The organism is Streptomyces sp. NPDC089799 (assembly GCF_040684755.1).
Lineage (GTDB): Bacteria > Actinomycetota > Actinomycetes > Streptomycetales > Streptomycetaceae > Streptomyces.
Genome location: NZ_JBFBGR010000023.1, coordinates 56,546 through 113,895, shown reverse-complemented (window position 1 = coordinate 113,895; position 57,350 = coordinate 56,546). Strand labels below are relative to the sequence as shown.

50 protein-coding genes and 2 pseudogenes (1 of these 52 cut by a window edge) are annotated in these 57,350 nt (G+C 72.1%); 15 read left to right on the top strand and 37 right to left on the bottom strand.

Annotated elements, in window-relative coordinates; genetic code table 11:
• Positions 1-105 precede the first annotated feature (105 nt).
• The 4 genes and pseudogenes from AB0O36_RS24485 to sigE all read right to left on the bottom strand — a co-directional run bounded on the left by AB0O36_RS24485 (position 106) and on the right by sigE (position 3,916).
• Positions 106-525: a sec-independent translocase gene (locus AB0O36_RS24485; protein ID WP_365114017.1), complete on the bottom strand. Its 420-nt coding sequence runs from the start codon at positions 523-525 to the stop codon at positions 106-108.
• A 94-nt stretch (positions 526-619) separates the two neighbouring features.
• Positions 620-1,663 (bottom strand): annotated as a pseudogene (locus tag AB0O36_RS24480) (trypsin-like peptidase domain-containing protein); the annotation flags it as partial.
• A 787-nt stretch (positions 1,664-2,450) separates the two neighbouring features.
• Positions 2,451-3,137, bottom strand: a complete 687-nt coding sequence (locus tag AB0O36_RS24475) for a zf-HC2 domain-containing protein (protein WP_365114015.1) — start codon at positions 3,135-3,137, stop codon at positions 2,451-2,453.
• Positions 3,134-3,916, bottom strand: a complete 783-nt coding sequence (gene sigE / locus AB0O36_RS24470; protein WP_365114013.1) for an RNA polymerase sigma factor SigE — start codon at positions 3,914-3,916, stop codon at positions 3,134-3,136. Before sigE ends, AB0O36_RS24475 begins: the two co-directional genes overlap by 4 nt.
• Positions 3,917-4,050: 134 nt before the next feature.
• Here sigE and AB0O36_RS24465 point away from each other — a divergent pair, with 134 nt between their 5' ends.
• A complete protein-coding gene (locus tag AB0O36_RS24465) occupies positions 4,051-4,713 on the top strand; it encodes a class I SAM-dependent methyltransferase (RefSeq protein ID WP_365114012.1) in 663 nt (220 codons plus the stop codon).
• 210 nt (positions 4,714-4,923) lie between these two features.
• Here the strand turns inward: AB0O36_RS24465 and AB0O36_RS24460 are convergent, their stop codons facing one another.
• Complete coding sequence (locus AB0O36_RS24460) at positions 4,924-5,091, bottom strand: DUF3117 domain-containing protein (RefSeq protein WP_003966491.1); 168 nt, start codon at positions 5,089-5,091, stop codon at positions 4,924-4,926.
• Between the two features lie 320 nt (positions 5,092-5,411).
• Here AB0O36_RS24460 and AB0O36_RS24455 point away from each other — a divergent pair, with 320 nt between their 5' ends.
• A complete protein-coding gene (locus AB0O36_RS24455; RefSeq protein WP_365114010.1) occupies positions 5,412-6,215 on the top strand; it encodes an enoyl-CoA hydratase-related protein in 804 nt (267 codons plus the stop codon).
• Positions 6,216-6,280: 65 nt separating this feature from the next.
• Here AB0O36_RS24455 and AB0O36_RS24450 read toward each other — a convergent pair whose 3' ends face one another.
• Together AB0O36_RS24450 and AB0O36_RS24445 are read right to left on the bottom strand one after the other, a co-directional pair.
• Positions 6,281-6,871: a DNA-3-methyladenine glycosylase I gene (locus AB0O36_RS24450; RefSeq protein ID WP_365114008.1), complete on the bottom strand. Its 591-nt coding sequence runs from the start codon at positions 6,869-6,871 to the stop codon at positions 6,281-6,283.
• A complete protein-coding gene (locus tag AB0O36_RS24445; RefSeq protein ID WP_365114006.1) occupies positions 6,868-7,206 on the bottom strand; it encodes a DivIVA domain-containing protein in 339 nt (112 codons plus the stop codon). Before AB0O36_RS24445 ends, AB0O36_RS24450 begins: the two co-directional genes overlap by 4 nt.
• A gap of 112 nt (positions 7,207-7,318) precedes the next feature.
• Here AB0O36_RS24445 and folP point away from each other — a divergent pair, with 112 nt between their 5' ends.
• A complete protein-coding gene (gene folP, locus AB0O36_RS24440; RefSeq protein ID WP_365114004.1) occupies positions 7,319-8,179 on the top strand; it encodes a dihydropteroate synthase in 861 nt (286 codons plus the stop codon).
• A gap of 10 nt (positions 8,180-8,189) precedes the next feature.
• On the opposite strand, the gene AB0O36_RS24435 is transcribed toward folP, so the two are convergent.
• Together AB0O36_RS24435 and dapE are read right to left on the bottom strand one after the other, a co-directional pair.
• Positions 8,190-8,945 (bottom strand): TIGR00730 family Rossman fold protein, encoded by a 756-nt coding sequence (locus AB0O36_RS24435; RefSeq protein ID WP_365114002.1) that lies wholly within the window; start codon positions 8,943-8,945, stop codon positions 8,190-8,192.
• A 64-nt stretch (positions 8,946-9,009) separates the two neighbouring features.
• Positions 9,010-10,089: a succinyl-diaminopimelate desuccinylase gene (gene dapE / locus AB0O36_RS24430; RefSeq protein ID WP_365114000.1), complete on the bottom strand. Its 1,080-nt coding sequence runs from the start codon at positions 10,087-10,089 to the stop codon at positions 9,010-9,012.
• 138 nt (positions 10,090-10,227) lie between these two features.
• On the opposite strand from dapE, the gene AB0O36_RS24425 reads away from it, so the two are divergent.
• Both AB0O36_RS24425 and AB0O36_RS24420 read left to right on the top strand, forming a co-directional pair.
• Positions 10,228-11,136, top strand: coding sequence for a hypothetical protein (locus tag AB0O36_RS24425; protein ID WP_365114072.1), 909 nt, complete (start codon positions 10,228-10,230; stop codon positions 11,134-11,136).
• A 247-nt stretch (positions 11,137-11,383) separates the two neighbouring features.
• Positions 11,384-11,554, top strand: a pseudogene (locus AB0O36_RS24420) (ATP-binding protein); the annotation flags it as partial.
• Between the two features lie 325 nt (positions 11,555-11,879).
• On the opposite strand, the gene dapC reads toward AB0O36_RS24420, so the two are convergent.
• A complete protein-coding gene (dapC, locus tag AB0O36_RS24415) occupies positions 11,880-12,977 on the bottom strand; it encodes a succinyldiaminopimelate transaminase (protein ID WP_365113999.1) in 1,098 nt (365 codons plus the stop codon).
• 96 nt (positions 12,978-13,073) lie between these two features.
• Positions 13,074-13,403 carry a ferredoxin gene (gene fdxA, locus AB0O36_RS24410; protein WP_365113997.1) on the bottom strand — a complete coding sequence of 110 codons (330 nt, stop codon included), beginning with the start codon at positions 13,401-13,403 and terminating at the stop codon, positions 13,074-13,076.
• A gap of 115 nt (positions 13,404-13,518) precedes the next feature.
• Between fdxA and AB0O36_RS24405 the strand changes: the two genes are divergently transcribed.
• Positions 13,519-14,577 (top strand): GNAT family N-acetyltransferase, encoded by a 1,059-nt coding sequence (locus tag AB0O36_RS24405; protein ID WP_365113995.1) that lies wholly within the window; start codon positions 13,519-13,521, stop codon positions 14,575-14,577.
• Positions 14,574-15,362: a transglutaminase-like domain-containing protein gene (locus AB0O36_RS24400; protein ID WP_365113993.1), complete on the top strand. Its 789-nt coding sequence runs from the start codon at positions 14,574-14,576 to the stop codon at positions 15,360-15,362. The genes AB0O36_RS24405 and AB0O36_RS24400 overlap by 4 nt, the downstream gene beginning before the upstream one ends.
• 120 nt (positions 15,363-15,482) lie before the next feature.
• On the opposite strand, the gene AB0O36_RS24395 is transcribed toward AB0O36_RS24400, so the two are convergent.
• The 17 genes from AB0O36_RS24395 to AB0O36_RS24315 all read right to left on the bottom strand — a co-directional run bounded on the left by AB0O36_RS24395 (position 15,483) and on the right by AB0O36_RS24315 (position 38,386).
• Positions 15,483-17,717 carry a hypothetical protein gene (locus AB0O36_RS24395; RefSeq protein ID WP_365113991.1) on the bottom strand — a complete coding sequence of 745 codons (2,235 nt, stop codon included), beginning with the start codon at positions 17,715-17,717 and terminating at the stop codon, positions 15,483-15,485.
• Positions 17,718-17,924: 207 nt separating this feature from the next.
• The gene (locus tag AB0O36_RS24390) at positions 17,925-18,308 is read right to left on the bottom strand and encodes a DUF6113 family protein (protein WP_365113989.1); all 384 of its coding nucleotides are present in this window, start codon (positions 18,306-18,308) and stop codon (positions 17,925-17,927) included.
• Complete coding sequence (gene mshB / locus AB0O36_RS24385) at positions 18,305-19,225, bottom strand: N-acetyl-1-D-myo-inositol-2-amino-2-deoxy-alpha-D-glucopyranoside deacetylase (protein WP_365113987.1); 921 nt, start codon at positions 19,223-19,225, stop codon at positions 18,305-18,307. Before mshB ends, AB0O36_RS24390 begins: the two co-directional genes overlap by 4 nt.
• Positions 19,226-19,284: 59 nt before the next feature.
• The gene (locus AB0O36_RS24380; protein WP_365113985.1) at positions 19,285-19,479 is read right to left on the bottom strand and encodes a hypothetical protein; all 195 of its coding nucleotides are present in this window, start codon (positions 19,477-19,479) and stop codon (positions 19,285-19,287) included.
• Positions 19,480-19,843: 364 nt separating this feature from the next.
• Positions 19,844-20,902 (bottom strand): dipeptide ABC transporter ATP-binding protein, encoded by a 1,059-nt coding sequence (locus tag AB0O36_RS24375; protein ID WP_365113983.1) that lies wholly within the window; start codon positions 20,900-20,902, stop codon positions 19,844-19,846.
• Positions 20,886-21,878, bottom strand: coding sequence for an ABC transporter ATP-binding protein (locus AB0O36_RS24370; protein ID WP_365113981.1), 993 nt, complete (start codon positions 21,876-21,878; stop codon positions 20,886-20,888). The genes AB0O36_RS24375 and AB0O36_RS24370 overlap by 17 nt, the downstream gene beginning before the upstream one ends.
• A 14-nt stretch (positions 21,879-21,892) precedes the next feature.
• Positions 21,893-22,840, bottom strand: a complete 948-nt coding sequence (locus AB0O36_RS24365) for an ABC transporter permease (RefSeq protein ID WP_365114070.1) — start codon at positions 22,838-22,840, stop codon at positions 21,893-21,895.
• A gap of 133 nt (positions 22,841-22,973) precedes the next feature.
• The gene (locus AB0O36_RS24360) at positions 22,974-23,897 is read right to left on the bottom strand and encodes an ABC transporter permease (RefSeq protein WP_365113979.1); all 924 of its coding nucleotides are present in this window, start codon (positions 23,895-23,897) and stop codon (positions 22,974-22,976) included.
• A gap of 34 nt (positions 23,898-23,931) precedes the next feature.
• A complete protein-coding gene (locus tag AB0O36_RS24355; RefSeq protein WP_365113977.1) occupies positions 23,932-25,551 on the bottom strand; it encodes an ABC transporter substrate-binding protein in 1,620 nt (539 codons plus the stop codon).
• A gap of 103 nt (positions 25,552-25,654) precedes the next feature.
• Positions 25,655-26,602: a GNAT family N-acetyltransferase gene (locus AB0O36_RS24350; RefSeq protein WP_365113975.1), complete on the bottom strand. Its 948-nt coding sequence runs from the start codon at positions 26,600-26,602 to the stop codon at positions 25,655-25,657.
• A 95-nt stretch (positions 26,603-26,697) separates the two neighbouring features.
• Entirely contained in the window at positions 26,698-27,780 is a 1,083-nt protein-coding gene (locus AB0O36_RS24345; RefSeq protein ID WP_365113973.1) for a dipeptide ABC transporter ATP-binding protein, read from the bottom strand.
• Between the two features lie 31 nt (positions 27,781-27,811).
• A complete protein-coding gene (locus AB0O36_RS24340; protein WP_365113971.1) occupies positions 27,812-28,873 on the bottom strand; it encodes an ABC transporter ATP-binding protein in 1,062 nt (353 codons plus the stop codon).
• Positions 28,874-28,883: 10 nt separating this feature from the next.
• On the bottom strand, positions 28,884-29,861 hold the full coding sequence (locus tag AB0O36_RS24335) for an ABC transporter permease (protein WP_365113969.1): 978 nt from the start codon (positions 29,859-29,861) through the stop codon (positions 28,884-28,886).
• Between the two features lie 111 nt (positions 29,862-29,972).
• A complete protein-coding gene (locus tag AB0O36_RS24330) occupies positions 29,973-31,778 on the bottom strand; it encodes an ABC transporter substrate-binding protein (RefSeq protein WP_365113968.1) in 1,806 nt (601 codons plus the stop codon).
• Between the two features lie 122 nt (positions 31,779-31,900).
• Positions 31,901-32,881, bottom strand: a complete 981-nt coding sequence (locus tag AB0O36_RS24325) for an ABC transporter permease (RefSeq protein WP_365114068.1) — start codon at positions 32,879-32,881, stop codon at positions 31,901-31,903.
• A 580-nt stretch (positions 32,882-33,461) separates the two neighbouring features.
• A complete protein-coding gene (gene typA / locus AB0O36_RS24320; protein WP_365113966.1) occupies positions 33,462-35,366 on the bottom strand; it encodes a translational GTPase TypA in 1,905 nt (634 codons plus the stop codon).
• 359 nt (positions 35,367-35,725) lie between these two features.
• Positions 35,726-38,386, bottom strand: a complete 2,661-nt coding sequence (locus AB0O36_RS24315) for an ABC transporter substrate-binding protein (protein WP_365114066.1) — start codon at positions 38,384-38,386, stop codon at positions 35,726-35,728.
• Positions 38,387-38,791: 405 nt separating this feature from the next.
• Between AB0O36_RS24315 and AB0O36_RS24310 the strand changes: the two genes are divergently transcribed.
• The 6 genes from AB0O36_RS24310 (at position 38,792) to AB0O36_RS24285 (ending at position 45,933) form a co-directional block, all read left to right on the top strand.
• Entirely contained in the window at positions 38,792-39,022 is a 231-nt protein-coding gene (locus AB0O36_RS24310; protein ID WP_365113965.1) for a hypothetical protein, read from the top strand.
• 107 nt (positions 39,023-39,129) lie between these two features.
• Entirely contained in the window at positions 39,130-39,951 is an 822-nt protein-coding gene (locus AB0O36_RS24305) for a hypothetical protein (RefSeq protein ID WP_365113963.1), read from the top strand.
• Between the two features lies 1 nt (position 39,952).
• Positions 39,953-41,851: a fumarate reductase/succinate dehydrogenase flavoprotein subunit gene (locus AB0O36_RS24300; protein ID WP_365113961.1), complete on the top strand. Its 1,899-nt coding sequence runs from the start codon at positions 39,953-39,955 to the stop codon at positions 41,849-41,851.
• Positions 41,848-42,660, top strand: a complete 813-nt coding sequence (locus tag AB0O36_RS24295) for a succinate dehydrogenase/fumarate reductase iron-sulfur subunit (RefSeq protein ID WP_365113959.1) — start codon at positions 41,848-41,850, stop codon at positions 42,658-42,660. The genes AB0O36_RS24300 and AB0O36_RS24295 overlap by 4 nt, the downstream gene beginning before the upstream one ends.
• 332 nt (positions 42,661-42,992) lie before the next feature.
• Complete coding sequence (locus tag AB0O36_RS24290; protein WP_365114064.1) at positions 42,993-45,125, top strand: TPM domain-containing protein; 2,133 nt, start codon at positions 42,993-42,995, stop codon at positions 45,123-45,125.
• A gap of 94 nt (positions 45,126-45,219) precedes the next feature.
• Positions 45,220-45,933 (top strand): PspA/IM30 family protein, encoded by a 714-nt coding sequence (locus AB0O36_RS24285; protein WP_365113957.1) that lies wholly within the window; start codon positions 45,220-45,222, stop codon positions 45,931-45,933.
• An 81-nt stretch (positions 45,934-46,014) separates the two neighbouring features.
• Here AB0O36_RS24285 and AB0O36_RS24280 read toward each other — a convergent pair whose 3' ends face one another.
• The 7 genes from AB0O36_RS24280 to AB0O36_RS24250 all read right to left on the bottom strand — a co-directional run bounded on the left by AB0O36_RS24280 (position 46,015) and on the right by AB0O36_RS24250 (position 54,008).
• Positions 46,015-48,612: a SpoIIE family protein phosphatase gene (locus tag AB0O36_RS24280; RefSeq protein WP_365114062.1), complete on the bottom strand. Its 2,598-nt coding sequence runs from the start codon at positions 48,610-48,612 to the stop codon at positions 46,015-46,017.
• A gap of 235 nt (positions 48,613-48,847) precedes the next feature.
• The gene (locus tag AB0O36_RS24275) at positions 48,848-49,276 is read right to left on the bottom strand and encodes an ATP-binding protein (protein WP_365113955.1); all 429 of its coding nucleotides are present in this window, start codon (positions 49,274-49,276) and stop codon (positions 48,848-48,850) included.
• Between the two features lie 143 nt (positions 49,277-49,419).
• Positions 49,420-49,908 carry a (deoxy)nucleoside triphosphate pyrophosphohydrolase gene (locus AB0O36_RS24270; RefSeq protein ID WP_365113954.1) on the bottom strand — a complete coding sequence of 163 codons (489 nt, stop codon included), beginning with the start codon at positions 49,906-49,908 and terminating at the stop codon, positions 49,420-49,422.
• A 28-nt stretch (positions 49,909-49,936) separates the two neighbouring features.
• Positions 49,937-50,122 (bottom strand): SPOR domain-containing protein, encoded by a 186-nt coding sequence (locus tag AB0O36_RS24265; RefSeq protein ID WP_365113952.1) that lies wholly within the window; start codon positions 50,120-50,122, stop codon positions 49,937-49,939.
• Between the two features lie 259 nt (positions 50,123-50,381).
• The gene (locus AB0O36_RS24260; RefSeq protein WP_365113950.1) at positions 50,382-51,134 is read right to left on the bottom strand and encodes a GntR family transcriptional regulator; all 753 of its coding nucleotides are present in this window, start codon (positions 51,132-51,134) and stop codon (positions 50,382-50,384) included.
• A gap of 123 nt (positions 51,135-51,257) precedes the next feature.
• Positions 51,258-52,364 carry a septum formation family protein gene (locus tag AB0O36_RS24255; RefSeq protein ID WP_365113948.1) on the bottom strand — a complete coding sequence of 369 codons (1,107 nt, stop codon included), beginning with the start codon at positions 52,362-52,364 and terminating at the stop codon, positions 51,258-51,260.
• Between the two features lie 69 nt (positions 52,365-52,433).
• Positions 52,434-54,008, bottom strand: coding sequence for a S8 family peptidase (locus AB0O36_RS24250; RefSeq protein WP_365113946.1), 1,575 nt, complete (start codon positions 54,006-54,008; stop codon positions 52,434-52,436).
• Between the two features lie 561 nt (positions 54,009-54,569).
• Here AB0O36_RS24250 and AB0O36_RS24245 point away from each other — a divergent pair.
• Positions 54,570-55,421 (top strand): isocitrate lyase/phosphoenolpyruvate mutase family protein, encoded by an 852-nt coding sequence (locus AB0O36_RS24245; protein ID WP_365113944.1) that lies wholly within the window; start codon positions 54,570-54,572, stop codon positions 55,419-55,421.
• 254 nt (positions 55,422-55,675) lie between these two features.
• On the top strand, positions 55,676-56,527 hold the full coding sequence (locus AB0O36_RS24240) for an EamA family transporter (RefSeq protein WP_365114060.1): 852 nt from the start codon (positions 55,676-55,678) through the stop codon (positions 56,525-56,527).
• Positions 56,528-56,564: 37 nt separating this feature from the next.
• Here the strand turns inward: AB0O36_RS24240 and AB0O36_RS24235 are convergent, their stop codons facing one another.
• The gene (locus AB0O36_RS24235) at positions 56,565-57,341 is read right to left on the bottom strand and encodes a trypsin-like peptidase domain-containing protein (RefSeq protein WP_365113942.1); all 777 of its coding nucleotides are present in this window, start codon (positions 57,339-57,341) and stop codon (positions 56,565-56,567) included.
• A gap of 5 nt (positions 57,342-57,346) precedes the next feature.
• Positions 57,347-57,350 carry the end of an alpha/beta hydrolase-fold protein gene (locus AB0O36_RS24230; protein WP_365113940.1) on the bottom strand. 1,073 nt of this gene lie beyond the right edge of the window, so the window shows 4 of its 1,077 coding nt (coding positions 1,074-1,077); the start codon falls outside the window, past its right edge; it ends in the stop codon at positions 57,347-57,349.

The window sequence follows — 57,350 nt, the reverse complement described above, 5'->3', positions numbered from 1 at the left end:
GCGGCGACAGAACCCCCCGGGTGGCCCTCATGCGTGCCGTCGCGGACGGGCTCCTTCACGCCCGCCCGACCGCGCCCCGGGCCTGCCCGGCCGACCGCGCGTCCCTCAGGTCGCGTCCAGGTCGTACGCCGCCGTCCGCGGCGCGGCGGCGGGGCCCTCGGGCTTCTTCTCCAGGCTGGTGGTCCCGCCCGCGGGAGACTCCGTCTCCTGGCCGTTGACCGCGTCGGTGACCTCGTTGAGCTCCTTGCGCAGGTCGAAGCTGCTGCGGATCTCCTTCAGGTCCTCGTTCTCCGTCAGCTGCTTGCGGATGAACGTCTTCGGATTCAGGTCCTCGAACTCGAAGTCCTTGAAGTCGGGGCCGAGTTCCGAGCGGATGTCCTGCTTCGCGCTGTCCGAGAACGCGCGGATCTTCCGGATGAAGCCGGTGACGTCGGAAATGACCTTCGGCAGCTTGTCCGGGCCGAAGACGAGGATCGCGAGCACCACGATGGTGACCAGCTCAAGGCCGCCTATGTCGTTGAACACGTTGCCGCTCCTCGGCTCTCATCCTTCGGGCCCCGACAACGGTACCCGGCGTTCTCCGTACGTCGACACCTCGATCCACCCTGATCCGTGGATGTCACGAGCCGTTCGCCGAACCGAGGGTGACTTCCACGGTCCGTTCCCGTCCGTCCCGGATGACCGTCAGGGTGAGCGGGTCGCCCGGGCGGTGCGCGCGGATCTTGATGATCAGCTCGTCCTCGCCGTGCACGCGCTGCCCGTCGACCCGGGTGATCACGTCACCGGCCTCGATGCCGGCCCGGTCGGCCGGGCCGCCGGCCGACCGCGCGCCCACCCGGGCGCCGTCGCCCTCGTACCGCATGTCCAGGGTGACACCGATGACCGGATGCGTGGCGTGCCCGGTGCGGATGATCTCCTCGGCCACGCGCTTGCCCTGGTTGACCGGGATGGCGAAGCCGAGGCCGATGCTGCCGCTCTGCTGCTGCGCGCCGGTGCCGCCCTTCTCGGCGCCCCGGATGGCGCTGTTGATGCCGATCACCCGGGCCCGGGCGTCGAGCAGCGGACCGCCGGAGTTGCCGGGGTTGATCGGCGCGTCGGTCTGCAGGGCGTCCACGTAGCTGACGTCGCTGCCGTCGCCCTCGTCCCCGCCCGCGGTGATGGGGCGGCCGGTGGCGCTGATGATTCCCGAGGTGACGGTGTTGGAGAGGTCGAACGGCGCACCGATGGCCACCACCGGGTCGCCGACCCTGACGTTCTCGGAGTTTCCGAGGGCGAGCGGGCGCAGGCCGCGGACCCCGTTGACCTTGACGACCGCGAGGTCGTAGCCGGTGTCGCGGCCGACGAGCTCCGCGGGAACGCTCTCGCCCGTGCTGAAGGTCACGAACATCCGCTTGGCGCCGGCGACCACGTGGTTGTTGGTGAGGATGTGGCCGTTGCCGTCGAGCACGAACCCGGTCCCGGTGCCGCTTCCGGCACCGCCGCCGCCCCCGCTGACGTGGAGGGTCACCACCCCGGGCAGGGCCGTGGCCGCGATCCCGGCCACGCTGTCGGGGGCCCGGTCCTTGCCCTCGGGTCCGGCCTGCGGGAGTTCCAGACGGGTGGATGCCTGCCGCTCGGCGAGCACCCCGGCGTAGCCGCCGATGCCTCCGGCGAGCAGGGCGATGCCGGCACCGGCGACGACGAGGGTCCGCAGGCGGGGTCCGGAGGGGGCGGGGCGGCCGCCGTCGAAGACCTGCAGCGGCGCCTGCGGTGCCTCGCCCCACGGGTCGTACCGGGGCGCCGGCACGACGGCCTGCGGCTCGCCCGCCGCGGTGGCTGCGTCGGCGGTGTCGGCTGCGGCCGGCCTTGCGGCTCCGGCTCCGGCGGGGCTCGCGGGGTCTTCTGGGGCACCGGAGTCGCCGGGGAGTTCCTCCGCCGGGCCGTCGGGCCGGCTCCACCACACCGGGGCCGGTTTGGGCGCGTCGGTCGCCTGGCTGTCGGACATGGGCACTCCCCCGCGTACGTACGCACCGTCGGACGGCGCATCTGCCGAGGATTCAACCAGCTCGGTGCCGGGCGGTGCGCCCACTCGACCCGGCCGGGGTCGGGTTGCCGACCCGGGCCGGCCGGGCGGGGTCGGGCCGTACCGGCCCTCTGCTGGGCGGGGCTGCCCTGGCGGCAGGGTCGGGGGCGGGGAAGCTGCGCGCACCCGCGCCGGACCGGGGTGCCGTGTGCCCACCCTCCCCCAACGCCCTGCGGCACGCCTGCCCACACGGCCGCTCGCACTTCCGCTGCGGGGCGGCTCCGCTCAGGCACAGCCCCGCCCCTGCGGCACGCCTGCCCACACGGCGGCGGCATCGCTGCTGCCTGGCCCACACGGCGGCGCAGTGCAGCCGCCTGCCCACGCGGCAGCACAGGGCGGCCGCCAAGCCCGCCCCGCCCGGCCCCGGCACGGTGAGGCGGGCGGCGGGTCAGCGGCCCAGGCGGGCCGGGTGGGCCGTCGGGGACGGCGGGAGCGGGCCGGGACGGGCCGCGGGGCTCCAGGCCGTGGCCTGGGCGGGACCGGCGGTGGCCGGGCTGGGGGCACGCCCGTGCAGGGCCATGTCCGCCGTCACCACGGCTCCGCCGGACATCGGGAACACCCCGCCGGTCATCGCCGGCCGGCCGGCCGGGGTGACGTTCGCCCCGCCCTCTCCCCGTGCGTTCGGCTCGACCCTGGTCTCGATCGGCAGGGACCCGCCGAGCGCGATGGCCGCCAGCGAGACCGCTCCGGCCGCGACGAACGCGAACCGGCGGCGGGGCCTGGCGCCCACCTCATGGATCGGGAAGCCCTGCCGCGGCCGCGACGCGGGCGGCGCGGTGGGCAGCGCGAACACGAAAGGGTCGGGCGGGCCGGAGCCGCCCGGCCCCTCGGGCATGCCGGGCAGCCCCTGCAGGCGGGCCAGCAGGGCGGCCGGCGGGGGCGGTGGCGCGGCCTCCACGAACAGGGCCTTCAGGCGGCGCTGCGCGTCCGCCTCGGCCTTGCAGCGGGCACAGGTCGCCAGGTGCGCGAGCACCCGCTCGCGCACGTCATGGCTCAGCTCACCGTCCACCAGCGCGGCGAGCCGGTCGCCGAGGTGCGCTTCCGCCGGGGACGGCGAAGGACTGGCTCCGGTCACTCGGTCCCGCCTCCTCCCCCGAACCGGCCGAGGACCCCCGTACCGGAGACCCCGGCCAGCGCACGCTGCTCCGCCCGGGCCTCGGGAGAGCGGTGCTTGAGCGCCTTGCGCAGGTGGGAGCGGCCGCGGTGGATCCGGCTGCGGACCGTACCGAGCTTCACGCCGAGGGTGGCGGCGATCTCCTCGTAGGACAGGCCCTCGATGTCGCAGAGCACCACGGCGGCGCGGAACTCGGGCGCGAGGGTGTCCAGCGCCTGCTGGACGTCCGCGTCGAAGTGCGTGTCGTGCAGCACCTGCTGCGGGGACGGCTCGCGGCTGGGCAGCCGCTCGGCGGCGTCGTCGGCGAGCGCGTCGAAGCGGATCCGCTGCTTGCGGCGGACCATGTCGAGGAAGAGGTTCGTGGTGATCCGGTGCAGCCAGCCCTCGAAGGTGCCCGGCGTGTAGGTGGAGAGGGAACGGAAGACCCTGACGAAGACCTCCTGCGTGAGGTCCTCGGCGTCGTGCTGGTTTCCCGTCAGCCGGTAGGCGAGGCGGTAGACGCGGGCGCTGTGCGTGCTGACGATCTCCTCCCACGAGGGAGGGGTCCACGCCTGGGAGCCCGCATCGGCAAAGCTCGCGGTGGTCGCGGTGGCGGCGGAGTGGAAGCGGTCAGCATTGTCGGTCACGGATTTCGGCTCACCCGCCGACCAGAAGAGACGTCTGAAGACGCCTCCACGATCCACAGGCGCAGCCGCACCTCCCCTATCGGCTCTGGTGGTGTCCAGTGGAGCCCCTACCATAGCCACCCCCTACGTCAGCTCGGGATAAGTGTTTTTGCCCTAACTTTGCACGGGCCGGGGGACGAATGCCCCCTCTCCTCCCCCAACGCCCGGTCCCATCTGCGGGTTCCCATCACCAGCGGATACAGTCACCGTTGCGCCAACTAAGGGGACAGGAGAGGGTCATTACCGGCAACCGGCAGACGAGCTGGGCGTTCGCCGACGCGTTTGTCGCCGAGGACGACGCTCTGCGATGGGCCCGCGACCGGGCGAGGGAGGCGGGCCTGCGTTCCGTCTCCCCCGGCACCGGGGCCGCGCTGCGCCTGCTCGCCGCCGCCGCCGACGCCAAGGCCGTCGCGGAGATCGGCACCGGTACCGGGGTCTCCGGCATCCACCTGCTGCACGGCATGCGCCCGGACGGCGTACTGACCACCGTGGACCCCGAGCCCGACCGGCAGGCCTTCGCCCGTCAGGCGTTCCGGGCGGCAGGCTTCGCCGGCAACCGGGCCCGGTTCATCCCCGGCCGGGCGCTGGACGTCCTGCCCCGCCTCGCCGACGGCGGCTACGACCTCGTGTTCTGCGACGGCGACCCGTACGAATCGCTGGACTATCTAGGTGAATCGTTGCGCCTGCTGCGCCCCGGCGGGCTGGTCTGCTTCGAGGGCGTCTTCTCGGACGGCCGCACGGTCGACTCGGCCGCCCAGCCGGTGGAAGTGCTGCGGGTGCGCGAGCTGCTGCGCGCGGTGCGGGAGAGTCCGGCGCTGGAGGCGGCGTTGTTGCCCGTGGGCGACGGGCTGCTGTGTGCGGTGCGGCGCTGAGCGTTGCCCTGCGGTGCGCGGCCCGGCCCGGTCCGGGGTGAACGTGCCGGTAACGGCACGCCGGGGTGCGGGCAACGGCACGCCTGCCCACACGGCGGGGTGCCTGCCCACACGGCGGCGGGGCGGGGCCTCGGAAAGGGCCCGATACAGCGCTGCCCCGGTCGCTTGGGGCGACCGGGGCAGCGTGTGAAATTCAAGGGTGTCGGCGCTTCAGCCGACGACCTTCTTCAGGGCGTCGCCGAGGGCGTCGGCCTCGTCCGGGGTCAGCTCGACCACGAGCCGACCGCCGCCTTCGAGCGGTACGCGCATGACGATGCCCCGCCCCTCCTTGGTCACCTCGAGCGGGCCGTCACCCGTCCGCGGCTTCATGGCCGCCATGCTCGTTCCCCTTCCTGAAACCAGCTCATCGTCAGCCGACGGCCCCGTTCAGGCGCCTAATACCCGGCATCGAACACATTGCTTCCCGGCCATTATCCCGCATGTCAGGACCCGATGACCAACATCAGCCGGGAACGCTTGGGCAACGCGCTCGTCCAAAACCACTCATTTCGGGGATCCGCCTGCGATACTTCGCCCCCGCCACGGGGATCGGGCGTCCCTGATCTTTGATGCACATCACACGAAGGGACATCCCGGGGCACCGGAGGTTCCGCCATGCTGACCCGAGACGACACCCGCGACGAAGGGGGAACCCGCACATGGCCGACAGCGTGCTCTACGAAGTGACCGACGGACTCGCCACGATCACGATCAACCGCCCCGACGCGATGAACGCGATGAACACCGAGGCGAAGGTCGCGCTGCGGGACGCGGTCGAGCGGGCGGGCGGGGACACCGCGGTCCGGGCCGTGCTGCTGACGGCCGCCGGCGGCCGCGCCTTCTGCGTGGGCCAGGACCTCAAGGAGCACGTCGGGAACCTGATGTCGGACCGCGAGTCCGGCACCTCGCTGACCATGAACACGGTCGCCGAGCACTACAACCCGATCGTCAGGGCCCTCACCTCGATGCCCAAGCCGGTGGTGGCGGGCGTGAACGGCGTCGCGGCGGGCGCCGGCTTCGGGTTCGCGCTGGCCGCGGACTTCCGCGTGGTCGCCGACACCGCCTCCTTCAACACCTCCTTCGCCGGGGTCGCGCTCACCGCCGACTCCGGCATCTCCTGGACCCTGCCCCGGCTGATCGGCGCCTCCCGGGCCTCCGACCTGCTGCTCTTCCCCCGTTCGGTGAAGGCGCAGGAGGCGTACGAGCTGGGCATCGCGAACCGGGTGGTCCCGGCGGACTCGCTGGCCGCGGAGGCGGCGGCGGTGGCCCGGACGCTGGCCGACGGCCCGACGGTCGCCTACGCCGGGATCAAGGCCTCGCTGGCGTACGGCGCCTCGCACTCCCTGCCCGACGCGCTGGAGAAGGAGGACGCCCTGCAGACCCTGGCCGGCGCCTCCGAGGACCACTCCATCGCGGTGGCCGCCTTCCTGGCCAAGGAAGCCCCGAAGTACCTCGGCCGTTAGGTCCCCGCCGGTTCCGCGCCGGGTCCCCCACCGGGTCCCGGCCTGACGTCCTCCCCGGCCCGCGGTCAGCCGCGGGCGCGGGAGGCGCAGGCCGAGAGGTGGTCGTTGACCAGGCCGCACGCCTGCATCAGCGCATAGGCCGTGGTCGGGCCCACGAAGCGCAGGCCGGCCTTCTTCAGGGCCTTGGCCAGCGCCGTGGACTCCGGGGTCACCGCCGGGACGTCGGAGGTGCTGTGCGGCACCGGGGCCGGCTCGGCCGGAGCGTGCGACCAGATCAGCGCGTCCAGCTGCCCCGGCTCCCAGCCGGCCAGCACCTTCGCGTTGGCCAGGGTCGCCTCGATCTTCATCCGGTTGCGGATGATCGCCTGGTCCGCCAGCAGCCGCTCCGCGTCGCGCTCACCGAACTCCGCGACCGCCGCGATCTCGAAGCCCGCGAAGGCGGCCCGGAAGCCCTCCCGCCGCCGCAGGATCGTCAGCCAGGACAGCCCCGACTGGAACGCCTCCAGGCAGAGCCGCTCGTACAGCGCGTCGTCACCGTGGACCGGCCGCCCCCACTCCTCGTCGTGGTAGGCGATGTAGTCCTCGGTGGCCAGGGCCCAGGGGCAGCGCAGCGCCCCGTCCGGCCCCGGGACGGCGGTGACGACCGGCGCGGTCACTGGTCTTCCTTGGAGAGCGGGACCGGGAGCGGGCGCGGGAGCGGGCCCGCCGCCGCGGCCGCCTCCAGTTCGGCGATCCGGGCGTCCCGCGCCTCCAGCTCGGCACCGAGCCGGCCCAGCGCCTCGTCCACGTCGGCCATCCGGTAGCCGCGCGGCGCGACCGGCAGCCGCAGGGCGTCCACGTCGGCGCGTACGACGGCCCGGTGTTCGGGCAGGCCGTCCACGACCTGCTCGGGCGCGGCTTCCGGCAGTACGGCCTCCTCGCCGCCCCCGATCACCGCGAGGGTGACCGCGGCGACGACCACCACGAGCGCGATCAGCAGGAACCAGAACACGATCACTCCCTTTGCCGGCCATGGCCGGCGAAGACACCTCCGGGGTCTCGATCGTCGCACGGACGCCCGGCGGTTAAGGTCGCAGGCGGACCTTCAAAGGAGGAAACAGCGGATGCTGCGACTGGGCAGGCGTGAGTTCGACACCCACGAGCCGGTGATCATGGCCATCGTGAACCGGACCCCGGACTCCTTCTACGACCAGGGCGCCACCTTCCGCGACGAGCCGGCCCTGGACCGGGTCGAGCAGGCGGTGGCCGAGGGAGCCGCGATCATCGACATCGGCGGGGTCAAGGCGGGACCGGGCGAGCACGTGGACGCGGCCGAGGAGGCCCGCCGCACCGTCGGCTTCGTGGCCGAGGTGCGCCGCCGCCACCCCGACGTGGTGATCAGCGTGGACACCTGGCGGCACGAGGTCGGCGCGGCGGTCTGCGAGGCCGGTGCCGACCTGCTCAACGACGCCTGGGGCGGGGTGGACCCGAAGCTGGCCGAGGTGGCCGCCCGCTACGACGTGGGGCTGGTCTGCACGCACGCCGGCGGTGTGGAGCCCCGTACCCGGCCGCACCGGACCGAGTACGCGGACGTGATGGCGGACATCCTCGGGGTCACCGTCGGACTGGCCGAGCGGGCGGCCGCACTCGGCGTCCGCCGCGATGCGATCATGATCGACCCCGGGCACGACTTCGGGAAGAACACCCGGCACTCGCTGGAGGCCACCCGCCGGCTGGACGAGATGACGGCCACCGGGTGGCCCGTCCTGGTCTCCCTGTCCAACAAGGACTTCGTCGGCGAGACCCTCGACCGGCCGGTCAAGGAGCGCCTGCTCGGCACCCTGGCGACGACCGCCGTCTCGGCCTGGCTGGGCGCGCAGGTCTACCGCGTCCACGAGGTCGCCGAGACCCGGCAGGTCCTGGACATGGTCCGCTCCATCCAGGGCCTGCGCCCCCCGGCGGTCGCCCGCCGGGGGCTCGCCTGACGGAACGGGGTTACTTCCCGACTTCCTTGGTGACCAGGGCGATGGCCTCGTCCACGTCGTCGGTGACGTGGAAGAGGAACAGGTCGTGCGGCGACGCCTTGCCCTGGGCCACCACCGTGTTCTTCAGCCAGTCGACCAGGCCCTGCCAGTACTCGGTGCCGAAGAGCACGATCGGGAACCGGGTGATCTTCTGGGTCTGGACCAGGGTCAGCGCCTCGAAGAGCTCGTCCAGCGTGCCGAGGCCGCCCGGCAGCACCACGAAGCCCTGCGAGTACTTCACGAACATGGTCTTCCGGACGAAGAAGTACCGGAAGTTCAGCCCCAGGTCGACGTGCGCGTTCAGGCCCTGCTCGAAGGGCAGCTCGATGCCGAGGCCGACGGAGATCCCGTTGGCCTCCCGGGCGCCCTTGTTGGCCGCCTCCATCGCGCCCGGCCCGCCGCCGGTGATCACCGCGAAGCCGGCGTCGACCAGCGCGCGGCCGATCCGCACGCCGGCCTCGTACTCCGGCGAGTCCACCGGAGTACGGGCCGAGCCGAACACGCTGATCGCCGGCGGCAGCTCCGCCAGCGTCCCGAAGCCCTCGATGAACTCGGACTGGATGCGCAGCACCCGCCAGGGATCGGTGTGGACCCACTCCGTCGGCCCCGCCGAGTCCAGCAGCCGCTGGTCGGTCGTACTGCCCGCCTGCACCTGCCCCCGCCTCCGCAGCACCGGTCCGAGCTGCTGCTCCTCCGGCTTCCGGCGGCCGCTTTCAGGGTTGGCCATAGCGTGCTCCCTCCTGACGATCGTCCGGCCAGGGTAGGCGCACGAAGGTGTCGGGGAGCGGAATTCAGGAGGTCAGCCAGGCGCGGAGTCGTTCTTCGCAGTGGAGGATGGCCTTGGTTTCGACGCGCTCGTCGACCTTGTGGGCCAGGAGGGCGTCGCCGGGGCCGTAGTTCACCGCGGGCACGCCCAGGGCGCTGAAGCGGGAGACGTCCGTCCAGCCGAACTTCGGCATGGCGCGGCCGCCGACCGCCTCCATGAAGGCCGCCGCGGCCGGGTGGGAGAGGCCGGGCAGGGCGCCGCCGGAGGAGTCGTCGACGACGAACTCGTCGACCGCGCAGTGCGCGAAGACCTCCTTCACGTGCGCCAGCGCCTCCTCCGCGCTCCGGTCCGGGGCGTAGCGGAAGTTGACGGTCACGGTGCAGGAGTCGGGGATGACGTTGTTGGCGACGCCGCCCTCGATGCGGACGGCGTTCAGGCCCTCGTGGTACTCCAGGCCGTCGATGACGGGCTTGCGCGGCTCGTAGGCGGCCAGCGTGGCGAGGATCGGCGCGGCCGTGTGGATGGCGTTGGAGCCCATCCAGCTGCGGGCGGAGTGGGCGCGCTCGCCGGAGGTGCGGAGCAGCACCCGGAGGGTGCCCTGGCAGCCGCCCTCGACCTCCGCGTTGGAGGGTTCGAGGAGTACCGCGAAGTCCCCGGCCAGCCAGTCGGGGTGGGCTTCGGCGACCTTGCCGAGGCCGTTGAGGTCGGCGGCGACTTCTTCCTGGTCGTAGAAGACGAACGTCAGGTCGCGGTTCGGCTCCGGCACGGTGGCCGCGATGCGGAGCTGTACGGCGACCCCGGACTTCATGTCGGTGGTGCCGCAGCCCCACAGGACGTCGTTCTCGTCCAGGCGGGACGGCACGTTGTCGGCGATCGGGACGGTGTCCAGGTGTCCGGCGAGTACGACGCGCTCGGTGCGGCCGAGGTCCGTACGGGCCACGACGTTGTTGCCGTAGCGGTCCACGATGAGGTGCGGCAGCTTGCGCAGTGCTTCCTCGACGGCGTCGGCGAGGACCTTCTCGTCGCCGCTCACGGACGGGATGTCGACGAGCCGGGCGGTCAGCTCGGCGGCGTCCAGGGTGAGGTCGAGCTCGGATTCGGTCATGAGGCACCCTAACTCCCGAGGGTTTGGCCAAGGGGTCTCGTCCGGACACTGGACGTGTCGTCCGGCTCAAGTACGGTGGGCCGCGTGTCCCCGAACGATCAGCAAAGACCACGCTCCCGCCGCCGTCCGGCCCGTTTCGTGGCCGGCTCGCTGGTGCTGCTCGGTCTGGCCGGATATTTCCTGGCGCAGTACGACTCGACGGGTGGTGCCGGGGCTCCGCACTGCACCGTACGGGCGGCGGACGGTTCCTCCTCGGGTGAGGGTTCCTCCTATGAACTGAGCCCGGAACAGGCGGCGCACGCGTCGACCATCGCGGTCGTGGGCACCTCCAAGGGGCTGCCCGAGCGGGCCGTGACGATCGCCATGGCCACCGCCATGCAGGAGTCCGCGCTGCGCAACCTCGACCACGGCGACCGGGATTCGCTGGGGCTGTTCCAGCAGCGCCCCTCGCAGGGCTGGGGGACGGCGGACCAGATCAGGGACCCGGTGTACTCGGCGGGGATCTTCTACGACCGGCTGGCCAAGGTTCCGGGCTACTCGCGGCTGCCGCTGACCGTGGCCGCGCAGAAGGTCCAGCGCAGCGGCTTCCCGCAGGCGTACGCCAAGCACGAGCCGGACGCGATCCTGCTCGCCGCGGCCCTGACCGGGCGCGCCCCGGCCGCGCTGAGCTGCAGCGGGCCGGTCCCGCAGAACCGGGGCGACCGGGCGGAGCTGGCGGCGCGGATGGAGCGGGTGTTCGGCAAGGGTGTCGGCGGGGGCTCCGGCGCGGAGGACGACGGGGCGGTGTCGGTGCCGCTGACGGGTGCGTCCGGCGGGGGCGCTCCGGGCGCGGCGGACGGGGACGGCCGGCGGGGCTGGGAGATCGCCCACTGGGCGGTGGCGCACGCACCGGAGCTGGGCATCGAGCGGGTGTCGTACGCGGGCCGGTCGTGGGTCGCGGGGAAGAACAAGGGCGCCTGGAAGACGACGGGCGGGACCGGGAAGTCGGGGGACGGCGATCCGCGGAACGCGGACGACCGGGCGGTCCGGATCTTCCTGGCCAAGTAGCGGGCGGGGGCGGGTACCCGGGCCGGAGACCCGGGCGGAGACCCGGGCGGAGACCCGGGCGAGCGGGTGGCGGTCCCGCCGGTCGCACCTGCGTTCAGCCGGTCACCTATCCGGGGTGCGGAATCCCGGCGCGGGGCCGATAAAACGACCCATTGCCACTTCTTTACCCGGGAATTCCGCAACCTCCGGCGCCCCTGGAGGAGTTGTTCACGGCGTAATCGGCAAGCCAACGCTAGGAGCACGCACCATGTCCCTCCCCCTGACCCGCCGGATCGCCCGTGTCGCGCTGCTCGTCGCGGCCGGAGCAGCCCCCGTGGTCGCGGCGGCCGGAACGGCGAGCGCCGCGGGCGCCGAGGCCGCCGCCGTGCCCGCCCTGGGTTCGATCGGCGCCCTGGACTCCGCCGGAGCGCTGGACTCCGCGACCGGCCTCGTCGGCGGTGCCACCCAGGACGGCGGTCTGCCGACCAAGCAGCTGCTCGGCGGTGTGCCGGCCGGTGACGCGCTGTCCGCCGTCCCCGCCACGGACGCCCTGTCGACGGCACAGACCCTGCCGGCGCTGGGCGCCTGAGCCGAGCTGCACGGCCCGTACGGGCGCCGAAGCCGTACGGAACGCTGAGAACGCAGCGCGAACGCAGCGGACACTGAGAACGCAGCGAACGCAGAGGGGGCCCGGAGCATGCGCTCCGGGCCCCCTCGGGCTGTGTGGCCGGCCCCTCGGGCGCGGGCCGGCCGCCGTCGGCCGCTCAGCCCAGGCGCTTGACCGCCGCCTCGACGCGCTCGTCGGTCGCGGTGAAGGCGACCCGGACGTGGCTGCCGCCCGCCTCGCCGTAGAAGTCGCCGGGCGCGACCAGGATGCCCAGGTCCGCGAGGTGGGCGACGGTGTCCCAGCAGGGCTCGTCCCGGGTCGCCCACAGGTAGAGGCTGGCCTCGCTGTGCTCGATCCGGAAGCCGTGCGCCTCCAGCGCGGCCCGCAGGGCGGCCCGCCGGGCCGCGTACCGCTCCCGCTGCTCCAGGACGTGCACGTCGTCGCCCAGGGCCGCGACCGTGGCCGCCTGCACCGGGGCGGCGGTCATCATGCCGCCGTGCTTGCGGATCTGCAGGAGCTCGCCGAGCACGGCCGCGTCGCCCGCCAGGAACGCGGCGCGGTAGCCGGCCAGGTTGGAGCGCTTGGACAGCGAGTGCACGGCGACCAGGCCGTCGAAGGAGCCGCCGCAGACGTCCTCGTGCAGCACGGAGACCGGCTCGGCCTCCCAGCCCAGCTCCAGGTAGCACTCGTCGCTGAAGACCAGGATGCCGTGCTCCCGGGCCCAGGCGACGATCCGTACGAGGTCCTCCTTGGGGAGCACCCTGCCGGTCGGGTTGGACGGGGAGTTGAGCCACAGCAGCTTGACCCGGGCCGGGTCCAGGTCGGCCACCGGGTCCTCGTAGACCACGGGTTCGGCACCGCACAGCCGGGCGCCGACCTCGTACGTGGGGTAGGCGAGCCTGGGGTAGGCGACCTGGTCGCCCGCACCGAGGCCGAGCTGGGTCGGCAGCCAGGCCACCAGCTCCTTGGAGCCGACCACCGGCAGCACGTTCGCGTGGGCGGCCTCGCGGGCGCCCAGGCGCCGCTCCACCCAGCCGGAGATCGCGTCGCGCAGGGCGGGCGTGCCCCACACCGTGGGATAGCCGGGGGAGTCGGCGGCCGCGACCAGGGCCCGCTGGATCAGCTCCGGCACCGGGTCGACGGGGGTGCCGACGGACAGGTCGACGATGCCGTCCGGGTGGGCGGCGGCGGTCGCCTTGTACGGCTCCAGCTTGTCCCAGGGGAAGACGGGCAGACGGGACGATACTGCGGCCACTGTGCTGTGCTCGCTTTCTGCGGAGGGCTCCGGAGGGCTCCGGAAAACAAGCCCGGTCCTGGCGGCAGGACTGCCGCACAGGACCGGGAGGGTGGGTCAGTGCCCGGCGTTGATGTCGGCCGGCTGCCCCGCGACGAAGGGGTGGTCGCGCTCGATCAGGCCGAGCTTGGAGGCACCACCGGGCGAACCGAGCTCGTCGAAGAACTCGACGTTCGCCTTGTAGTAGTCCTTCCACTCCTCCGGAGTGTCGTCCTCGTAGAAGATCGCCTCGACGGGGCAGACCGGCTCACAGGCGCCGCAGTCGACGCACTCGTCCGGGTGGATGTACAAGGACCGCTGGCCCTCGTAGATGCAGTCGACGGGGCACTCTTCGATGCATGCCTTGTCCTTGACGTCGACACAAGGCTCCGCGATGACGTAGGTCACGCTCTGTTCCTCCTCGGTAGGGCTGTCCATATCGCGCGGGAGCGCGGCGTCGTCGATGCCCGCACCTAGTATCGCCGTTCCCGGCCACGAACCGAACAAGAGGGGCTAGAGAGCTGTGGAGATCATTGGTGGAGCCTTGCTGGAGATTCGCATCACCCCGGCTGACGTGGGTAAACGAGTCTCCGTGCGAAGCCTTCTCCCTGCTCGTGACGGGGGTGCGGCGTTCACGGACGCGGTTGGTGTTCTCACATCATGGACCAACGGTGTGCTGGTGATCACACGAAAGAGCGGGGATACCGTCCGGATCGCGGAATCCGCCCTGGTCGCGGGCAAGGTCGTGCCGGCGGCCCCGGCCCGCCGCCGGGGACCGGCCGCCGGCTTCGAGGAACTCGCGCGCGCGGGCGCGCGTGCCTGGCAGCCCCTGGAGAGCGAGCCGCTGGGCGGCTGGACCCTGCGCGCGGCGGCCGGTTTCACCCGGCGGGCGAACTCCGTGCTCCCCCTCGGCGACCTGGGGATACCGCTGGACGAAGCACTCGCGCGGGTGACGGCCTGGTATGCGGAACGAGGGCTTCCGGCCTATGTGCAGACCTCCACGGGGGCCGCCGGCACCCAGGAGGCGCTGTGCGCTGCCCTGGAGGAGCGCGGCTGGGTCCGGGAGGTGTCCACGGAAGTCCGGATCGCGTCGCTGGCCCCGATCGCCGACCTCACGGAGCCGGGCGATGTGTCAGGTGCCCCGTCAGGTGCCGGGACGCCGGGGACGGGGGCTCCGGGGGCGGGGGCGCCGGGGGCGGGGGCGCCGGTCCTGCTGTCCCGGGAGTGCGACGAGGAGTGGCTGGCCCGCTACGGGAAGGTCTCCGACCCGGACGTGGCCCGCAGGGTGCTGTCGGCCGGTCCCTCCGTCTGGTTCGCGAAGGTGCCCGGCAAGGCGATCGGGCGGCTGGTGGTGGACGGCCGGTGGGCCGGGTTCGGCGCGGTGGAGGTCGCCCCGGAGCACCGCCGGCAGGGCCTGGCCACCGAGGTGATGGCCGCGCTGGCCCGGCAGGCGCTGGCGGAGGGCGCCTCGGCCGCCTGGCTCCAGGTGGAGACCGGCAACGGCGGCGCACGGGGCCTCTACGACGGCATGGGCTTCGTGACGCACCACCTGTACCACCACGTCCGGGCGGCGGGCTCGTGAGCGCATTCCGGGACGCCTTCGCGGAGGAGGCCCGGTCCGAGCGCCCCGACCTGTCGCTGCTCTGCCTCTACCTGGCGGCGGAGGCCGACCCGGGTCTGGACCAGCGGGCCGTCGACGGGGCGCAGATCGAGCTGGACCGGCTGGCGGGCCTGCTGCCGTACGGGCGGCGCACCCCGCGGGCCTGGGCGGCGGCGCTGACGGATTTGCTGGGCGGGCAGCTGGGCTTCCACGGCACCCCGGCGGACTACGGGCGGCTGTCGTCCTCCCTGCTGCACCGGGTGCTCCAGCGGCGGCGCGGACTGCCGATCCTGCTGTCGGTGGTGTGGCTGGAGGTGGCCCGCCGGGCCGGGGCGCCGGTGTACGGGCTGGGCCTGCCGGGACACTTCGTGGTGGGCTTCGGCGATCCGGAGGAGCGGGTCACGGTGGACCCGTTCGCGGGCGGCGCCTCGCTGGGCGCGGGACCCGCGGAGTCGGCCGCGGAGGAGCTCGAACCGGCCCGCACCCTGGACATCGTGCTGCGGATCCTGAACAACATCCGGGCCTGGGCGGCGGCCCGGCCGGAGCAGTCCGCGGTCGCCCTCTGGGCGCTGGACCTGTCGCTGCTGCTGCCCTCGCGCCCGGCGGAGCTCCGCTACGAGCGGGCCCGGCTGCTGGTGGACCGCGGGGAGTTCCGGGCCGGCGCGGCCGAGCTGGAGGCGTACGCGGACATGGTCGAGGCCGTGGACGGGGGTGCAGCGGGCCGCATCCGCGGCGAGGCCCGGGCCGCCCTCGCCCTGCTGAACTGACACGCGCCCTGCTGAACCGACGCGCCGGAGCCCCCCGCCCGGGTCGGGCGGGGGGCTCCGGAGACCGCCCTTGGCGGAGGGCGGCGATCGGCCCGGGCCGGTGATCGGCCCAGCCGGGGCTCAGCTCGGGTCGGTCTCGATGACGGCGATCCGCTCGGCCGGGGTCTTGCCGCGCAGCGCCTTGCCCAGCGCGCCCGCGACGTCCTGCGGGGTCACGGCGGTCTTCTCGCCGTTGCCCCGGGTGATCAGGACCCCGTCGAAGGTGTTCCCGTAGAGCTCCTTGAGCGCTTCGAGGTCGTACTTCTCGACCAGCTTCCCGTCCACCGCGGTCATGCTGAGGATCTTGGGGAGGGACTTGCCCGGCCCGAACGGGATCGACTTGCCGCCCGCCTTGACGGTGACGTTCCCGGACATCGCGGGCTTGGCGAACTCGTTCATGGCACGGTCGAGTTCGGCCTGGGTGACGGCCGGGGCCTTGTCGGTGACCGGGAGTTGGACGGGCAGCGCCTTGCCGGTCTCGACCTGGGCCCGGTACGCCTCGGTCACCTTCGCGACGGAGGCGTCCACGTCCAGGCTCTTGCCGGCCTGGCCGGGGACGGCGCTGACCTTGTTCGGCTCGAACTTGATGGTGCCCTCGGTGGCGCTGCCGGAGCTGCCGGCCACTTCCTGGAGGGCGACCAGCAGCTTCTCCTCGTCGACCGGGATGACCGGGGTGGCCGGGCGCTCCCGGCCGATGAGGGAGCCGATCACGGTGACCGGGTTGTAGTCGTTGCCCGCCGCGTTGCGCACGGTGGTCTGGCTGTCCAGGGACAGTCCGGCCTTGTCCGGCCTGAGCTCGGCCTCCTTGCCGCCGACGGACAGCCGGAGCGGCGAGGAGGCGCGGTTGCCGAAGGCCGTCTGCATCTTGGCGACGGCCTCCTCGCGGGTGCCGCTGATGTCCACGCCCAGCACCGTGGTGCCCTTGGGTACGTCGGAGTGGTTGAGCAGCAGTCCGGCGCCGTAGGCGACACCGAGCAGCAGGAAGACCGCGCCGCCCGCGAGGACCAGCTTGGAGCGGCCCTTCTTCTTGGCCGGCTTGTCGGCGGGCGCCGCGGTGACCCTGGTGGGACGCCGGGACGGCACCGGGTCGTCGAAGACCGGGATCGAGCCCGAGCCCGCGGGCCGGGGCATGGCGGCCGCGGCGACGGCGGCCGGGCTGTCGACGCGCGGCAGGGCGCCGTTGCCGACCTCGGGGCCGGGCCAGCGGGGGGCGGTGGGGTCGTCGCCGGCCGGGGGGCCCGAGACGGGCATCCCGCCGAAGGCGGGGCCGCCGGTGGGGCCGCCGGGGCCGGAACCGGGCGCGGCGGGGCCGGGGCCGGGCGCACCGGGGCCTCCGGGGCCGGGCGCGAAGCCGCCGGGCCCAGGGGCGCCGGGGGGCGCCGGGGCGCCATGGGCCGCGGGCGCACCGGGGACGCCGGGGACGCCGGGGCCGGGCGGGAAGCCGCCGGGCGCCGGGGCACCCGGGCCGGGCGCGGGAACACCAGGACTGCCGCCCGGAATCCGGTTGGGAAGCGGCGGGTTGGCCTGGCCGGCGCCGGGGCCGGGACCCTGACCGGGGCCCTGTCCGGGGCCCTGTCCGGGGCCCTGTCCGGGGGCCTGGCCGGGACCGCGGCCGGGCGCGCCGCCGGGGCCGGCGAAGCCCGCCGGGCCCGGAGCGCCGGTGCGGCCCCCCGGGGCACCCGAGCCCGGGCCGGCGGGGCCCATGGGCGCGCCGGAGCCGGGGCCGGTGCCGCGCGGGGCCGTGCCCACGCCGGGGCCGCCCGTACGGGTCGGCAGGCCGGGCCGGGCTGCGGGCGGTGCCGCCGGGGCGGCCGCACCCGGGGCACCGGGGGCGCCGGGGGCACCGGGGCCGCCCGCGGACTTGCGCGGCGCGAACCAGTTGTTGCCCTCCGGAGCGCCCTGCGCCTTCTCCGCGGCGGGCGCGGAACCGCCCCCGGGCGGAAGGGCCCGGGGGGACCCGGGTGCGGAGTCGGGCGCCGGGGCGGGGGCGGCGTTGGCGGCCGGGGCGCCGGCCCCGCCGTCACCCTCCCCGTCGGCGACCGGCTTGCGGACGACCACGGGCGGGATCGGCCGGGAACCCGGAATGTTGATCCGGATCCGGGTCGTCAGCGTGGTCTCTGTCTTCGGCACGTCGGAGTCCGCCGCGTCATGGGCGGCGTGGCCGGCGGCAGGAACGGACGGCTTGGAACTCACGGTGTTTCCCTCCGGGGCGTTCGCCGGGTACTGGCGTGATCCGTACGGCGGCGTACCCGACGGGTAAGCGGCTCCACCGCGCCCCTGGGGCCCGGAGGACGAACTGTCAGTTTCACGACTCAAAGCAGGTTCTCCCGGTTGGCTCCGCCGCCCGTCATACCGTGCGCGGGCAGCTCGGCGGCCCGTACACCATACTGGCCGCCGCCCCGGCGCGACCGGTGGGCGGACGAAGCCGGGTTCCGGCCGGGCCCGGACCGGGGCACCGGCGGCTGCAGCGCAACACCGGTCGCCGTGCCGGGGACTGACACCGGGACCACCCCGAACGGGACGTCACCTGCCGGGCCGCGCGGCCGAAACCGATCGGTCGACGGGTCCGCGCATCGTGGCACACATCACAGCGGCCGCGGCCCCACCCAAAAGGTATGCATACATGCCGATTCCGGTCGATCCCAGCAGGAAGTCCCCTTCCGGGCGCGGCACGCTGAGCACCACGTAGGTGAGGAACCATCCGGCGGCGGCCACGCCGACCCCGAGGCCGTTGCCGGTGGTGAGCCGGCCCGCCAGGAACACCCCGAGCGCCGCCGCCAGGGCCAGCAGGAGCCCGGCCGGGAGCCACAGGTCCACCACGAGCCAGCCCGCCGTGCCGGTGACCGCGCCGGCCGCCAGGAGGGCGAGCAGGGCCGCGATCCGCCCGGCGGTGAAGGTGCCGGTCATGCCGGGGCCCCCGCGATCCCGGCGAACAGGTCGTGTTCGCGGGTGCCGGCCGGGGCGCCGGAGCGGCCGGCGGCCAACTCGTAGTACTCGCGCCCGAAGAGCGGCTGGGCCAGGTTGTTGGAGAGCGCGAAGAACGGGCCGTCGACGGCGATCTGGGTGGCGTGGGCGCGCATCGCGGCCGCCTTGGCGTTCCGGTGGGCGGTGGCGCCCGCGGCCTCGTCGTCACCGATCTCGGCGGTGATCCGCTCGTCGTCCACGACGCCCGGCACGTCCCCGGGGGCGGCGACACCGGGGAAGGGGGCCTCGGTCCCGGCGGCCCGGAGCTTGGCGAAGCCCTCCTCCACCACGGAACGCGGGACCCGGTTCCAGTAGATCTTGGCGATCGCGTGGGGCTCGCCGAGGTCGCGCCGGTACGCCGTCTCCGCGGCCAGCTCGGCCGCCCGCATGGCGACCCGGTGGGCCTGGATGTGGTCGGGGTGACCGTAGCCGCCGTCCGGGTCGTAGGTGACCAGCACCTGCGGGCGCAGGGACCGGATCACCTCCACGAGGTACGCGGCGGCCTCGTCGACCTCCGCCGCCCAGAAGGCACCGGGCCGGTGGTTCTGCTCCACGCCCATCATCCCGGAGTCGCGGAACCGGCCCGGACCGCCGAGGAACCGGTGGTCGGTGACCCCCAGCTCGGCCATCGCCGCAGCCAGCTCGCCCACCCGGTGCTCCCCCAGGACGTCGTCGCGGTCGGCCGCCAGGTGCGCGAGCCCCGGCGGGATGACCTCGCCCTCTTCGCCCAGCGTGCAGGTGACCAGGGCGACATGGGCGCCCTCGGCCGCGTACTTGGCCATGGTGACGCCGTTGTTGATGGACTCGTCGTCCGGATGCGCGTGCACGAGGAGCAGACGCCGGGCTGGAAGAGCGTTCATGGGGTCAGCCTAGGTGCAGTGACCCGTTCGGCCGCCGACGCGCCCGGGGCGGCGCGGGGTCACAGCTTCAGGCCGCTGATCATCCCCGCCACGCTGTTGGTGAGCTGGTTCATGGTGGGGGCGATGGAGGAGCTGGCGAGGTAGAAGCCCAGCAGCACGCAGACGACGGCGTGCCCGGCCTTCAGCCCCGACTTCTTCACCAGCAGGAAGACGATGACAGCCAGCAGCACCGCCGCCGAGATCGAGAGTGCCACGGCGTTTCACCTCCACGTCGGACGGACATCGGTCGGACTTCGGGTACGCGCACACGACGGAGTCATACCCACCATGCGCTATGGATCATAACTATCCGTACGTGAGATCCGGTCGAACTCCGGCAGCATGAGGGGCGCACGCCGCGCATGCAGTGGTGCACGCGGGACCCGCCGTGGCGGTTTCACGCCGCCCCGCCGGGCCCACGGCACCGCGCGGACCGTACGATTCCCGGCCCGGCCGGGCCGGATACCGCAGGCGAATGGGTCATGTTGCGTACGGACGGGGCGAGTTGGAGTCCGGACCGCCAGGCTCCGGGGGCGGGTTTCGGCCAATCTCCCGAGCGGCGGCGGTGCGGCGGACGCATCAGCCGGCGGCGGGCGGCTCCCCGGCCGGCGGGACCACCCGGCGCTCGGCGGCGAAGTGGCAGGCCGAGGGGTGGGCGGCGGGGCCGCCGCGGCGGGCGAACTCCTCGGGGACGGCGAGCCGGGGGACCTCGGTGGCGCACCGGACCTGCGCCTTCCAGCAGCGCGTCCGGAAGGGGCAGCCGGACGGCGGGTCGGCCGGAGAGGGCACGTCCCCGCTGAGGATGATCCGGTCGCGGCGGTCCCGGGCCCCCGGGTCGGGGACCGGGACGGCGGAGAGCAGGGCCTGGGTGTAGGGGTGGGTGGGGTGCTCGTAGATCTCGGTGTCGGTGCCGGTCTCCACGATCCGGCCCAGGTACATCACCCCCACCCGGTCGGAGATGTGCCGGACGATCGAGAGGTCGTGCGCGATGAACACGTAGGCCAGCCCGAATTCGGACTGGAGCCGCTCCAGCAGGTTGACCACCTGCGCCTGGACGGAGACGTCCAGTGCGGAGACCGGTTCGTCGGCGACGATGACCCGGGGCCGGAGGGCCAGTCCCCGGGCGATCCCGATGCGCTGGCGCTGGCCGCCGGAGAACTGGTGCGGATAGCGGTTGATGTACTCCGGGTTGAGGCCGACCACGTCGAGGAGTTCCCGGACCCTGCGGCGCCGGTCGCCCTTGGGGGCCGCCTCGGGGTGGATCTCGTAGGGCTCGCCGATGATGTCGCCGACCGTCATCCGCGGGTTGAGGGAGGTGTACGGGTCCTGGAACACCATCTGGATGTCGCGGCGGACGGCCTTGAGGGCGCGCCCGGAGAGCCGGGAGATGTCCTCGCCCCGGTAGCGGATCGCGCCGGCGGTGGGGCGCTCCAGATGGACCAGCAGCCGGGCCACGGTGGACTTGCCGCAGCCGGACTCCCCGACGATGCCGAGGGTCTCGCCGGCGGCCAGGCTGAAGTCCACCCCGTCGACCGCCTTGACGGCGCCGACCTGCTTGCGGAAGACGATGCCGCGGGTCAGCGGGTAGTGCTTGACCAGGCCACTGACCTCGAGGATGGCCTCAGCTGTGCCGGGCATGGAGGCACTCCTTCCAGAAGTGGCAGGCGCTGGACCGGGGAACGGACGGTCCGGGGACCGGGTGGAGCGGCGGGAGGTCCGTACGGCACACGTCCCGGGCCATCGGGCAGCGCGGGTGGAAGGCGCAGCCCGGCGGGATGGCCAGCAGGTTGGGCGGCAGGCCCTTGATCGCGTAGAGCTCCTGTCCCTTGCGGTCCAGGCGGGGGATCGAGTCGAGCAGGCCGCGCGTGTAGGGGTGGGCCGGGGCCCGGTAGATCTCGTGGACGCCGGCCGCCTCCACGATCCGGCCGGCGTACATGACGGCGATCCGGTCGGCCACGTCGGCGACCACCCCGAGGTCGTGGGTGATCAGGATCAGGCCCATGTCGAGCTCGCGCCGGAGTTCCGCGAGCAGGTCCATGACCTGGGCCTGGACGGTGACGTCCAGGGCGGTGGTGGGTTCGTCGGCGATGATCAGCGCGGGCTCCAGGGCCAGCGCCATGGCGATCATGATGCGCTGGCGCATGCCTCCGGAGAACTGGTGCGGATAGTCCCCGACCCGCTGCCGGGCGGCCGGGATGCGCACCCGGTCCATCAGTTCCACGGCCCTGGCGCGGGCGTCCTTGCGGGACATGCCGCGGTGCACCTCGAACATCTCGCCGAGCTGGCTGCCCACGGACAGCACCGGGTTGAGGGAGGACAGGGCGTCCTGGAAGATCATCGCCATCCCGGCGCCGCGGATCCGCCGGCGCTCCTCCTCCTTCATCCGGAGCAGGTCCTCGCCCTTGAAGAGGATCTCGCCGCCGGTGATCCTGCCCGGCGGGGAGTCCAGGATGCCCATCACCGCCTGGGCGGTCACCGACTTGCCCGAGCCGGACTCGCCGAGCACGGCCAGGGTCTCCCCCGCGTCCACCGCGTAGCCGACCCCGTTGACCGCCTTGGCGATCCCGTCCCGGGTGCGGAACTCCACGTGCAGGTCGCGTACTTCGAGCAGCATGGACGTCGGGCTCCTCAGCGCAGCTTGGGGTCGAGGGCGTCGCGCACCGCGTCGCCGAGCATGATGAACGCCAGCACGGTGATGCTGAGCGCGCCCGCGGGCCACAGCAGCATGTGCGGGGCGTTGCGGATCTGCGGGGCCGCGTTGGAGATGTCGATGCCCCAGGAGACGGTGGGCGGGCGCAGGCCGACGCCGAGGAAGGACAGGGTGGCCTCCAGGGAGATGTACGTGCCCAGGGCGATGGTCGCGACGACGATGACCGGGGCGACCGCGTTGGGGGCGACGTGCCGCACCAGCATCCGGCCGCTGCCGGCGCCCAGGGCCCGCGCGGCCTGGACGTAGTCGTTCTGTTTCGCGGTGATCACCGAGCCGCGGGCGATGCGGGCGATCTGCGGCCAGCCGAGCAGCACGATGAAGCCGACCACCGGCCAGACGGTGGTGCTGGTGACCACGGACAGGAAGACCAGGCCGCCCAGAACCACCGGGATGCCGAAGAAGATATCGGCGACGCGGGACAGCGCGGCGTCGCTCCAGCCTCCGAAGAACCCGGCCAGGCCCCCCAGGAGGGACCCCAGCAGGGCCGCTCCGAGGGTGGCGCAGATGCCGACGGTGATGGACGCCTTGGCGCCGTACACGGTGCGGGTGTACACGTCGCAGCCCTGGGTGTCGTAGCCGAAGGGGTGTCCGGGCTCGGAGCCCTGCTGCGATTTGGACAGGTCGCACTGGAGCGGGTCGCCGGAGGCGATGGCCTGCGGCCAGAGGGCGATGAAGACGAGGAAGAGGATCAGCAGCGCGGAGATGACGAACACCGGGTTGCGGCGCAGCTGGTGCCAGGCGTCGGACCACAGCGAGCGGGACCGGCCGGCGGAGGCGGCCGGTGTCGGGGACGGCCCGGCGGATCCGTCCGGAGCGTCGGGCAGCATCTTCTCCAGGCTCTCGGCCTCCTCCAGTGCGAGGTCCATGGGGCCGCCCTGCCCGGTGGGGGCGACGGCCTCCCGGTCTCCGGGCCGGAGCGGGTCGTACGCCTCGGGGCGGTCGGGTGCTCCGGGCCGTTCGGGGACCTTGTGGGCCGGGGGGACGGCCTGCCGCTCGGGCTCAGGCATACCGGATCCTCGGGTCCAGGACCGCGTAGAGCAGGTCGACGAGCAGGTTCGCCAGCAGGAAGACGATGACCAGGATGGTCACGAAGCCCACCACGGTGGGGGTGTTGCTGCGCAGGATGCCCTGGTAGAGCTGGTAGCCGACGCCGTGGATGTTGAAGATCCGCTCGGTGATGATGGCGCCGCCCATCAGGGCGCCGATGTCGGTGCCGATGAAGGTGACCACGGGGATCAGCGAGTTGCGGAGCAGGTGCCGGGTGATGACCCGGCGGCGCGGCAGGCCCTTGGCCACGGCGGTGCGGACGTAGTCGGCCCGGTTGTTCTCGGCGATGGAGGTCCGGGTGAGCCGGGTGACGTAGGCGAGGGACACCAGGGCGAGGACGAGGCCGGGGAGCAGCAGTTCGCCGAACCCGGCCTCGGAGGAGACGGTGGGCCGCACCCAGCCCCATTTCACGCCGAGGAGGAACTGCACGACGTAGCCGGTGACGAAGGTGGGCACCGAGATGACGACCAGGGTGAGCACCAGTACGCCCGTGTCCACGGCCCGGCCCCGGCGCAGCCCGCTGATCACGCCGAGGGTGATGCCGACGATGATCTCGATGACGATCGCGACGCAGGTCAGCCGGAGGGTGACGGGGAAGGCGCTGGCCATCAGCTCGGTGACGGGCTGGCCGTTGAAGGCGGTGCCGAAGTTGCCCTGGAAGATCTGCCCCATGTAGTGGAGGTACTGCTTCCACAGGGGCTGGTCGAGGTAGAGGTCCTTGCGGATGCGGGCCACGGTGGCGGGGTCCGGGGCCTTGTCCCCGAACAGCGCGGCCACCGGGTCGCCGAGCGCGTAGACCATGAAGAAGATCAGGAACGTGCTGCCGATGAACACCGGGATCATCTGGAGCAGCCGCCGGATCACATAACGTCCCATGCAGGGCTCCGGGGTGTGCGTCGGGAGCGGGAGCTCAGCTGACCTTGATCCGGTCGTAGACGGGGACGCTGAACTGGTTCAGCTCTACGGCGCTGAGCCGTTCGGAGTAGCCCGCGCTGCCGTTCTGGTACCAGAGCGGGATCGAGGGCATCTGCGCGGCGAGGATCTTCTCGGAGTCCTGGAAGAGCCCGATGGCCTTGGCGGTGTCGGACTCGCGGTTGGCCTCGTCGACGAGCCGGTCGAACTCCGGGTCGGAGAACTTGCCGTAGTTGGAGGACGCGCCCGTGTAGTACAGCGGCTGCAGGAAGTTCTGGATCAGCGGGTAGTCGCCCTGCCAGCCGGACCGGAAGGGGCCGGTGAGCTTGAAGGCGGTCTGCTGGTTGCGGAAGTCCGCGAAGGTGCCGACCGGGTTGACGGTGCAGACGGGGCCCTTGCCGAGGGCGTTGTTGATGCTGTTGCAGACGGCGTCCATCCAGGTCCGGTGCGAGCCGGTGTCCACGTTGGAGGTGATGGTCATCTTGCCGCCGGGCAGGCCGCCGCCCTCCTCGATGAGCTGCTTGGCCGCCACCGGGTCGTAGGTGCACAGCTCCCCGCACATGTCCTTGAAGCCGCCCGCGGCACCGAGCGCGGAGGAGGTCCAGTCCTGGGCGGGGCTGCGGGTGTTCTGGAAGATCTGCTTGGTGATCTCCGGGCGGTTGATGGCCCGGGAGATGCCCTGGCGGACCTTCTCCGTGCCGGGCTTGCCCCACTGCGGGTCGTAGAGCGGGAAGGTGAGGGTCTGGATGATCAGGGCGGGCTGGTTGATGTAGCGGTTGCCGAGGTCGTTCCTGACGTTCTTGAGCTGGGAGGCGGGGACGTCGTCGACCAGGTCGAGGTTGCCGGCGATCAGGTCCGTGTAGGCGGTGTTGTTGTCGGTGTAGACCTTCAGGTCCACCCCGTCGTTCTGCGCCTTGTCCGGGCCGGTGTAGCCGTCCCAGGCGCGCAGCTGCATGGCGGTGCCCTTGGTGTACGACTCCACCGTGTACGGGCCGTTGCCCACGGGCTTGGCCAGCCAGCCGTCGTGGTCGGTGAAGAAGGACTTCGGCAGCGGGGAGAACGCCTGGTAGCCCAGGGTCTGCGGCCAGGTCGAGAACTTGTCCTTCAGGGCGACGGTGAAGGTCTTCGGGTCCTTGACCACCAGGCCGGACATGGTCTTCGCCTTGGGCTCGCCGGAGGTGGGGTGCACGTCGTCGTAGCCGGCGATGTCGGAGAAGAACGGCGCGTTGTTCTGCTTGTTGCGGACGTCCGCGGCGTAGTTCCAGGCGTCCACGAAGGACTGGGCGGTGACCGGCTCGCCGTTGCTGAACGTCCAGCCGTCCTTCAGGGTGACGGTGAAGTGCTGGCTGTCGGTGGTGTCGATCTTCGAGGCCACCATGTCCTGGGCCGCGCCGGTCTTGGGGTCGTACCGCTTGAGGCCGCGGAAGAGCATGTCGAGGACCTTGCCGCCCTGCACCTCGTTGGTGTTGGCGGGCTCCAGGGGGTTCTGCGGGTCCCCCCAGGAGGAGCTGACGATGCCGGCCCCCGCCCCGCCCGACTGGGATCCGCCGCAGGACGTCACCGCGAGGGCGACGGCCACCGCACAGACGACCCGGGTGGCGTGGGTGGCTCCGCGCATCGTGCCTCCTTGGCGCTGACTGCTCGACTGGGAGCAATGTCACCGCATGGAGGCACGATGTCACTCCAGGCGGGTCCGATTGGACCCGCGCGCCCCGCCCCTGTCACCCCTGGGGGTGCACGGTGAGCTCACCCCCGTGGTGCAACGGGAGCTCCCAGGTGTTCACCGAGAAGTGCGGGCGCATGCCGTGGGCCTCGTAGAGGGCGAGGGCTCCGGTGGCGTTGAGGGTGTCCACGCCGAGGCCCAGGGTGTCCCGGCCGCGGGCCGCGTAGAAGGCGAAGGCGTGCCGGAGCAGGTGTCCGCCGATGCCCCGGCCGCGCGCGTCCTTGCGTACGCCGAGGTGGTTGACCCAGGCCATGGTGGTGCGGTCGTCGCGGGTGAGGACGACGCCCACGTCGCCCTCGCCGGGGAGGGAGGCGATCCAGACCAGGGACCAGTCCAGGTCGCGGAAGGAGTAGTGGTCGAGCCATGCCCCGTACTCCCGGTGCACGTGTCCGAAGTGCTCGGCGAAGGAGTCCTCGACCAGGGCGTGGGCGCGGCGGCGGTCCTCCTCGCCGGTGCCGCAGTGCCGCAGGGTGAGGCCGGCGGGGGTTTCGCCGGGGCCGGCCGCCGGGTCCAGGGAGCGGACCATCACCTGGTAGCGGCGTACGGTCTGCCAGCCGCGGGCGGTCAGCAGGACGGTGTCGAGGGTGGGCTCGGTGTTGAGCTGCATGCGCAGGCTGCCGGGGACCCCGCCGGCCATCTCCGCCGCGCGCGCCTCCATCAGCCGCAGCATCCGCGCGGCGGCGTCCTGGTGCTCGGGCAGTACGTACTGGTCGGCGCCGACCAGGCCGGGCTCGCCCTCCGGCCAGACCATGCCGTAGGCGACCAGCCGGCCGCCCTCGTGGGCGAGCCAGGAGTCGGTGGCCAGGTCCACGTCGGGGTGGTTGAGGTCGGCCTCCACCTCGTGGAGGTCGGTCTCGGGGCGGCCGATCTCGATGGTGTCGACGGCGTTGAGCAGGGCGCAGATGTCGCCCGCGTCGCCGGGGCCCGCGGGCCGGACGGTCAGCATCCGTCCACTGTCCCGGGCCGCCCGCCTCCCGGACAACCCAATAAAACGCAACCGGGCCCCGCACGTACGTGCGGGGCCCGGATGGGAGGCTGCGCTTACGCACCGCCCTCCAGCGCCTGGAGCGCCGGGTCGAGGACGATGTCCTCGGCGTGCTTCTCGGTGGTGGGGTCCTCCGGGAAGTGGCAGGCCGTCAGGTGACCGGCCTTGCTGGTGGAGAGCTGCACCAGCGGCGGCTCCTGCGAGGCGCAGATGTCCTGCGCCTTCCAGCACCGGGTGCGGAAGCGGCAGCCGGACGGCGGCATGATCGGCGAGGGGACGTCGCCGGAGAGGCGGATCCGCTCGCGCTTGGTGCCGTCGAGGTCGTCCGTCTCCGGCACGGCCGACAGCAGCGCGTGCGTGTACGGGTGCCGCGGCCGGTTGTAGAGCGAGTCCCGGTCGGCGATCTCCACGATCTTGCCGAGGTACATGACCGCGACGCGCTCGGAGAAGTGCCGGACGATCGACAGGTCGTGCGCGATGAACACGAAGGCGATGCCGCGGTCCCGCTGGAGCTCCTGGAGCAGGTTGACGACCTGCGCCTGGATCGACACGTCGAGGGCCGAGACGGGCTCGTCCGCGATGATCAGCTTCGGCTCCAGCGCGAGGGCGCGGGCGACGCCGATGCGCTGGCGCTGGCCGCCGGAGAACTCGTGCGGGAAGCGGTTGAAGTGCTCCGGGTTCAGACCCACGGTCTCCAGGAGCTCGCGGACCTTCTTCTCCCGGCCGCCGGGCGGGTTGATCCCGTTGATCTCCATCGGGCTGGAGATGATCGTGCCGACCGTCTGCCGCGGGTTCAGCGAGGCGTACGGGTCCTGGAAGATCATCTGGATCTCGGACCGGATGGGCGCCAGCTTCTTGCGGCCGGCGTAGGTGATGTCCTGGCCGCGGTAGGTGATCTTGCCGGCGGTCGGCTCCATCAGGCGGGTGATCAGCCGGCCCGTGGTCGACTTGCCGCAGCCGGACTCGCCGACGAGGCCGAGGCTCTCGCCCGGCTTGATGTCGAACGTCAGGCCGTCGACGGCCTGGACCGCGCCGACCTTCCGCTTGATCGGGAATCCGCCCATGATCGGGAAGTGCTTCTGCAGCCCTTCCACGACCATCAGCGGCTCGACGGCCTTGGTGGTGGTGTTCTCGGTCATGGTCTTAGCCCCAGTCGCTGGTGATCAGCTATCAGCCCAGCCGGGGCTGAATCGTCTCGAAGAAAGCCTGCTGCTTCTGCTCCGCCGTCAGGTGGCACGCGGCCGCCCGCCCGCTCGCGAGCTGCGGGCGCTCGGAGGTGCACAGGCCGCCGGCCACCAGGTCGGTGTGCGAGCAGCGGGCGCTGAAGGCACAGCCGGGCGGCGGGTTGAGCAGGCTCGGCGGCGATCCGGGGATCGGCGTGAGCGGCTCGTTGACGTCGGAGGTCAGGCTCGGCATCGACCGGAGCAGACCAACGGTGTACGGGTGCGAGGGCTTCTGCAGCACCTCGCGGACGCTGCCGCGCTCCACGGCCCGGCCCGCGTACATGACCAGGAGGTCGTCGGCCATGTTGGCGACGACGCCGAGGTCGTGCGTGATCATGATGATCGCGGAGCCGAACTCCTGCTGGAGGTCCTTGAGCAGGTCGAGGATCTGCGCCTGGACGGTCACGTCGAGGGCCGTGGTCGGCTCGTCGGCGATCAGCAGCTCGGGGTTGCACACCAGGGACATGGCGATCATCGCGCGCTGGCGCATACCGCCGGAGAACTGGTGCGGGTAGTCGTCCACGCGGCGCTTGGGGTCGGGGATGCCGACCTTGCCGAGCATCTCGATGGCCCGGTCCCGGGCCTCCTTCTTGCTCGCTCCGGTGTGCTTGCGGAACGGCTCGGAGATCTGGCGGCCGATGGTGTAGTACGGCGACAGGGCGGTGAGCGCGTCCTGGAAGATCATCGCCATCTTGTCGCCGCGGAGCGTCTCCAGCTCCTTGTCCTTCAGGTCGGTCACTTCCTGACCGTCCAGCCGGATGGAGCCGGTGATGTTGGTGGTCCGCGGGTTGTGCAGGCCCAGCACCGTCAGGTTGGTCACCGACTTGCCGGAGCCGGACTCGCCCACGATGCCCAGCGTCTGGCCGCGCTTCAGGTCGAAGGACAGGCCGTCGACCGCCTTGACGATGCCGTCCTCGGTCGAGAACTGGACCCGCAGGTCGCGCACCGACAGGAAGGCGTCGGACTCGGTCGGAGCCGGGACGTCCTCGGTCTTGGTGAGTGTGGTCACGGTCGTACTCCTAGGCCAGACGCACGCGCGGGTCGATGACGGCGTACAGGGCGTCCACAACGATGTTGAAGAAGAGGATGAGCGCGGCGCTGAACACCATGACGCCCATCGTCAGCGGCAGGTCCTTGTCCTTGACCGACTCCACCGCGAGGCGGCCGATGCCCGCGAGACCGAAGGTGTACTCGGTGACGACGGCACCGCCGAGCAGCGCGCCGAGGTCGATGCCGAGGATGGTCACGATCGGGATCAGCGAACCGCGCCAGGCGTACCGGAAGAAGACGTACCTGTTGCTCATGCCCTTGGCACGGGCGGCGCGGACGTACTCCTCCTGCAGCTGCTCGATCATCGTCGAGCGGGCCATGCGCGTGTAGTTGGCCGTGAAGATGACGGACATGACCAGCCACGGGATCAGCAGACCCATGAACCAGCCGCCGAAACTCTCCGAGAACGGCACGTACTTGGGCTTCTCCAGCCAGCCGGTGCTGTAGACGAAGATGCCGAGGACGACCGGGCCGAGGAAGTAGATCTGGAGCGAGGACAGGACCAGCGAGGCGCTGGAGAAGGTCTTGTCGATCCAGGTGCCCTTGCGGGCCGCGGCGATCATGCCGGCGCCGAGGCCGACGATCAGGAAGACGATGAGGCCGCCCACGGACAGCGAGATGGTCAGCGGGAGGCGGTCGACCAGGGTGGGCCAGATCATCTGCCCGTTGTCGAAGGAGACACCGAAGCAGGGAGCGGCACAGTGGCCGACGGAGAAGTCGCGGCCGGCGAAGATGCCGACCATGTAGTCCCAGAACTGGACGGGGACCGGCTGGTCCAGGCCCATGTTCTTGTGGATGATTTCAAGGGCGTCCGGCGTGCAGTTCTTGCCGCAGGCCAGCAGGGCGGGATCCTGCGGGATGGCGAAGAACATGAAGAAGGTGAATGCGCTGATCAGGAACAGGATCAGCACTGCGCCGAACGTCCGGCGAAGAAGGAATTGAAGCATGGGGTCGCTGCTCTCAGGACGGCGGCGTGAGGGGTCGATGGGATCGGACCGGTGCCCCGGGGGTGTGCGGACCGCCGTCCGCACACCCGCCGGGGCTTCGGCCTGAGAGTGTTAGCTCTTCAGGAAGACGCGCGTGACGTCGATCGCGCTCAGGTCGTTCGAGTAGCGGGCGCCACCGACGTTCGAGCCCTGGATCTGCAGCGACTTGGTGAAGTACAGCGGGGCGGCCGGGTTGATGCGCTCCACGATGTCGTGGTGCAGCGCCGTCCACGCCTTCTGGGCCTCGGCCGGGTCGACGATCTTCTTCGCAGCGGCGATCGCCTCGTTGACCTTCGGGTCGTTGATGTGCGAGTAGACGGAGGAACCGTCCTGCAGCTGCTTGCCGTCGTACAGCGGCGGGATGACGGTGGAGGCGGACGGCCAGTCCTGGCCCCAGCCGGTCATGTAGAGGTCCAGACCGTTGTCGACCTTGCCGACCTGCTCGTACCAGGTGGCGCCGTCGATCTCCTTCTTCTGGACGTCGATGCCGATCGCCTTCAGGCGGTCGGCGATGACGACGGCCTGCTGCTGGCGCTTCGGGGTGTTGGCGTACGCGTAGGTCAGCTTCAGACCCTCGGCGCCGGCCTCCTTGATGAGCTTCTTGGCACCCTCGATGTCACCGTTCGGGGTCTTCGCCTTGCCGAAGGGGTCGTAGTCCTTCTCGAAGCCCGGGGTGGTCGGGGAGATGAGGCCGGTCGCGACCTCACCGCCGTACGCACCGCCGTCCGGCTGGTAGACGTTCTTGTTCGGCATGGCCATGGCGATGGCGTCGCGGACGCGCTTGTCCTTGACCCGGTCCAGGTTGAAGTTCAGCTGCCAGACGTAGGGCTGGTAGCCGGAGATCGTCCGGGCCTTGGCGGCGGCGTCGTTGACGACGTTCTGCACCTGGGTGGTGGCCACGGTGCCGGTCAGCTGGATGCCGTTCTTGGCCTCGTCGCGGTCGGCCAGGATCGCCTTGGTCTGGGCCTCGTCGTCCTGGTTGAACGCGATGTTGAAGCCGTCGACGTACTGGTGGCGGACCGAGTCGGTCTTCGCGTCCCAGTTCTCGTTCTTGACGAGCTTCATCTCCTTGCCCGGCTTGAAGTCCGCGATCTTGTAGGGACCGAGGGCGACCGGGGCGGTGTCGTACTTCTCCTTGGTGTCCGTCTTGGCGGGCACGATGGAGTAGCCGGTCATCGCCAGGGCCTGCGGCAGGTCGGCCTGCGGCTCCTTGAACTTGAAGACGATGGTCTTCGCGTCCGGGGTCTCCAGGACGTCGTTCGGCAGGTGCTGGCCGTTGTACGGGCCCTCCGGGAGCGCCTTGCGGTACGTGGTGCCCTCGCCGGACAGCCAGTTCTGCAGGTAGAGCGGGCCGTCGGTGACGAACGGGGCGTAGAGGCGCTCGACCGTGTGGCGGACGTCCGCCGAGGTGATCGCGTTGCCGTTCTGGTCCTTGACCCCGTCCTTGAGGGTGAAGGTCCAGGTCTTGCCACCGTCGGTGGTCTTGCCGGAGTCGGTGGCGAGGTCACCGACGACGGTCATCTTGCCGGTCTCGTCCTCCTGGTACTGGGTCAGGCCACGGTGGATGAGGCGGCCCAGGATGCGGGCGTCGGAGACGTAGCTCTGCGCCGGGTCCAGGTGGGAGAAGTCGTCCGTCTGGTAAACGGCCACGGTGCCGCCGGGGCGGGCGCCGGGAACGTCGGCGGCCGGGCCGGTGGACGCCTTGGCGTCACCGAAGGCGACGGCCGCGGACTGCTTGGCGGCGTCCTCCTTCGTCTTGCCCTGGGTCTTGGAGGTGTCGCTCTTGTTGTCGTTGCCACCGCAGGCGGTCAGGACAAGCGATCCCGCCGCAACCGCGATGACGATCGCGGTCGCCTTGCGCGTGCCGAAGATGCTCATGGTGATGAGTACCTATCTGTAGGTAGTGATCCAACTGTGCTGCCTGACACCCCGCATGACGGATCGTCAAGAGGTTCGTCAATCGGGTGTGCCGGGGCGGCAGCTGTCCCGCTGCAGTGACGTCAGCGACCGGACTTCGGGTCGAACGCGTCCCGTACCGAGTCGCCGAGCAGGTTGAAGGCGACGACGAAGACGACCATCGCGATACCCGGGTAGAACATGTACGCCGGGTCCTGCTCGTAGATGCCGGCGCCGATGGCGAACATCCGGCCCCAGTCCGGGGTGGGCTCGACATAGCCGACGCCCACGTAGGAGAGGAAGGCCACCGAAAGGATCGTGGAAGGCAGCATGAGCGTTGCCTGCACGAGGATCGGCGTCACCAGGTTGGGCAGCAGCTCCTTGCGGATGATCCGCCACGGAGAAGCGCCCGCGATCTTGGCCGCCTCGACGAACTCCCGCTCGCGCAGGGAGAGCGTCGCGGCACGGATCAGACGGGACAGGCCCATCCACCCGAGGAAGGAGAGCACGACCACGATCGCTGAGGCGCGCAGCGCGGTCGGAGTCTCCTCGTCCGGCTTGACGAAGGCGGCCACCACCACCGGCATCGAGGCGATGAAGAACAGCTGGCTGGGGATACCGAGCATGAAGTCGGTCAACCGGCCGAGCCAGTAGTCCACCTTCCCGCCGTAGTACCCGCCGACCAGGCCGATCAGTACACCGATGACGACCATGACGATCGTCGCGATCAGGGCCGTGAAGATCGACGTCCGCATGCCGTACAGCAGCTGCGTGAAGACGTCTCGGCCCAGAACCGGCTCGATGCCGAACCAGAACTCGCCGGAGGCACCTCCGAACGAGCCCACCGGCATGCTGAACTCATCGAGGAGTCCTTCGGCGTTCTGCCCGTACAGCTCGTACGGGTTCTTCCCGTACAGGTTGGCAATCACCGGTGCGAGCAGCGATACGGCGAAGAAGAACAGGACGGTGAACGCGGAGATGACTCCGGCCTTGTCCCGCTTGAATCGCCGCCACATGAGCTGCCCGGGGGACAGCCCAGCGGGGTCCTTGGCCTTCGAGGCGTCCTTGGACGGCTCCTCGACCAGGACGTTGGGTGCTGCCGCACCCTCAGTCTGCGCAGGGCTGGTCACGATCGCGTCGCCCCCAGAGCGATCTCAGTCGCGCGCGTGACCCAGTTGGCGCTTGTGGCACCACGCATGGGGTCCTCCTCATGAGTTCACTTGTCACTACGTGAGGGGCACTCAGAGGGATCGCCGACACCCCTGACGGCTGGTTCCCAAGTACCCCAAGTGTGCTCGTGAGTCGGCACTCCCCACAGTGCGTGACCCATTGACCCGAGCTCATTGGAGCCATCCTCAGGGACGGTCTCAGCCGAAACCACACCTTGCCGGTCTCGTTTTCACAACATCACCTCACCCCAGAAAACCGAAATCCGGACAAAGAGAGCAGAGACAGACACGCCCGAAACGGACTGTTAGCACACCTTCCGGAGTGTGACGACCGTTATCCGGACACCTGAACGAGATAATCCGTTTGACAAAAGAAGACAGCCCCCCTACCACGTATCACCGTGGCAGAGGGGCTGTGAGCAGGCAATAAGAACCTGACGAAACCCTCGGAGGAGGCTCCTGAGCCGGCTACGGGCCGGTCACAGGGCCTACTCGGCTACTTGGCGGACTTCGCGCGCGAGGCGGTGCGCGAACGCTCCTTCTGGTCCAGGACGACCTTGCGGATGCGGACGGCCTCCGGGGTCACCTCGACGCACTCGTCGTCGCGGCAGAACTCCAGGGACTGCTCCAGGGAGAGCTTGCGCGGCGGGACGATCGCCTCGAAGGAGTCGGCGGAGGCGGAGCGCATGTTGGTGAGCTTCTTCTCCTTGGTGATGTTCACGTCCATGTCGTCGGAGCGCGAGTTCTCGCCGACGATCATGCCCTCGTACACCTCGGTGCCGGGGTCGGTGAACAGCACGCCGCGCTCCTGCAGGTTGGTCATCGCGAAGGCGGTGACCGCACCGGCGCGGTCGGCGACCAGGGAGCCGTTGTTGCGGGTCTGCAGCGCGCCGAACCACGGCTCGTGGCCCTCGTGGATGGAGTGGCCGATGCCGGTGCCGCGGGTCTGGGTCAGGAACTCCGTACGGAAGCCGATCAGGCCGCGGGACGGGACGACGAACTCCATGCGGACCCAGCCGGAGCCGTGGTTCGACATGTTGTCCATGCGGCCCTTGCGGACGCCCATGAGCTGGGTGACGGCGCCCATGTGCTCCTCGGGCACGTCGATGGTCATGCGCTCGACCGGCTCGTGCACCTTGCCGTCGACGTCCTTGGTGACCACCTGCGGCTTGCCGATGGTCAGCTCGAAGCCCTCACGGCGCATCTGCTCGACCAGGATGGCCAGCGCGAGCTCACCGCGGCCCTGGACCTCCCAGGCGTCCGGGCGCTCGGTGTCCAGGACGCGGAGCGAGACGTTGCCGATCAGCTCGCGGTCCAGGCGGTCCTTGACCTGGCGGGCGGTGACCTTGCGGTCCTTGACCGCGGTCTTGGCGTCGGCGCCCTTGCCGGAGCCGCCGCGGCCGACCATCGGGGAGGTGTTGGTGCCGATGACCATGGAGATGGCCGGCTCGTCCACCGTGATCAGCGGCAGCGCGATCGGGTTCTCCGGGTCGGCCAGGGTCTCGCCGATCATGATGTCGGGGATACCGGCGACGGCGCAGATGTCACCGGGGCCCGCGACCTCGGCCGGCTTGCGGGTGAGCGCCTCGGTCATCATCAGCTCGGTGATGCGGACGTTGGAGATCGAACCGTCGCGCTTGATCCAGGCGACGGTCTGGCCCTTGCGCAGCTCGCCCTGCTCGACGCGGAGCAGCGCGATACGGCCGAGGAAGTTGTCGGCGTCCAGGTTGGTGACGTGGGCCTGGAGGGGGGCCTCCTCGTCGTACACCGGGGCCGGGACGTGCTCCAGGATGGTGGAGAAGAACGGCTCCAGGTTGGTGGAGTCGGCCGGGACCGTGCCGTCCTCGGGCTTGGTCAGCGACGCGATGCCGTCACGGCCGCAGGCGTAGACGATCGGGAACTCGATCTGGTCCTCGTCGGCGTCCAGGTCCAGGAAGAGGTCGTACGTCTCGTTGACGACCTCGTCGATCCGGGAGTCCGGACGGTCCGTCTTGTTGATGCAGAGGATGACCGGCTTCCGCTGCTGGAGCGCCTTGCGGAGCACGAAGCGGGTCTGGGGCAGCGGACCCTCGGAGGCGTCCACCAGCAGAACGACGGCGTCGACCATCGACAGACCGCGCTCGACCTCGCCACCGAAGTCGGCGTGGCCGGGGGTGTCGATGATGTTGATCGTGATCGGGGCCCCGCCGTCCTTGGGGTGATACTTCACCGCCGTGTTCTTGGCGAGGATCGTGATGCCCTTCTCACGCTCCAGGTCGTTCGAGTCCATCATGCGGTCGTCGAGCTGCTGGTGGGCGGCGAAGGCACCGGCCTGCTTCAGCATGGCGTCGACGATGGTCGTCTTGCCGTGGTCGACGTGGGCGACGATGGCTACGTTACGGATGTCGTGGCGCGTGGGCACTGCGGCGCTTCTCCCGGGATCGTGGATGGCGTCACGTACGGCCTGGTACGCGAGCCTTCGCCGGGCGGAAAACCTGCCACGGCCTTACCCCATGGTACGTCGCGCGGCGCGATCCGCCCGCCGGGGGGTCTGTCAAGAGGCCGGACGGCTGAGTGCGGGGTGGGCCGTCGGGGCGGGTGCGATCAAGGGGAAAAGCGCCGGGGACTTGGCGGAAAAGCGGTGGTGAAGCCGTGGTGGAGCGGTGAGGAGCCGGGTCAAGGGGCCGGTCACGACCTTGCCCGCCGGTGTTCCGGCGGGCAAGGGATTTGAGTCACATCTGAGCTGGTGACCGTGGAGTTCATACGGGCTGCACGGGACCGCTACTTGTTCTTCCCGTTCTTTTCCTTGGCCGCGGCGGGCTTCTTCCAGCCGATGTCCTGGTACCGGGGGGTGCCGAGACCGAAGGCGCCGGCGTTGACCACGCCCGGCCTGGAGCCCACCAGCTCCGGGCGCTGGTAGAGCGGAATCGATCCGGCAACCGCCCAGATCCGGGCGTCGGCCTTCTGGATCAGCTCCCGCGCCTGGGCCTCGTCCAGCTCGCCCACCGCCTGGTCGAACAGCTGGTCGATGCGGTCGGTGCCGACCCGGGTGTAGTTCTGCTCCACCAGCAGCGAGCCGTCCGCCGCCGGCAGCGGCTTGGCGTAGATCGGCCGGGCGTCGGTGGCCGGGAAGGCGGTCGTCGGCCAGGAGTACAGGGCCAGGTCGTACGCGCCGGAGGCGATGTGGTCCTTGAAGAAGCTCTCGTCGGAAACCTTGGTCAGCTCGGTCTTGATGCCGATCGCCCGGAGCATCTGCGAGATGCGCTCGCCGACCGCCCGCAGCGGCTCGGAGCCGGCCCCCGAGGGGAGCACGAACTTCAGGCTGAGCGGCTTGCCGTCCTTGGCGAGCACGCCCGTGGCACCGGCCGCGGCCTGCTTGGCCGGGGCCCCGCTGGCCTTGCCTGCGTCCTCTGCCTCCTTGGCCCCGTTCGCGTCCTTGGCGTCGCCGTCCCGGGCGGGGTTCCGCTTGCCGTCGTCGGCGGTGTCGGCCTGCGTCAGCAGGGGCGCGTCGTGCTGCCCGCCGAGCGGGGCGGGCGCGAGCACGGTGTCCGGGCCGGGTCCGGGGCGGCCCGGGCGGTCCGCTCCGCCGGAGGCCGCGCCGGCCTGGCCGTTGCCCGCCTGCCCTGCCTGGCCCGCCTGGCCCGGGTCGTACTGCTCCGGCGCGGCGAAGCGGTCCGCGTCGACGATCTCCCCGTCCGGCCCGTACGGGACGGCCTCGGGCCGCGCCGGCCCCTCCGGCAGCCCCTCGCTGCCGCCCTCGGGCCCGAACTCGTCACCCGGCTCCGCGGGGCGGGCGGGGTTCGCGGCCGCCGCCGCACGGGCGCCCTGGAACGCGGCCCCGAGCACCGGTGCGGCCCTGCCGAGCCGGCCGACCGCCGCCTGGTCCGCCGCCGTACGGGCGCCCTGCGCGGCCGAGGACAGGTCCCCGTTGCGCTGGTCGCTCTGCCCCACGATGTACAGGCCGTCGTTGCCGGTGCCGCTGCCCGGTCCCATGCCCTCGCCCGTGCGCGGCAGCTGCTTGGCGTCGTCCTTCTTCTCCGCCGTACCGCCCGCCTTGGTGCCCGCCGGGGCGTCGCCCGAGGCGCCGCGCCGCCAGCCGGCGTCCGCCAGCAGCGCCTGGGCCTCCTTGGTGTCCTGCTTGCCCAGCGCCCCGCTGTTGTCGGTGTACCCGCGCTGCCCCGCCAGCGCGAGGTGGCTGCCCACCGGCTTGGCCGGCAGCCCCAGCGGCTTCAGCACGATCTCGGCCAGGGCCTGCCGGTCCAGCGCCCGGGCGATCGCCCGGCGCACCCGCTCGTCGGTCAGCGGCCCGGACGCCCCGTTCAGCGCCAGCTGGGTGTACGCGGGCTCCAGGGACCTCCGTACGGTGAAGCCGCGCAGCGCCTTCTGCTCGGCTGCGTAGCGCTGCACCGCCTCCGCGCCGTCGCGCCGCGCCTCCCGCTCCGCCGCCGCCTTCTCCTCGTCCGCGCCGTGCGCCAGCGCCCACGAACGCATCGCCTCGGCGGGGGTCACCGAGGTGCCGGGACCGTGCGCCGGGGCACCCTGCCCGGCGGCGCCGCCCTGCCCGGCCCCGTCCTGCCGGGCCGCCTCCTCCTTGGCCGCGTCCCGCTTGGCGAGCTCGATCCGGCCCAGGCCCGCCCGGTCGAGTTCGGCCAGGTCCACCTTGCCGGAGGCCAGCGCGGAGGCCCGCTCGGCCCGCGGCACGGCGGTCAGCACCAGGGTGTCCAGCTTGGCCGGCGCGCCCCACCAGCGCGGGCTGCGGGCCAGGGTGACCGTGCCGGCCTTCTTGTCGACGGCGCCGACGGCGAACGGTCCCGCCGTCACCTTCAGGGCCTCCCGCGCACCCTCGTTGAACGCCTCCGGCTTGGAGGTGACCTGCCTCGGGTAGAGCGGCGAGAACAGCGACTGCCAGTCGGCGTACGGCTTGGCGAAGGTGACCCGGACCTCCAGGTCGTTGGCGCCGCGCTCGATCTTCTCGATCCGGTCGTAGCCGGCGTTGCGGGCCGTCCAGTACGCCGAGTCCTTGCCGTTCAGGGCCCGCCACTGGGCGACGAAGTCGGGCGCACCGATCTCCCGGCCGTCGCTCCACACCGCCTTCTGGTTCAGCTTGTACAGCACGACCTGCTTCGGCTCGCGCGCGACGACCTCGGCCTTCTCCAGGTAGTCCGGATTGGCGGCCGGCCGTCCCTTGGCGTCCAGCGTGAACAGGTGCGGCAGCACCGCCCCGGCGATCCGGGACGTGGTCGCGTCCGCGTCCGCCTGGTAGGCGTTCAGCGTCCCCGGCACGGAGTCCACCGCCCAGCGCAGCACCCCGCCGTCGGTGACCTCCGCGCGCACGGTCGACGCGATGTCCGGACCGGCGGAGACGGGGCCTCCGTCCTCCTCGCCGGAGCTGCAGCCGGCCAGCAGCGGCAGTGCCAGGACGCCCGAGGTCAGGAGCGCCATGGAGGCCATGGATCTGCGCCTTCTCTGGCTCTGGGACATGGGTGGTACCTCCGGGGCGAGCGGGGCGTGGGGGTTCGCGTACGTGATCACGTACGGAGATCACGTACGGCGGTATATGGAGCTGATCACACTGGTGACGGGACCCACTGAAATCGACGCGGGGCCCCGGGGGCGGCAGCCGGACCGCGCCACGCCGCGAACCCCACCCGTGCGGACCAATCCCGGTACGGCAGGGCCGCGCGTTCCCCCGTGGGAGGGATGACAATGGGAGCAGGGAGGGGCGCACAGATCAGGCCCGTGCGCCCGGAATCGCTGCACGTCCCTTCACAACCGGGGACGGGAGGAGCGACACTCGCAGGCGCACTTGGGCGTTGCCACCGCAACCTGCGGAAGTGAGGGCAAGTCATGTCCCTGCAGGACGATTTGAATGCCGTACGCCGCAACCTCGACGAGCTGAGCCGCAAGGTGGAGCAGCTCGAACAGAAGGCCGCCCGGCAGCGCGGGGAGGAGCAGGGCGCTTCCGCGCCCCCCGCCTCGTCCAGGATGGTCCCCGTCCCGGACACCCCGTACGACAGTTCGCTGTGGACGGACACCGATGACGAGGGCCTGGGCGCCCAGGACCGTCGGGCACCCTGATTCCGCAGCCGTAACCTTCCGCCTTACCCCCATCAGGCCCAGCCGCCGCACTCCGCGCACGGCTGGGTCTCCTGGGCCACCCCTGACCACTCCTCCCGGAGTTCACTTTGGCCACAGGCACCGAACCACCCCAGCAGCTGACCGGCGTCCACGACGCCTCCCGGGCCGCGATCCCGGCCCGGCACCTCCGCACCGACCGCTGGTGGCTGGCCCCCGCCGCCACCGCGGCCGGGCTGCTCGCCTTCATCGTCTACTCGACCTGGCGGGCCTTCGCGAACGCCGACTACTACGCGGCGCCGTACGTCTCGCCCTTCTACTCCCCGTGCCTCGCGGAGAACTGCGTCCCGATGAAGGGCGGCCCCAACTGGGAGATCTTCGGCAGCTGGTGGGTGCTCTCCCCCGCCCTGCTGATCCTGGTCTTCCCGCTCGGCTTCCGGCTGACCTGCTACTACTACCGCAAGGCGTACTACCGGAGCTTCTGGTCCTCGCCGCCCGCCTGCGCGGTGGCCGAGCCGCACGCGAAGTACACCGGTGAGACCCGCTTCCCGCTGGTCTTCCAGAACATGCACCGCTACTTCTTCTACACGGCGCTGCCGGTGGCGGGCATCCTCACCTACGACGCGGTGCTGACCTTCCGCAACGACCAGTACGAGTGGGGCCACATGGGCCTCGGCACCCTGATCTTCCTCGTCAACACCGTGCTCATCTGGGCGTACACCCTCTCGTGCCATTCCTGCCGGCACATCATCGGCGGCCGGCTGCGGCACTTCTCGCAGCACCCCGTGCGCTACCGGCTGTGGGGCTGGGTGGGGAAGCTCAACTCCCGTCACATGCAGCTCGCCTGGGCCTCCCTGATCACCGTGGCGCTCTGCGACTTCTACGTGTACCTGCTCGCCACCGGCGCATTCAACGACCCGAGGATCTTCTGACATGGCTCAAGTCGACCGGCAGCAGTGGGACGTGGTCGTGGTCGGCGCGGGAGGCGCCGGCCTGCGCGCCGCGATCGAGGCCCGCGAGCAGGGCGCCCGTACGGCCGTGATCTGCAAGTCCCTCTTCGGCAAGGCCCACACGGTGATGGCCGAGGGCGGCATCGCCGCCTCCATGGGCAACGTCAACGAGGGCGACAACTGGCAGGTGCACTTCCGCGACACCATGCGCGGCGGGAAGTTCCTCAACCAGTGGCGGATGGCCGAGCTGCACGCGAAGGAAGCACCCGACCGGGTCTGGGAACTGGAGACCTGGGGCGCGCTGTTCGACCGTACGCCCGACGGGCGGATCTCCCAGCGCAACTTCGGCGGGCACGAGTACCCGCGGCTCGCGCACGTGGGCGACCGCACCGGCCTGGAACTGATCCGCACCCTCCAGCAGAAGATCGTCCAGCTCCAGCAGCAGGACTTCCGCAAAACCGGGGACTACGAGTCCCGGCTGAAGGTCTTCCAGGAGTGCACGGTCACCCGCGTCCTGAAGGATGGCGAAAAAGTCTCCGGAACGTTCTGCTACGAACGCGAATCCGGCCGTTTCTTCGTCCTGGAGGCCCCGGCGGTGGTGCTGGCCACCGGCGGCATCGGCAAGTCCTTCAAGACCACCTCCAACTCCTGGGAGTACACCGGCGACGGCCACGCCCTGGCCCTGCTCGCCGGAGCGCCCCTGCTCAACATGGAGTTCATCCAGTTCCACCCGACCGGCATGGTCTGGCCGCCGTCGGTGAAGGGCATCCTCGTCACCGAGTCGGTCCGCGGCGACGGCGGAGTGCTCCGCAACAGCGAGGGCAAGCGGTTCATGTTCGACTACGTCCCGGACGTCTTCAAGGAGAAGTACGCCGAGACGGAGGAGGAGGGCGACCGCTGGTACGAGGACCCGGACCACAACCGGCGTCCCCCGGAGCTGCTGCCCCGCGACGAGGTGGCCCGCGCCATCAACTCCGAGGTCAAGGCGGGCCGCGGCACCCCGCACGGCGGCGTGTTCCTGGACGTCTCCACCCGTATGCCCGCGGAGCGCATCAAGCGCCGCCTCCCCTCCATGTACCACCAGTTCAAGGAACTGGCGGACGTGGACATCACGGCGGAACCCATGGAGGTGGGCCCCACCTGCCACTACGTGATGGGCGGGATCGCCGTCGACTCCGACACGGCGGCGACCGTGGGCGTGCCGGGCCTGTTCGCGGCCGGCGAGGTCGCGGGCGGCATGCACGGCTCGAACCGGCTGGGCGGCAACTCCCTGTCCGACCTGCTCGTCTTCGGACGCCGGGCCGGACTGCACGCGGCGGACCACGCCGCCTCGCACGACCGCCCCTCGGTCGACCAGGCACAGGTGGACGAGGCCGCGGCCGAGGCCCTGGCCCCCTTCCACGCGGACGAGGGCGCGGAGAACCCGTACACGCTCCACCAGGAACTCCAGCAGACCATGAACGACCTCGTCGGGATCATCCGGCGGGAGGGCGAGATGCAGCAGGCCCTGGGCAGGCTGCGCGCCCTGCGGGTCCGGGCCGCCAAGGCCGGGGTCGAGGGCCACCGCCAGTTCAACCCGGGCTGGCACCTGGCCCTGGACCTGCGGAACATGCTGCTGGTCAGCGAGTGCGTGGCGCGGGCCGCACTGGAACGCACCGAGAGCCGCGGCGGCCACACCCGCGAGGACTGCCCCGCCATGGACCGCGACTGGCGCCCGGTCAACCTGGTCTGCCACCCCGTCTCCCCCGTGCCCGCCGACCCGGCGGCCGACCGCATCCGGCTGGTCCGCCAGCGGACCGAACCCATCCGCCCCGACCTGCTCGCCCTCTTCGAAAAGGAGGAGCTGGTCAAGTACCTCGCCGAAGAGGAGCTCTACGAGTGACTGCGACTGACACCGGAGCCGGAGCCGGAACCCCGACCGGACGGGGCTACGAGGCCCGATTCCGCATCTGGCGGGGCGACGCGGAGGGCGGCGAACTGCGGGACTTCCGCGTCGAGGTGCACGAGGGCGAGGTCGTGCTGGACATCGTCCACCGCCTCCAGGCCACGCAGGCGGCGGACCTGGCGGTCCGCTGGAACTGCAAGGCGGGCAAGTGCGGTTCGTGCAGCGCGGAGGTCAACGGCCGCCCGCGCCTGATGTGCATGACCCGCATGTCGACGTTCGACCGCTCCGAAACGATCACGGTCACCCCACTCCGTGCCTTCCCCGTCATCCGCGACCTGGTCACGGACGTCTCCTTCAACTACCAGAAGGCGCGGGAAGTCCCGGCGTTCGTCCCGCCCCAGGGCCTGGCCCCGGGCGAGTACCGGATGCAGCAGGTGGACGTGGACCGCTCGCAGGAGTTCCGGAAGTGCATCGAGTGCTTCCTGTGCCAGGACACCTGCCACGTGGTCCGCGACCACGAGGAGAACAAGCCGGCCTTCGCCGGCCCCCGCTTCCTCATGCGCGTGGCCGAGCTCGACATGCACCCCCTGGACGCGGCCGAGGCCGAGGGCCTGGACCGCAAGCGGACCGCCCAGGAGGAGCACGGCCTGGGCTACTGCAACATCACCAAGTGCTGCACGGAGGTCTGCCCGGAAGGCATCAAGATCACCGACAACGCCCTGATCCCCCTCAAGGAACGAGCGGTCGACCGCAAGTACGACCCCCTGGTCTGGCTGGGCTCGAAGATCACCCGTCGCAAGAGCTGAGGGCTGCGGGCTCCGGCCCGCCCACTGTCCCCACGCGGAACGGGGGCGGGCCGGGGGTTTCCCACCCGCCCCTGCCCGCTGCGACCGGACGGAGTCCGGGAGGAGCGGGCAGGGGCGGGTGGGGCCGCCGGTCGTGTCGCCCGCCCTCGGGGAGCCGACCGGGTGCGTCAGGGGCGGTGAGCTGCCACCGGCCGACCCCGGTCGCGGGGGTAACAAATCCCTCATACGCTCCCAAATGTGATGCCGCTGTGAAGCCGCCGAGGAGCTCGATCGCCAGGATCGCCGTTCGGGCTGGCCTCAGGGCCGCCATCGTGCTGCTCGGGGCCGGGACACTGGCCTCCACAGCGCTCACCTCCACCACCCTCGCCGCACCCGCCACCCTCGCCGCACCCGCCGACGACCCCGTCACCCTGAACGCACAGGGGCAGATCACCGACCGGGTCGGAGCCCTCGGCGACCGGACGGACGAGGTCGCCGCCGCCCTCGACAAGCTGTACGCCGACCGGCGGATCCAGCTCTTCGTCGTCTACGTCCGCGACTTCTCCGGCCGCTCCGCCCAGAGCTGGGCCGACGCCACCGCCGAACGCAACGGCCTCGGCCAGAACGACGTCCTGCTCGCCGTCGCCACCGGGGCGCGCCAGTACGCCTATTCGGCGGCCGTCGACTCCGGTTTCACCCCGGAGCAGCTGGCCGACGTCGCGCGCACCGCGATCGAGCCGCCACTGCGGCAGAACGACTGGGCGGGTGCCGCCATCGGGGCGGCCAACGGATACTCCGCCGTCCTCGGCGGGCAGCCGATCCCCGTCCCCACCATCACCCCCGGCCCGGCCGACCCCGGCGGCGGCGCGGAGGACGACGGCGGGGACAGCGGCGTCGGGGAGAGCGGCGTCGGGGACTACGTGCTGCCGGTGGTCGCGGTCGGCGCGGCCGGGGCACTGGGCGCGTACGCGTACGCGCGCAGCAAGCGGCGGAAGGGCCGCGGCGGCCCGGAGCGCGGGACCACCGGGTGGGGTGAGCACGCCGCCGGCGGACTGCCGCTGCCCGAGCTCGACGCCCGGGCGAAGGCCCTGCTCGTGGAGACCGACGACGCGGTCCGCACCAGCACCGAGGAACTCGGCTTCGCCACGGCCCAGTTCGGCGAGGAGGCGGCCGGGCCGTTCCGGGTGGCGCTGGACCGTGCCAGGGACGAGCTGACGCACGCGTTCCGGCTGCGCCAGCAGCTGGACGACGCCTATCCGGAGGACGACGCCACCCGGCGCCGGATGCTCGACGAGATCGTGGCCCGGTGCTCCGGGGCGAGCCGCCGCCTGGACGCCGAATCGGACGCCTTCGACCGGCTGCGCGACCTGGAGAAGAACGCCCCGCAGGCGCTTGCCACGGTGGAGGAGCACTACCGGGCCCTGTCCGGGCGCACCGTCACCGCCGAGGCCACCGTCACCGCGCTGTCCCGCCGGTACGCCGACTCCGCCGCCGCACCCGTCGCCTCGAACCCGGAACAGGCCAAGGACCGCCTGCTGTTCGCCGGATCGAACCTGGACGAGGCACGGACCACGGTCGGGGCGGGCGACAACAGCCGGGCCGCCGTCCACGTCCGGGCGGCCGAGGGTGCGGTGGACCAGGCGGCGACCCTGGTGGACGCGGTGGAGCGGCGCGCACAGGAACTGGCCGAGGCGGCCGGGAAGCTGGACGGGGCGCTGGCCGAGGCGGACGCCGACCTGGCCGACGCCCGGGGGCTGATCGGCGGGACGCCCGAGGGGGTGTCGACCGCGGACCTGCGGGGCCGGATCGGCCGGGCGGAGGCCGTGCTGGCCGACGTACGCGGGCAGCTGGACGGCGGCCGGTACGACCCGATCGACGCGCTGCGCCGGGTGGAGGAGGCGGACGCCGCCCTGGACGAGGCCCTGGCCGGCGCGCGGGAGCGGGAGACCTCGGACCTGCGGGCCCGGTCCCTGCTGGACCAGGCGCTGCTGTCCGCGCGGAGTGCGATCGGTGCGGCCGCCGACTACGTCACCACCAGTCGGGGCGCGGTCGGGTCCACGGCCCGGACCCGGCTGGCGGAGGCACAGCGGCATCTCCAGCGGTCCTCGGAACTGGCCGGGTCGGACGCATCGGGTGCGCTGGCGGAGGCACAGCGGGCGGACGCGCTGGCACGGGAGGCGCAGCGGCTGGCCGAGCAGGACGTACGGGGGTACGAGAACCCGTACGCCGGCCGGCAGCCCGGGGGCGGCGGGACGGGCGGCGCGGGCGGCATGGGGGGCATGAACGGCGCGGTGCTCGGCGGGATCATCCTGGGCGAGATCCTGCGCGGCGGCGGGCGGGGAGGCGGCTTCGGCGGTGGTTTCGGGGGTGGTTTCGGGGGCGGGGGCTTCGGCGGCGGGGGGGCCGGCGGCGGCTCCGGTCCGGGGCCGGGTTCCTTCGGGGGCGGCGGCACACGGGGCCGGATGGGCGGTGGCGGCCGCTTCTGACACGTCTTCATCCGATGGGCCGCGAGCCATCGGCCACAAGCCATCAGCGACGAGCGATCAGCGATCAAAGACCAGCCAGCAAGGAGCAGTACGCATGAGCAAGCAGAGCATTCTCGGCCGGGTCGCCCAGCTCGCGAAGGCCAACATCAACGCGTTGCTGGACCAGGCGGAGGACCCGCAGAAGATGCTGGACCAGCTGATCCGCGACTACACGGACAACATCGCGGAGGCGGAGCAGGCGGTCGCCACCACCATCGGCAATCTGCGGCTGCTGGAGCAGGACCACCGGGAGGACGTGGACGCGGCGAAGGAGTGGGGCGACAAGGCCCTCGCGGCGAGCCGCAAGGCGGACGGGCTGCGGGCCTCCGGGTCGACGGCGGACGCCGACCGGTTCGACGGCCTGGCGAAGGTGGCGCTGGGCCGGCAGCTCCGGTCGGAGAAGGAGGCGGCGACGGCCGAGCCGGTGATCGCCGCCCAGACGGAGGTGGTGGACAAGCTGAAGGCCGGGCTGGACTCGATGAAGGACAAGCTGTCCGAGCTGAAGGCGAAGCGGGACGAGCTGGTGGCACGGGCCAGGACGGCGGCCGCGCAGAACACGATGATGGACGCGGTCAAGAGCATCGACGTGCTGGACCCGACGAGCGAGATCAGCCGCTTCGAGGACAAGGTGCGCCGGGAGGAGGCGCGGGCGCTGGGCAAGCAGGAGTTGGCGGCGTCCTCACTGGACGCGCAGTTCGAGGCCCTGGACGACATGGACCGCACCGCGGAGATCGAAACCCGCCTGGCCGCCCTGAAGCGCGCGGCATAGCGGGTTCCCCGCGGTGCGGAACGGGTTCGCGCGGCATGGCGGGTTCCCCACGGTGCGGAACGGGTTCCGCACCGCGTCCGGTCACCCGTACATGTTCAGCAACTGCTCCGCCGAGAGTTCCGCCGTCACCTCCGTGCCCACCCCCGGCAGCGGCAGTTCGAACCACACCGTCTTGCCCCGGTGGGTACGCCGCGTGCCCCAGCCGGCCGACAGCAGGCCGACGAGCTGGAGGCCGCGGCCGCCCTCGTCGGTGTCGCGGGCGCGGCGCCGTCTGGGCTGGACCAGGTTGCCGTCCCAGACCTCGCAGACCAGGGTGCGGTCCAGCAGCAGCCGGAGCCTGATCTCGCCCTCGCCGTACCGGAGGGCGTTGGTCACCAGTTCGCTGACCAGCAGCAGGGTGGTGTCGAGGAGGCCCTCCAGGCCCCAGGCGGGGAGCTTGGCGCGGGCCAGTTCGCGGGCCCGGCCCACCGAGCGGGCCTCCCTGGGCAGCTGCCAGTCGCCGACCGCGTCGTTGGGCAGGCCCTGGACGCGGGCCATGAGCAGGGCGATGTCGTCCTCGCCGTGCCGGGTTTCCAGGGTGGCCAGGACGTGGTCGGCCACGTCCTCCAGCGGGCGGACCGGGTCGGCGAGCGCGTCCCGCAGGCCGAGCAGCCCTTCCTCCAGGGGGTGGTCGCGGGATTCGACCAGGCCGTCGGTGTAGAGGGCGAGCAGCGCGCCCTCGGGGAGCTCCACTTCGACCTCCTCGAAGGGTTCGCCTCCTACGCCGAGCGGCATGCCGGGCGGGACCTCCAGGAGCAGGCCGGGGCGCGGGGCGGAGCCGGGCTCGCCGGGTTCCACCAGGACGGGGGGCATGTGTCCGGCGTTGGCGATGGTGCAGCGCCGGGTGACCGGGTCGTAGACGGCGTAGACGCAGGTGGCGAGGTAGACCTCGGAGAGGTCGGCGTCCCGGGACTGCAGGGCGGCCCGGGAGGGCTGCCGGCCGCCGCCGGGCGCGCCGAGGCCGCGGGCGACCTCGTCGAGCGCGGCGAGCACCTCCGCCGGTTCCAGGTCCAGCAGGGCGAGGGTGCGTACGGCGGTGCGCAACTCGCCCATGGCGACGGCGGCCCGCAGGCCGCGGCCCATGACGTCGCCGACGACCAGTGCGGTGCGGTGTCCGGGCAGTTCGATGACGTCGAACCAGTCGCCGCCGACTTCGGTGGCGGTGTTGCCGGGAAGGTAGCGGCAGGCGATGTCCAGGCCGGCGGCCTCGGGGTCGCCGGGGGGCAGCAGACTGCGCTGGAGGATGAGGGCGCGTTCGTGTTCGCGCCGGTAGAGGCGGGCGTTGTCGATGCAGACGGCGGCGCGGGCGGCGAGTTCGGCGGCGACGGCCCGGTCGCGTTCGCCGAAGGGTTCGCTGCCCTTGGTGCGGGAGAACTGGGCGAGTCCGACCACGGTGTCGTGGGCGACCAGCGGGACGACCAGGGTGGACTGCACGAGGGTGGACCGGACGAGGCCGGGGCCGCCCTGGTCGCCGCCTTCGAGCAGCCGGGGGCGGGCGGTGCGCAGGGCGAGGGCGCCGGGGCTGGCGGCCGGGTAGCGGTGGGTCTCCCCGACGGCGACGGGCGGGCCGGACAGCGGGGCGTCGGAGACGGCGCTGGCGAAGGCGACCCGGCGCAGCGGGGCGGAGGGGGCGCGACCGGAGCCGCGGCCGGGGAGGCTGGGACGGCCGGGGCCCTGGGGGCGGGCGGGGCGGTCGTCGTCGCCGAGCAGGAGACCTTCGTAGAGGTCGACGGAGGCGAGGTCGCAGAAGCCGGGGACGGCGACGTCGAGGAGTTCGCGGGCGGTGGTCTCCAGGTCGAGGGAGTTGCCGATGCGGTGGCCGGCCTCGTTGAGCAGGGCGAGGTTGCGGCGGACGCCGGCGGCCTCGCGGGCGGCGAGGTGACGGCGGGTGACATCGGTGCCGAGGCCGGCGACGCCGACGGGGCGGCCGGAGCCGTCGTGGACGCGGTAGAGGTTGATGGACCAGTGGCGGTGTTCGCGGCTGCCGGGTGCGGCTCCGCTGATCTGGAGGTCGGTGACGGCGTCGCCGGTCTCCAGGACCCGCCGCAGGGCGGTGGTCATCCGGTCGGCTTCGCGTTTGGGCAGGTAGTCGTGGACGGTGCGGCCGCGGTGGTCCTCGGCGACGCCGCCGAAGACGGTGGCGAAGCGGCGGTTGGCGCGCTGGACGGTGAGGTCGGTACCGAAGAGGAGGAAGCCGAAGGGAGATTGTCCGAATATTGCCTGCGAAGCCGCCAGATCGGATTCGATCCGGCGGAGTGCGCGTACGTCGACCACGACGCAGAGCGCCGCCCGCTCGCCGGTCTCGGTCTCGGTGGGCATGACGTAGATCTCGGCCACGCCGTGCCGGCCGGAGCCGTCGGGCATGCGGAACGGGATCAGGCCCGTCCATTCCTTGCCGTCGAGTATTTCGGCGACCTTGCGGTGGCCGTCGGCGCGCAGTTCGGCGGGCATGAAGGCGTCGACCGGGTCGCGGCCGACGGCCTGGGCGGGGGTCAGCCCGAAGAGTTCCCCGGCGCGCAGGCTCCACTGGTCGATGAGTCCGTCGGGACCGATCGAGAAGGACGCGACCTTGATGAAGTCATATATCGAGCCAGGCGGGCTGCTGTGCCACAACGAGTCGTGCCACGTCTCCCGGGGCATGCGGGCCTGATGTGCCTGCGCAGGTATCTCGCTCACGCGACCGTCCCCTCCAGCTCACCGCAACCGGACCGGCCATGACCGAAGTATTCAGCACCACGGGCATGCCTGGCACGGCGTTCACGATCACAGCAAGGTCTCGTTGCTTTTGAGCCATCCGCCGTGATCTTCCCCGGGGGCCTCCGGCTGCCGCCGGTCGGTACCGCCCGGGGCGTCGCCCGTGCCGTCCTTCCCCTTGTTACTCACCAGGAAGTGGCAACTCGAACCACACTGTCTTGCCCGTCTTGCCGCGCCGGGTCCCCCAGCGCCGCGCCGAGACCGCCACCAGCTGGAGTCCGCGGCCGCCCTCGTCGTCGGGTGTGGCGGGCCGTTCGCGGGGCGGATCCGGAAGCGGATCGGAAACCTCCACCAGCAGGGAGGGGTCTTCCGCCTGGCCCTCGGTGGCCGGATAGCGCCTGATCAGCCGGACCCCGATGGGGCCGGAGGCGTACCGCAGGGAGTTGGTCACCAGCTCGCTGACCAGCAGGACGGTGACTTCGCAGAGGGGGTCGAGCCCCCAGGCCAGCAGCTTGCCGAGCACCGCGTGGCGGGCGGTCCGGACGGCACCCGGTTCGGCGGGAAAGGCCCACTCGGCGCACTCGCCGTCTGTCTCGATCACTCCGATCACTTCCCGGGCCGGCAGCGGACCCCAGTGCGGTTCTTCAGGGACGAGATGGGGACAATGACGACATACCCGATATTTCGGGCGTCCTACCGTCCGGGGGCCCATCCACCGGCGCACAGTGGCACGTACGGCCTACGGCATGCCCCTCATGCGCCCCCGGACGAGGCGGACGACCCGCCGGAAACGCCGGACCGGGTGGATGCCCCGGACACACCGGAAACGCCGGACCGGGTGGGCGTCGCACCGGCCCGCAGTCGGCGGCCGGCCTCGGCGACCGCGGGGCGGTCCTGGTCGAGCCAGTCCACGGAGTCCAGCTCGTCCGGGCCGAGCCAGCGCAGTTCGTCGTGGTCCTCCAGCGGCTCCGGCGCACCGGACAGCAGCCGAGCGGTCCACACGTGGAGCACCAGGCCGGGCTTCAGCGGCCATTCCCCCGGGATCCGCTCCAGCGCCTCGGTTTCGACGCCGAGTTCCTCGCGCAGCTCGCGCACCAGGGCGTCGGGCCCGCTCTCACCCGGTTCGGCCTTGCCGCCGGGCAGTTCCCAGCGGCCGGCCAGCTCGGGCGGCGCGCTGCGGCGGGCGGCCAGCAGGCGCCCCTCATGGAAAAGGGCCCCGCCCACGACCATGCGTTCAGTCATGAGCGGAGCCTACGCCGTTCCGGTCGGTTCAGTTGGTGGTGGCGGTCTGGCCCAGACGCTCGACCCAGTAGAGCTGCTTGTGTCCGCGGTCGTCGAGGCTGTCGACGACCTTCTGGGCCTCGGCCCGGGTGGCGTAGCGGCCCACCCGGTAGCGGTTGCCGTTGTCGTCCTGCCGTATGACCAGCCACGGGAGCAGGGCACCGCTGTCGTTCATCGCGCTTCACCCTCCGCCGATGTACCTGCCCAGGAAACCGCATTGCGCATATGCCTGAGCTTACGCCCGACCTTCACTCAGCGGATATGAGTTTTCACCAAGAGATACCTCACAGGCGTACGCATCCGGCCATGCGTACGAGTGGGCCGTGCGCGCCGGTGTGCGCGGCGCGAACGACCCACTGCGAAAAGACCGTTGGGACCCCCGGGTCCGCCGGGCCCAACGGGTCCACCGAACCCACCCGGGCCCGCCCGGGGGCCTATCTGACGGGCAGGTGGTACGAGAGGCGGTAGCGGTCCGCCGGGATCACGACGTCCGCGGTCTCCACGGCCCGCCCGGAGGCGAAGTACGTGCGCCCGATGACCATGACCACATGGCCCGGTACGCCGCCCAGGGCGTGCAGCTCGTCCGCGAGTCCGGGCCGGGCCCCGACCTCCTCGACCACGTTGTCCACGACCAGGTCGATCGCGGCCATCCGGTCGACCACGCCGCAGCCGCCGAGCGGACCCTCCTCGGGGAGCATCACCGGGGTCCGGCCGGTCACCGAGAGGGGCTCCCAGGAGGTGGAGAGCATCATCGGCTCGCCCGCGTCCCGGAAGACGTAGCGGGTGCGCATCACCCGGTCGCCGGGGGCGATGCCGAGCCGCCCGGCGATCGCCTCCGGAGCCTCGGCCTGCTCGCTGCTGGAGTCCCAGGTGCCGCGCGCACCGGCCTCGGCCTGCTCCTGGCGGAAGGGGGTGGAGCTGACGGCCGAGCGGTACGCGGAGCGGTACACCCGGCGCGGCACCGGCTGCTCGCGCACGTAGGTGCCGGAACCGGAGCGGCCCTCGACCAGCCCTTCGGCCATCAGGACCTTGCGGGCCTCCAGCGCGACGGTGTCGGAGACCCCGTACTCCTCCCGGATCCGCGCCTGCGAGGGGAGCCGGGCGTGCGGAGGCAGGGACCCATCGACGATCTTCCGTCGCAGATCCCCGGCGACGCGCAGATAGGCCGGCTGCTCACCGAAAGTCACGAGCCACTCCCCTCAGGTTGACAGACAGCTACAGCCTGACAACCAGCGGTTGAGCGCCGCAAGCAAGGGCCAGGGTTTCACTCGATGTGATGAAACGAGGTCACTCAAACCCGTTACCGAGGGTCACGCCGACTCGCGCGCCGGGCCGTCCCCGGGACCGCCCCCCGGACCGCCTCCCGAGCCACCCCCCGAACCGCCCTCCGACCCCCCGCGCCCGTCCTCGAACTCCTGCAGCCACTCCGGAACCCTGTCCGAGAGCCCCAGTTCCCGCCGCAGTCCCCGCTCCGCCTCCACCGAGAGCGCCGACAGCCCCGCGTCCCACTGCTCCTCGAAGGCGGTCGTCCCCTTCGCCCGCGCGGCCAGGGCCCAGGCGCGCCGGGACTCCCGTACGGCCTCCAGCTGGGCCGCCGCGGCCCGCCGCAGCTCCGACCGGCCCGTCAGCCCGCCCAGCGCCCGCTCCTCCACGGCCAGTGCCCCGTCCACCCGGCGGGCCCAGTCGCGATAGGCCGCGGGGGCCTGCTCCGGCTCGGGCTCCGGCTGGTCGGCGAGTACGAACTCCACCCGGTTCACCGGACCGAGGAAGGCGCGCTGGTCGGGCGTGAACCGCTCCTCGGGCTGCCGGACGCTCCCCCGGTGCTCCGTCCCGGTGGTGGCGATGACGCACACCGTCCTGCGGTCCCCGGCGCGCCAGCCCTCCCGGGAGGGTGCGAAGTAGTGGCTCTGCGCGTACGCGGGCAGCGCCCACGCGTCCATGGCGTAGCGGTCCTGGGCCTGCCAGCAGCGGTCGCCCGAGCGTTCGTCAAGCACGTCCTTCCCCGGGTAGGGGCGGCGCGGCTCGTCGAGGACCGCCGTGACCTCGGCGTCGTGCGGTTCGGCGCAGGCGACCGTGAACACCCTGGGGGTGGGGCCCTCCAGCCGGCCGCCCGGCACGTTGAAGCAGTCCCCCGCCCGCACCTCGCCGATGGACGCGGACGATCCGGCGGCCCCGCCCCGCCCGGAGCCGGACTCCCGCTCCAGGTCCTCCAGACCAGAGGCCAACTCCCGTCCCAGCAGCACCACTCCGGTGCCGGCCACCGCCACCGCCAGGGCGACCGCCCCGGCCACCAGCACCCGGGTGCGCCGCTTCCGCGGCGGCGGGCCGGGCGGGCTCCACGGGGCCTGACCGGCGGGGGCAATCCAGGGCGTCGGGTGGACGGGCGGGGCCCAGGGGTCGGGCGTCTGGTCGCTCACGGGTGCGAATGGTACGCAGCGGGGGCGGCCGCCGGAACGGTCGCCCCCGCATTCACTCGTTCACCGTGGTCAGAACTGCAGCGACCAGGCGTCGATCTTGCCGGTGTCGATACTGGCGTTGTCGCTCACCCGCAGCTTCCAGGTGCCGTTGGCGACCTCGCTCGAAGCGTTGACCGTGTAGGTCTGCGCGATGTTGTCCGTGCTGCCGCCGCTCCGGTTGTGCAGGGTGTAGGCGGTGCCGTCGGGCGCGATCAGGTCGACCTTCAGGTCACCGATGTAGGTGTGCTTGATGTCCACCGCGACCTGCAGGGAGGCCGGGGCGTTGCCCGCCACTCCGCTCACCGTGACCGGGGACTCCACGGTGGAGTTGTCGTTGATCGCGTAGTCCGCGGCGTTCTCGAACTTCGGGCCGGGCGGGTTGGTGCTGCCGGCGCCGACCCGGAGCAGCCGGTTCGGCGATCCGGTGCCGGGGCTGGTCACCACGTTGGGCGTGGCCGCGGCCACCAGGCCCGCGCTGACCTGGGCCGGGGTGCTGGACGGGTTCTGCGACAGGTACACCGCGGCCGCACCGGCGACGTGCGGCGAGGCCATCGACGTACCGGAGATGGTGTTGGTGGCGGTGTCGTTGGTGTTCCACGACGAGGTGATGTTCGAGCCGGGCGCGAACAGGTCCAGGATGGATCCGTAGTTGGAGTAGCTCGCGCGCGCGTCCGTGTTGGTGGTCGCGCCGACGGTGATCGCCTCGGCGACCCGGGCCGGGGACTTGGTACTGGCGTCGGTGTTCTCGTTGCCCGCCGCGACCGCGTAGGTGATGCCGGCGGCTATGGAGTTCCGCACCGCCGTGTCCAGGGCGGTGTCGGCGCCGCCGCCGAGGGACATGTTCGCCACGGCCGGCTTGACCGCGTTCCGGGTCACCCAGTCGATGCCCGCGACCACCTGGGCGGTGGTGCCGGAGCCCTGGTTGTTGAGCACCCGGACGCCGACGATCTTCGCCTTCTTGGCCACGCCGTAGGAGGTTCCGGCGACGGTGCCGGCGACGTGCGTGCCGTGTCCGTGGCCGTCCTGGGCGACGTTGTCGTTGTCGATGGCGTCGTAGCCGTTGAAGGCGCGGCCGCCGAAGTCGCCGTGGCTGATCCGGACGCCGGTGTCGATGATGTACGCGGTGACGCCCTCGCCGGCCTTGTCCGGGTAGGTGTAGCTCTGGTTGAGCGGCAGCGCCGCCTGGTCGATGCGGTCCAGGCCCCAGGACGGCGGGTTGGGCTGGGTGGCGCTGACGGTGAACGTCCGGTTCTGCACCACGGACTTGACGGCCGGGTCGGCGGCGATCTTCTTCGCCTGCGCCTCCGAGGCGGAGATCGCGTAGCCGTTGAGCGCGGCCTGGTACACGCGCTCGATCTTCGCGCCGTGGCGCTCCGCCACGGACCTGCCGCTCGCGAGGGTGGAGCGCGCGGCGGAGTCCTTCAGGATCACGATGTAGCTGTCGGCGACCGTGCCGGAGGCTCCGGCGTTCTCGATCACGCCTGCCGCGGCGGTTCCGCCGGCGGCCGAGGCCGGGAACGTGGCGGCCGCGCCGACGGCGAGCGCGGCGACGGCGATCGCGCTGACTCCGGCGAGCTTCCGGCGGGTGTGACGCATCACGGACATGTGAGGGGTCCTCCTCATAGGTGGTGCGCTGCGGGGGGTTTGCGACATGCCCATGACAATCGATTGCGCCGTTGGGCCGGTCGCCGCAAAAAGACTGACCCAGCATCAGGCGGTCCCACAAGGGGCGCACAACCGTGTAATGAGCGCGTCATGCAGATGCCACGATCCGGCAAAGCGCCGCTGCACACACGGCCTCCGGTGCCCAGCACCCGTTCCGGCCAAGCGGGCCGGGCCGCACCGTACGCCGCCCCGCGCGTCCGCCGTACGGGCGGCCATGGGATGAGGTGCACGGAGGCGGCCGGACCGGCCGGACGGACCGGGGTCGGAATCCCGCCACCGACGGAGCGCCGGAACCCCTGCTTCCGAAGTCACCGGCATCCGGACGGAGTTGTGCATGTTTCGTGCGCGCGCAATACGGCGCGGACACGGCGGCGGACCGGTCGCGCGCATGCGCCGGGTGGGGGTGGCGGGCGGGGTGGCGGCGACCCACGGGCCCGCGCGGCGGCGTTCATGTCGGAAATCCGCGGGACCCGCGCGGACTCCCCCTGGTCGAATGGCCCCATGACCACTCACGCGTCCCCCTCCCCCCAAGTCGCCGCCAGGGCCCGCGCCTTCGCCGCGCTGCACACTCCCGCCTCCCCGCTCGCCCTCGCCAATGCCTGGGACGTGGCCACCGCCCGGATCGTCCAGGCCGCCGGCGCGCCCGCCATCGCCACCACCAGCGCCGGAGTGGCCTGGTCCCTCGGCTCGCCCGACGGGGACGCGCTCGCCCGGGACCGCGCGCTGGACCTGATCCGCCGGGTGGTGGACGCCGTGTCCGTACCGGTCACCGCCGACATCGAGGGCGGCTTCGGCGCGGACGCGGACGCCGTCGGCGAGACGGTCACGGGAGTGCTGGACGCCGGCGCCGTCGGGATCAACATCGAGGACCGCCACCGCTCCCCCGCCGAGCAGGCCGAACGGCTGGCGGCGGCACGGGCGGCCGCCGACGCGGCCGGGGTCCCGCTGTACGTCAACGCCCGCATCGACACCTACCTCCGCGGGTACGGCGCGGACGGCCCGGCCCGCCTGGACGAGACCCTGGCCCGGGCCGCTGGCTACCTGGAGGCGGGGGCCAGCGGCGTCTTCGTCCCCGGCGTGCACGACCCGGCGACCGTGGCCGAGCTCGCCAAGGGCGTCCCGGCCCCGCTGAACGTCCTGGCCGGCCCGGGCGCCCCGGACGTCGCCGGCCTCGGGGCCCTGGGGGTGTCCCGGGTCAGCCTCGGATCGTGGGTCGCGGAGGCGGCGTACGCGCTGGTGAAGCGGGCGGCCGAGGAACTCCTGACGGGCGGCACCTACGGGGCACTGACCGACTCCCTGCCGTACGCGGAGCTCAACGCCCTGCTCAAGGGGGACGACCGACCGGGGGCGTGACCCGTCGGTCGAGGGGGCGGGGCGGATATTCGGATACCTGCATCCACCAACGACCATAGGATCCTGACGTGCCCACATCGAACGCTCCGGAGAGCAGCCCGGAAGCCCCGCCCGCCGCCGGGCCCGCAGACGCCACCGCCGACGCCACTGCCGACACCGACGCCGACACGGCCGGCACCGCCGCCCGCACCGCCTCCGGGGCCACCGCTCCGGGCTCCCGCAAGGTCACGGGTGCGGTCTGGGCGGCGCTCGGCATCGTCTACCTGGTCTGGGGATCCACCTACCTCGGCATCCGGATCGTGGTCGAGACGATCCCGCCCTTCCTCTCGTCCGGCATCCGGTTCATCACCGCCGGACTGCTGCTCACGGCCCTGGTGGCCTGGCGCCAGGGCCCGGCCGCCCTCAAGGTCAACGGCCGGCAGCTGGGCTCGGCGGTCCTGGTCGGCGTGCTGCTGGTCACCTGCGGCAACGGCTTCGTCGTACTGGCCGAGACGGACATCCCCTCCGGCCTCGCCGCGCTCCTGATCGCGGCCGTCCCGATGTGGGTGGTGCTGCTGCGGGCCGTCACCGGGGACCGGCCCTCGCCGAGCACGCTGGCCGGCGTCCTGCTCGGCATGGCCGGGCTCACGGTGCTGTGCAGTCCCGGCCTGAGCGGGGACGTGGGGCTGTGGGGCGTCCTGCTGGTGCTGGGCGCGACCCTGACCTGGTCGCTGGGCTCCTTCTCGTCGGGGCGCCTGCCCATGCCGGCCAACCCGTTCACGGCCAGCGCGTACGAGATGGTGGCGGGCGGTGTCGCGGGCCTGCTGGTGGGCCTCGTACGGGGAGACCTGCAGGAGTTCGACCCGGGTGCCGTGTCCACCGCCTCGTGGGCGGCGCTCGCCGGCCTGATCGTGTTCGGGTCGCTGGTGGCCTTCACCTCGTACGTGTGGCTGCTGGGCGCGGCACCGCTGTCACTGGTCTCCACCTACGCGTACGTCAACCCGGTGGTCGCCGTGGCCCTCGGGGCGCTGGTCCTCGACGAAGCGCTGACCTGGCCGATCGTGGTCGGCGGCGCGATCGTGGTGGCGGCGGTCTGCGTGATCGTACGGACCGAGCGGCGGAGCTGAGCCGACGGCAGGGGCCTGCCCGGCCGAGGGCGGTGCGTCAGCCCCGGGCGGCCCGTTCGTACAGGGCTTCGGCGCGGTCGTCGAAGAGGGCTGCGGTGGAGTCCACGTCGGTGTCGCCGCCGCTGAGCACCCCGATCAGCCGGCCCGGCCGGTCGGGGCCGCGGTCCGCGATCCACGGGCTGCCGCTGGTGCCCGTCCAGAAGCCGGCGCACTTGATGTACAGCATGTCCGGGTCGTCCTCGTCGTGGTCGGTCCGGGTGGTGCAGGAGACCGGCTTGTTCTCCGGGTTGTGGTCCTCCTCCGGGTAGCCGACCACCGTGACCTCCCGCTCGTACCCCGAGTGCCAGTCCGGCAGCGGGGCCCGGGTGCGGCCCACCACGTCCTGCAGGCTGCGGCCGTCCTCGTCCGGCTCGACCGTCAGGAAGGCGTAGTCCGCGGTGTCCTCGCCCCATTTGGACCAGCGGTCGTCGACGTGCACGGCGCTGACCCGCCACACGCCGAGCGGCTGCCGGCCGGACCCCTCACCGGAGAAGGCGGGGGCGAAGGACAGCTCACCGATGGCGAGACCGTCGTGTGCGACCTCGCCCGGTTCCCCGTCCTTGCCCTCCGGGGCCACGCAGTGCGCGGCGGTGGCGACCACGTTCCCCTTCGGGCTGTCGACCACGCTCGCCGTGCACCAGTGCTCCCCGTTGGCCATCAGCACGCCCACGGTCGGGAACGGGTGCTCGGCCGCCTTCCCGGGGCTGGGTTTGAACAGGGCCATCGTGACCATCGCCAGCGCCGCGGCCACGATCGCGGATATGCCCTTGCCCACGTGGCTCAT

Bases quoted from the DNA above. Each gene is read 5' to 3' on its own strand.
- AB0O36_RS24250 (WP_365113946.1), bottom strand. From the start codon at position 54,008: ATGTCCGTGATGCGTCACACCCGCCGGAAGCTCGCCGGAGTCAGCGCG.
- AB0O36_RS24310 (WP_365113965.1), top strand. From the start codon at position 38,792: ATGTCCCTGCAGGACGATTTGAATGCCGTACGCCGCAACCTCGACGAG.
- AB0O36_RS24375 (WP_365113983.1), bottom strand. From the start codon at position 20,902: ATGCCCGGCACAGCTGAGGCCATCCTCGAGGTCAGTGGCCTGGTCAAG.
- sigE (WP_365114013.1), bottom strand. From the start codon at position 3,916: ATGGTAGGGGCTCCACTGGACACCACCAGAGCCGATAGGGGAGGTGCG.
- AB0O36_RS24345 (WP_365113973.1), bottom strand. From the start codon at position 27,780: ATGACCGAGAACACCACCACCAAGGCCGTCGAGCCGCTGATGGTCGTG.
- AB0O36_RS24460 (WP_003966491.1), bottom strand. From the start codon at position 5,091: ATGGCGGCCATGAAGCCGCGGACGGGTGACGGCCCGCTCGAGGTGACC.
- AB0O36_RS24350 (WP_365113975.1), bottom strand. From the start codon at position 26,602: ATGCTGACCGTCCGGCCCGCGGGCCCCGGCGACGCGGGCGACATCTGC.
- AB0O36_RS24280 (WP_365114062.1), bottom strand. From the start codon at position 48,612: ATGCCCCGGGAGACGTGGCACGACTCGTTGTGGCACAGCAGCCCGCCT.
- AB0O36_RS24315 (WP_365114066.1), bottom strand. From the start codon at position 38,386: ATGGCGCTCCTGACCTCGGGCGTCCTGGCACTGCCGCTGCTGGCCGGC.
- AB0O36_RS24285 (WP_365113957.1), top strand. From the start codon at position 45,220: ATGAGCAAGCAGAGCATTCTCGGCCGGGTCGCCCAGCTCGCGAAGGCC.
- AB0O36_RS24435 (WP_365114002.1), bottom strand. From the start codon at position 8,945: ATGGCCAACCCTGAAAGCGGCCGCCGGAAGCCGGAGGAGCAGCAGCTC.
- AB0O36_RS24265 (WP_365113952.1), bottom strand. From the start codon at position 50,122: ATGAACGACAGCGGTGCCCTGCTCCCGTGGCTGGTCATACGGCAGGAC.
- AB0O36_RS24300 (WP_365113961.1), top strand. From the start codon at position 39,953: ATGGCTCAAGTCGACCGGCAGCAGTGGGACGTGGTCGTGGTCGGCGCG.
- AB0O36_RS24390 (WP_365113989.1), bottom strand. From the start codon at position 18,308: ATGACCGGCACCTTCACCGCCGGGCGGATCGCGGCCCTGCTCGCCCTC.
- mshB (WP_365113987.1), bottom strand. From the start codon at position 19,225: ATGAACGCTCTTCCAGCCCGGCGTCTGCTCCTCGTGCACGCGCATCCG.
- AB0O36_RS24330 (WP_365113968.1), bottom strand. From the start codon at position 31,778: ATGAGCATCTTCGGCACGCGCAAGGCGACCGCGATCGTCATCGCGGTT.
- dapE (WP_365114000.1), bottom strand. From the start codon at position 10,089: ATGACCGAATCCGAGCTCGACCTCACCCTGGACGCCGCCGAGCTGACC.
- AB0O36_RS24365 (WP_365114070.1), bottom strand. From the start codon at position 22,840: ATGGACCTCGCACTGGAGGAGGCCGAGAGCCTGGAGAAGATGCTGCCC.
- AB0O36_RS24335 (WP_365113969.1), bottom strand. From the start codon at position 29,861: ATGCTTCAATTCCTTCTTCGCCGGACGTTCGGCGCAGTGCTGATCCTG.
- folP (WP_365114004.1), top strand. From the start codon at position 7,319: ATGCTGCGACTGGGCAGGCGTGAGTTCGACACCCACGAGCCGGTGATC.
- AB0O36_RS24455 (WP_365114010.1), top strand. From the start codon at position 5,412: ATGGCCGACAGCGTGCTCTACGAAGTGACCGACGGACTCGCCACGATC.
- AB0O36_RS24270 (WP_365113954.1), bottom strand. From the start codon at position 49,908: ATGACTGAACGCATGGTCGTGGGCGGGGCCCTTTTCCATGAGGGGCGC.
- AB0O36_RS24360 (WP_365113979.1), bottom strand. From the start codon at position 23,897: ATGGGACGTTATGTGATCCGGCGGCTGCTCCAGATGATCCCGGTGTTC.
- AB0O36_RS24370 (WP_365113981.1), bottom strand. From the start codon at position 21,878: ATGCTGCTCGAAGTACGCGACCTGCACGTGGAGTTCCGCACCCGGGAC.
- AB0O36_RS24245 (WP_365113944.1), top strand. From the start codon at position 54,570: ATGACCACTCACGCGTCCCCCTCCCCCCAAGTCGCCGCCAGGGCCCGC.
- AB0O36_RS24355 (WP_365113977.1), bottom strand. From the start codon at position 25,551: ATGCGCGGAGCCACCCACGCCACCCGGGTCGTCTGTGCGGTGGCCGTC.